Below are 57671 nucleotides of genomic sequence, written 5' to 3'. Positions count from 1 at the left end.
AGGCAGGCATGCGACGGCAAGAACGTCGCCGACTGCGCCGACCGGCTCGCAGCCGATCGCACGATACTCGGTGCGCGGCAACGTGATTGGCTGCTAGCCGGGTTCTCCGGCTCCACGGCCCGTTGGCAGATCATCGGCAATCAGGTGGCGATGAGCCGATCCGACTACGACCCCGGCCCCGGCACCGACCTCGGCGCCGACGCCTGGGACGGGTACGTCGCCGACCGCAACACCGTGCTCGGCGCCGCCGCCGACCGCGGCGTGCGCAACCTCGTCGTGATCACCGGCGACCGGCACCACAACTATGCTGCCGATCTGCGCCGCGACTACGCCGATCCCGAATCACCCGTCGTCGCATCGGAATTCACCGGAACATCGATCACAAGCGGCGGCGACGGCGCCGACATCAACCCCACCGGGCACAACTTGCTCGCCGCCAATCCCGACATGAAATTCTTCAACGCACAACGCGGCTATGTCCGCGTCGAACTCGATCAGGGATGGTGGCGCAACGACTTCCGCGTCGTGCCTTATATCCGACGTCCCGGCGCGCCCATCCACACTCGCGCCAGCTTCGTTGTACAAGACCGAGTACCCGGCGTCACTGCGGCATCGCGCCCCGACATCTCCACCGGCTATGCCCCTGAACCCGACGCCGCAGGCCGTCCACCGCAACCACGGTGATGCGGCGAGCAGCAACCCTCGACTGCTCGGTACCCCTACACTCGGCGACATGTTTCTCCGACGGCTGATCGCCCTCTGCGTTTTCGCGCTGCTCGCCTCGCTCGGGGTGGCCGCCTGCACCGTCGAAGGGCCGGGCACCAAGTCCGACTGCAACGTCAGCGGCTGCACCGTCACCTTCACCCGCGGCGTGCACGCCAAGGCCACCGTCCTCGGCGTCGACGCCGAACTCGTTGCCGTGAACGGCAATCTGATCACCCTGAAGGTGGCCGGTCAGGAGGTCACAATCCCAGCCGGACAAACCCAGCCCGCGGAAGGCGTCAACGTCACCGTGCAGGAGATCACCGACGAGAAAGTTGTCGTCAAATTCGCCACCGGCATCACCACCGGGAACTGACCGGAACTTCGTCGCCGTTGACGCGTCGGCGCCGACCTGGCTCAGCTGGTCGACCTCCCAGTCAATCCTTGCTCCTTCGTTGGAACGCACACCGGCTGCCGTCCTAACGCGGTTGTGGCTGGCGCAGTTCGACCGGCATCCATGGAGCAGATCATCGCAAAGCCTCGGATATCAGCCGTCGATCTCGTTCACCAAGCATTGCGCGAATTACCGCTTCACAGCGGCAGGTCGTGAGATGGCGGCGACGATTGCGAAGGTTCCGAAGATTGCCGGAATATTCCTAGAACTGGAGACGCTGGCCAGCGAGGAAGACATGGCGGGTGCCTTGCTGAACTGCGGACTGTGCTTGCCGAACTCGGAGTCTCATCCGATCAGCTGATCACAGAGCTCTACACAGATGCGGTATCGAAAAGCAGAACGCCGGGTCGAATCGCTCTGGGGAGAGGCGGATTCGACCCGGCATCGGGTCATTGACGAACTAGCGAACTAGCTGGTGGGCTCGAAGGCCTCGTCGATGATTTCCTGCTGTTCCACCGCGTGCACCTTGCTCGAACCCGAGGACGGGGCCGACATGGCGCGGCGCGAGATACGGCGGAGCTTGGTGAAGCGGTCGGGGAGGAGCTCGGGGAGGTTGAGGCCGAAGAAGGGCCACGCGCCCTGGTTGGCCGGTTCCTCCTGGACCCACACGATGTCGGTCGCATTGGGGTAGGTCGCGAGTGCCTCGTTGAGGCGGAACTTGGGCAGCGGGTAGAGCTGCTCGATCCGCACGATGGCGATGTCCTCGCGGTTGCCCTTGGCCTTCGCCGCGACGAGCTCGTAGTAGAGCTTGCCGCTGGTCATCAGGACTCGCTTGACCTTGTTGCCGTCACCGATGCCCTGCTCGTAGGTGGGCTCGTTGAACACCGAGTGGAACTTCGACTCGGTGAAGTCCTTCAGGTCCGAGACCACAGCCTTGTTGCGCAGCATCGACTTCGGGGTGAAGACGATCAGCGGGCGGCGGATGCCGTCGAGCGCGTGGCGGCGCAGCAGGTGGAAGTAGTTCGCCGGGGTGGACGGCACGGCGACAGTCATCGAGCCCTCGGCGCACAGCAGCAGGAAGCGCTCGATCCGACCGGAGGTGTGGTCGGGACCCTGGCCCTCGTGGCCGTGCGGCAGCAGCAGCACGACGTCCGACAGCTGACCCCACTTGGCCTCACCGGAGGAGATGAACTCGTCGATGATGGACTGCGCGCCGTTGACGAAGTCACCGAACTGCGCCTCCCACAACACAAGTGCGTTGGAGTTGCCCAGCGAGTAGCCGTACTCGAAGCCGACCGCCGCGTACTCGCTCAGCGCCGAATCGTGCACCGCGAACCAACCGGGGTTGGTGCTGCCGATGTTGTGCAGCGGGGTGTACTCGTCGGCCGTCTTGCGGTCGATGATCACCGAGTGCCGCTGGGTGAACGTGCCGCGACGCGAGTCCTGACCGGTCAACCGCACCGCTTTGCCTTCGTCGATCAGCGTGCCGAAGGCCATCAGCTCGGCGAAGGCCCAGTCGACCTTGCCCTCGTAGGCCATCTCGCGACGCTTCTCCAGCACCGGCTTGACACGCGGGTGCACGTTGAAACCGTCCGGCACATTGAGGAAGGCATCGCCGATGCGCTGCAGCACCGTCTTGTCCACCGCCGTCACGACGGTGGTCGGCACCTGCTGGTCGTCCTCGACCGATTCGCTCGGCTCCGGGACGTACTTCTCCAGCTCGCGGACCTCGTTGAAGACTCGCTCCAGCTGACCCTGGTAGTCGCGCAGGGCGTCTTCGGCCTCTTTGAGGGAGATGTCGCCACGGCCGATCAGGCTCTCGGTGTAGGCCTTGCGAACCGAGCGCTTGGTGTCGATGACGTCGTACATGTACGGCTGGGTCATCGACGGGTCGTCGCCCTCGTTGTGGCCGCGACGCCGGTAGCAGATCATGTCGATCACGACGTCCTTGCGGAACTTCTGCTTGAAGTCCACCGCGAGGCGCGCCACCCAGTCGCAGGCCTCCGGGTCGTCGCCGTTCACGTGGAAGATCGGCGCGCCGATGAACTTCGCGATGTCCGTGGAGTATTCGGTCGAGCGGCTGTTCTCCGGCGCCGTGGTGAAACCGATCTGGTTGTTCACCACGATGTGGATGGTGCCGCCGACGCGGTAGCCACGCAGACCCGACAGGTTCAGCGTCTCGGCGACCACGCCCTGACCGGCGAATGCGGCGTCACCGTGCAGCATCAGCGGGACAACGGAGTAGCCCTCCGGGCCATCGCCCTTGTCGAGGATGTCCTGTTTGGCGCGGACCAGACCCTCGAGCACCGGGTCGACCGCTTCCAGGTGCGACGGGTTGGCGGTCAGCGAGACCTCGATCTCGTTGTCGCCGAACATCTGCAGGTAGGTGCCGTGCGCGCCGAGGTGGTACTTCACGTCGCCGGAGCCGTGCGCCCCCGCCGGGTTCATGTTGCCCTCGAACTCGGTGAAGATCTTCGAATACGGCTTGCCGACAATGTTGGCGAGCACGTTGAGGCGACCGCGGTGCGGCATGCCGATGATGACCTCGTCGAGCGAGTGCTCGGCGCACTGGTCGATGACCGCGTCCATCATCGGTATGACGGTCTCGGCGCCTTCCAGCGAGAAGCGCTTCTGGCCGACGTACTTGGTCTGCAGGAAGGTCTCGAAGGCCTCCGCCGCATTCAGTCGGTTCAGGATGTACTTCTGCTGCGCGACAGTCGGCTTCGCGTGCTTCTGCTCGACCCGCTCCTGGATCCACTGCAGCTGCTCGGTGTCGAGAATGTGGGTGTACTCCACACCGACGTGGCGGCAGTAGGCGTCGCGCAGTACCGAGAGCACCTCGCGCAGCTTCATCTGTTCCTGGCCGTGGAAGCCGCCCACGTTGAAGGTGCGGTCCAGGTCCCACAGGGTCAGCCCGTGCTGGGTGACGTCGAGGTCGGGGTGGCTGCGGAACTTGTCCTTGACCAGACGCAGCGGATCGGTGTCCGCCATCAGGTGGCCGCGGTTGCGGTAGGCCGCAATCATTTCCAGCACGCGCGAGCTCTTGTCGACGCCGCGCTCGCGGATGTCCTTGCGCCAGCGCACCGGCTCGTAGGGCACGCCGAGGCCGTGGAAGATCTCGTCGTAGAACTCGTCGCTGATCAGCAGCTGGTGGATGGTGCGCAGGAAATCACCGGACTCCGCGCCCTGGATGATGCGGTGGTCGTAGGTGGAGGTGAGCGTCATCAGCTTGCCGATGCCGATATCGGCGATGCGCTCTTCGCTCATGCCCTGGAACTCGGCCGGGTACTCCATGGCGCCCGCGCCGATGATTGCACCCTGGCCCGGCATCAGCCGCGGCACCGAGTGCACGGTGCCGATGGTGCCGGGGTTGGTCAGCGAGATGGTGACACCGGTGAAGTCCTCGGTGGTCAGCTTGCCGTCACGGGCCCGGCGGACGATGTCCTCGTAGGCGGTGTGGAACTGACCGAAGGTCATTTCCTCGCAGCCCTTGATGGCGGCCACGACGAGGGTGCGGCTGCCGTCTTTGCCGGGCAGGTCGATGGCGAGACCGAGGTTGGTGTGCGCCGGGGTGATCGCGTTCGGCTTGCCGTCGATCTCGGCGAAATGCCGGTTCAGATTCGGGAAGGCCTTGACGCCCTGCACGATCGCGTACCCGAGCAGGTGGGTGAACGAGATCTTGCCACCGCGGGTGCGGGCCAGGTGGTTGTTGATGACCAGACGGTTGTCGATCATCAGCTTGGCCGGAATGGCACGCACGCTCGTCGCCGTGGGGATGGTCAGCGAGGCGGACATGTTCTTGACGACTGCGGCGGCCGCGCCGCGCAGCACCTTCGATTCGTCGGCGGCCGCGGCGGGCTTGGGTCCGCCGGAGGTGGGCGCCGCGTTCGAGGTGGGCGCCGGAGTGGTCTGCGGGGTGCGCGCGGTGGCTTTGGCCGGTGCCGCGGGCTTTGCCGGTGCCGGGGCGGGCGCGGCAGGCGCCGGAGCGGCCGGGGCAGGTGCAGCTGCGGCGGGCGCGGGTGTGGCGGAAGTCATAGCCGCCTGTGCAGACGGCGTGGGTGCGGCCGGTGCCGCGGTCTGGCTGTTACCGGAATCTCCAGTGGCTTCGGGGGTGTAATCAGCGAGGAACTCGTGCCAACTCTCGTCTACCGAAGATGGATCCTGTTTGTACTTCTGATACATCTCATCGACTAGCCACTGGTTCTGTCCGAACTGGGAAGTTGAGCTGCTCACAGCAGGTGTTCGCCTCATTTCGTTCTTCGCGCTGCGACGTTTGTGACGTGCCCGGCACGGGGATCAGCGGATGCGCGCCGATGCGCCCTATCTGAGGATAGGCCCAGCAGCAAACCGGCGGATCTACTGACCACCCGACAGTCCCGATCCCATATGTGACGACTCGTCTGTGACCGAGAATATTCCCCCCGTTTCCCGAGCCGCAGCCCATAGCCGGGAATACGGCCCCGCGGCCGCCACCAGCGCCTCGTGTGTGCCGATTTCCGCAATCTTCCCGTGATCGACGACGGCGATCCGATCGGCGCGCGCTGCCGTGCCGAGTCGGTGTGCGACGACAACGGTGGTGCGGCCGCGAGCCAGCGAACGACTGGCAAACAGCACCGCTGCCTCGGTGTCGGGGTCGAGTGTCGCGGTGGCCTCGTCCAGCAGCAGGAGATCAGGGCCGACCAGCTCGGCTCTGGCAAGTGCGACGAGTTGCCGCTGCCCCGCCGAGAGTCCGCGGCCGCGCTCGCCGACCGGTTGGCGCATGCCGAGCGGCAGCGCGGCGATCATGTCCGTTGCGCCGACCGCCGCGGCGGCCGCCGCGATCTCGGCCTCGGTCGCGGACGGTTTTCCGAACGCGATGTTGCTCGCCACATCGCCGGTGAAGAGGTGCGCCTCCTGCGGGACGATGCCGAGGCGGGATCGGTAGTCGGTGAGGCGGTAGTGGCGAATGTCGACGCCGTCGACACGGATCGCGCCGGTTACCAGACTGCGGGTCGGGTCGCCGGTTGTGGCGTCGTCGAGATTCCGGACACGGTGTTCGGGATCCTGGTTCGCGTCGAGGTCGTCGGGCAGATCGTAGAGGCGAGCGAGAAGCTTGACGATGGTGGATTTGCCCGCGCCCGTCGGACCGACCAGCGCGAGGGTCGAGCCCGCCGGGATATGCAGTGATACGCCATCGAGGGCGGGTGCGTCGGTGCCCGGGTAGTGGAAATGAACATCGTCGACGGTGACCTCGCCACGCAGACCGTCCGTGATCGCGACCGCCTCCGCAGGATCCGCGGCGATCGAGGACGGAGTGCGCAACAGCTCCCCGATCCGCCGCAGGCCGACCCTGGCCTGCTGATACCCGTCGAATACCTGGGAGAGCTGCAGAATCGGCCCGAACAGCAGCTCCAGATACAGCACGAAAGCGATCAGCGTCCCCGGACTCGTAGTGCCGCCCGCGACCGCACGAGCGCCGACGAACACCACAACGGCCAGCGCCAGATCTGCCCACGCGATGACGAACGCGAAGTACATCGAAATCGCGCGTTGCGCCCGCATCCGGCTGTTGCGGTAGCGCGCGGAGTATTCGGCGAACCGGTGCGCCGCGAACGGCTCATGGCGGCTGGCCTGCACCGCGCGCAGACCGCTGATGTTCTCCTGGAAATCGGCGTTCACCGCCGAGACGTGTTCGCGCGACACCGTGTACGCGGTCGAGGAGACGCGACGGAACAGCCAGGTCGCAACCGCGAGCGGCGGCAAGGCGACCAACACCGCCGCGGCCAGTGACGCATCGATGACCAGCAGCGCGACCGCGATGCCGATCAGGGTCAGTCCACCGATCAGCGTGGTCGCCAGACCGGTCTGCAGGAAGGTCGACAAGGCGTCGATATCGGTGGTCATCCGGGTCATGATGCGACCGGACAGTTCTCGTTCGTAGAAGTCGAGGCCGAGCCGTTGCAGGTGGGCGTAGCTGCGCACGCGCAGGCCGTAGAGCACCCGTTCGCCGGTGCGTGCGGTGAGCACGGTCGCCGCCGCGGCGACCGCCAAGCCCGCAAACACCAGCACGACACCGAGTGCCGCCGCGGTCGCGAGGGCACCGGAATCCGCATGGCCGACACCGGAATCGATCGCATAGCGGACGATCGGCGGGAAGGTGACGCCGATGAGTGCGTCCAGCGCCAGCAAACCCATTACGACCAGCACCAGCCAGCGGACCGGCCGCAGCAGCCGAGCCAGCCGGAAGTCGGGATCGGGCTCCCGCAGTCGCCGCTCGTCCAGGTCGGGTGTCTCGATGGCCGGTGGCAGCCGTTCGATATCGCGGCGCAACTCGGGGGTTTCGCTGAGATCGGCTGCCGCACCCGCCGCGGGCCCGCCGATCGCGGCGGACCCACGCCCGATGCGGATCGGCACGGCAGCGGCATCCAGATGCTCGAGGTGATGCGTTGCCGTGGGGGCGGGCAGGCGGATCACCCGGTCGGCGTGGGCGAGGGTGGACTCGCGATGCGCCAGGATCACTGTTGTGCGCCCGCCCTGGTCCGGCAGTGTGTCGAAGATCGCAGCCTCGGTCACGGCGTCGACCGCGGAGGTGGCGTCGTCGAGCACCAGGATGCGCGGCCGCGCCAGCAGCGCCCGCGCCAGCGCGATCCGCTGGCGCTGACCACCGGACAACGTCAACCCGCGCTCGCCGACCACGGTGTCATAGCCGTCGGGCAATTCGGTGATGAAATCGTCGGCCGCGGCCAGTTCGGCGGCTCGACGGATCTCGGCATCGGTGGCGTCCGGATTGCCGAGGGCGATATTGGCGGCGATGCTGTCGGAGAACAGGAACGGGTCGTCGAAGACAACACCGATTGCACTGCGCAGGTCGGCGGCTCGGACGTCCGCGATATCGATGGCCGTCGGATGTGTGCGGCCCGCCGTCGGTCGGCTGGTTGCCGCCCCGCCCGAAGCGCGGTTCGATGGGCCCATTCGTGGCTGGGCGATGCGTTCCTCGGCGGCGCGATCGAGTTCCGGGCTCGACGACGCCGATTGGGCGGCGGTGGTTTCGGTGCCGAACAGGCGGATCGTGCCGGAGTCGGGTGTGTAGAAGCGGGGCAACAACAGCGACAGTGTGGTTTTGCCGGAACCCGCGGGGCCGATGATCGCCACCGTCTCGCCGGGGCGCACGGTCAGGTCGAGGTCGCGCAACACCGGGCGGTCGCTGTCGAATCCGAAGGTGACGGAGTCTATTTCGATGCCGAGCGGACCTTCGGGCAGCGCGATCGGGTGCGTGGGGTCGGCGATTGTCGGCGCGGTGTCGATCACCTGGTAGACCCGCTCGGCCGCTGCGCGGGTCAGCTGGGCCATGATCACCACCGAGGTCATGGTGCGGGTGGTCGTTGTCATGGTGGCCACATACGCGGCGAAGGCGAGGAAGGTGCCGATGCCGATGGCGTCGTGCAGCGCGAGCCACCCGCCGAAGGCGATCACCGCGACCAGACCGGCCTGTGGGACCGCCGACACGGTCGGCGCGAACCGCGCGTTGATCTTCGCCGCGCGCATGCGCTCGGCATACAGCGCCCTGCCGTGCCGCTCGAGCACCTCGACCATGCGGCCTTCCTGCCCGAACCCCTTCACCACGCGAACGCCGGTGACCGTCTCTTCGACGTGCTGGGCGACCTCGGCGGCGCGTTGCTGCGCGGACCAGGTCGCGGCATACAGCCGTGGCCGCATCCGATAGACGACCAGCGCGATCACCGGAACCACCAGCAGGGCGGCGGCCGCGAGCGGTGGTGACAGCCACACCATCACCGCGGCCGCGAGCAGGAACTCCAGCAGTGCTAGCCCCGACAGCGGCGCCATGGCCAAAAGCCCCTGCACCAATTGCAGATCGGTGATCGATCGGGACACCACCTGGCCAGTGCGCATGGCGTCCTGCCCGGTCCCGTCCAGCCGCTGCAGCGACCCGAGCAGTTGCAGCCGCAGGCTGTGCTGCACATCCAACGACAGTCGTCCCGCCAGCATTCTGCGCCCGAACGCGGCCGCGAACCGCCCCACCGCGAGCACCGCAAGTAGCCCTGCGATCACGCCGATGACGTCGGTGTCGCCCACCCCCGCCGCATCCAGCGCCCGCTTGGTGAGCAGCGGCGCCATGATCTCCACCACCGCACCGACCGCCAACGCGGCCGCGATCCCCGCGAGCAGCCCGCCGTGCGACCGGCTCTCGGCCCACAGCCTGCGCATCCAACCGCCCGGACCCACGCCCATCAGCTGCTCGCTCACATCAGGTGCTCGCCCATCTCGATCGTCTCAGTCCACACATAAGTCGACGTTAACGACGCGAACCGGCACACCGTTGTTCCCAGTGGCAGCTATCCGATCGGGATCACAACTCGCGTTGGCGCACCGACCACCAGCCCGCGCCTGCGACGCCGATGGTCCACAGCAGCAGGACGACAACGGCCGCGGGAGCGGGGGCGAGGAAGTCGCTGTCTTGGAAGGAACCCACGGCCACGGTGCTGACGGTGGCGGCGCCGGGGAACATGGTGGCGAAGCCCGCGATACCGAGGCCTTTGGCGACGAGCCAGCTCAGCGGTTCGACGATGACGAGCCAACCGAGCAGCGCGGCGACCGCGCCGGTCGAGGTGCGCAACAGCAGTCCGAGGCCTGCGCCGATCAGTGACCAACATGCCGCGGCGAGCAGGCCGCCGCCGAGCACGGTGAGCAGCCGGAGGCCGAAGTCGAACTTGCCGTGCCCGAACCCGATCAGGCAGGCCATGACGATCAGCTCGACGAGGAACGTGATCGCCAGCGCGAATCCCGCGGTGACAACGAGTTTCGCGGTGACGAGCCGATCGCGGTCCGCGGTGAACAATTGGGTCACCGGCATGGTGGCGTACCGGTACTCGGCGCCCGCGCCCGCCGCACCGAACGCGCCGGACACCAGGATCGCCGCTAGGAGGCCGAGATACAGGCCGATTGTCGCGGTGCCGGTCGCGGGATCGCCCTTCGGGTCGGCAGGCCCGGCGAGGATGGCGGTGACCGCACTCGCGACGAGCGCGACCGCGGGCACGCCGATGCCGAGGATCCGGCTCGCACGCAGCGTGATGACCTTGCGGACCTCGGAGTTGACCGCCGGGACGAGGTCCGCGGGCAGGATGTCGATCATCGTGGAATCCCGTAGGGCGTCGGCGTCGGAAGATGGGCGGCCACTCCGGGATACGGAGTCGGCTGTGGACGAACTTTGGTCAGCGCGGCCAGCACCCGATCGGGATGGATCGGGTCGGGGGTGATGCTGTCCAGGCGCACGCCGGCGACTTTCGCCGCCTCGCGGATCTGTCCCTCGGTGGCCTCGGCGACGGCCAGCCGGCCGTCGGGGCGGATCACCGCGTCGGTGAAGCCCTGTGCGGCAAGCGTTGTCGCCAGCGCGATCGGCGTCGACGATGCGACAACGAGACGATCGGGGTGGCCGCGGCGCAGTTTGGTCGGACTACCTTCATACACCACCGAGCCCGCACTCAGCACAATGATGTTGTCCACCACCGGGATCACCGCGGCGAGGCTCTCACTGGACAACAGTACCGTGCCACCGCGCCGGGTATGCCTGCGCAGAAACTCTTGCAGCCATGCGCGTTCCGCGCTGTCGAGGCCGGCGGCGGGCTCGTCGAGGACCAGCAGCGGTGGATCGCCGAGCAGCGCGGTCGCCAAGGCCACCCTGGTCTGCTGTCCTGCGGTCAACGCACCCGCTCTGGTGTCCGCCGCCGCGTCGAGGCCGACGAGTTCGATCACCTCGTCCACCCGGTCGTCCGCGACGCCGACCGCCGCGGCGTACACCAGCAGGTGGTCGCGCGCCGTGCGTGCGGGATGCAATCCGCGCGGTTCGAGCATGCCGCCCACCGCTCGCGCGGTGCCGGGTGACCCTTGCCCGCCGATGGCGATCGAGCCAGTGGTCGGTTCGAGCAGCCCGAGCAGGATCCGCAGGATCGTCGTCTTGCCCGCACCCGCGGGCCCGACCAGTGCCGCCGCGGTGCCCGCGGTGACGGTGAAGCTCACATTCTCGACGGCCGCCACCAGGTTGTACCGCTTGCCGATGCCGCGGACGGCGAACGCAGGTCCTCTGCTCGCACTCATCGTGGGGTGGCCGGGGGTTGCGGCTTCGCCGGGTCGATGGCGGTGAGCGGATCGGCTTCGACGATGAGGTGTCGATCGGCCGGCCACACCGACGGTGCGGGCCCGAAGGCCTTGCGCGCGTTGTTGATCGTGGTCTTGCCGAGGGCCCGGTTGCCGACGCCGCCGATCACCGCGCCGATGCCCGCCGGGACGATCTTGCCCGCCATCAGCGCCGCACGCTTGGTGATGAAGCGGATGATGAACCGCTTGAGCAGCGAGTCGTTCATGCTCGACAGCCCGGGAATGCGGTTGGCGAAGACGGTGCCCCAATTCTTCGCGGAGTGGCCGACCGTCTTCTCGACGATCTCCATCCCGCTGTCACCGAGCACGACCGCGAGCACCAGCGCCCTGCGCTGTTCCTTGTCACCGGGGGAGACGCCGTGCACGGCCGCCACCGCAAGGGTGAACACCGCGGAGGCTTCCATGAAGAACGTCGTTTCGGCGCTGACGGCGGCGATGGCCGCAACGGTGCCGACACCGGGTACCGCGGCCGTCGCGCCGACCGCGCCGCCGCTGCCGGTCACGGCGAGCAGGTACTGCTTCTCCAGCCGCTCGATGATCTGCGCGGGGCTCTCGGCCGGGTGGGAGCGCCGGAGTCGGTCCACGTACTTGGCGACGGCGGGCGCCTGCAGGCGCGACCCGGAATCGAGCAGCTCGACGACCGTCTTCTCGAACGCGCCTTTGAACACGGCGTCATCCTCCTCTTCCACCTGTGTTGGGTGAACTGTATGGCACCGACTGCCCTCAGCTCGTCATGACAACGAACTACCCAGCCGGATCGGTTCCGATCAGGATCGGGCCGGCCGGGTGCTCGATCATGCCGGTTGGTTCAGCGCCGGCACCCGCTCGGCGAGTACCGGAGGCGGCGGCGGGGTGCCGTCGCCGAAGGGTCTGCCGCCCAGCGCTTCCCGGCCGTGCGGGGTCAGCCAGTCGGTCAGGTCGGGGCCCTTCGGGACGATCCCGGTCGCGTTGATGTCGGTGTGCACCGCGTAGTAGTGCGTCTTGATCTGGTCGAAATCGACGGTGTCACCGAACCCCGGCGTCTGGTAGAGGTCGCGTGTGTACGCCCACAAGACCGGCATCTCGCTCAACTTGCTCCGGTTGCACTTGAAGTGGCCGTGATACACCGGATCGAATCGGACCAGCGTGGTGAACAACCGCACATCGGCCTCGGTGATGGTGTCGCCCACCAGGTATCGCTGTCGGGTCAGCCGCTCCGACAGCCAGTCGAGGCGGGCGAAGAGTCGATCGTAGGCCGTGTCGTAGGCGTCCTGGGTGCCGGCGAACCCGCAGCGGTACACCCCATTGTTGACATCGCGGAAGACCGCGAGATTCACCTCGTCGATCTCGGCGCGCAGCGATTCCGGATAGAGCGCGGGGGCGCCGGGGCGGTGGAACTCGGTCCACTCGGTGGAGAAGTCGAGGGTCAGCTGCGCGTAGTCGTTGGTCACCACCTGTCCGGTGGGCACATCGACGATCGCGGGCACGGTGATGCCACGTGGATAGTCGGGAAAGCGCGCCAGATACGCGTCGCGCAGCCGCGGAATACCCAACACCGGATCGACCCCGCCGGGATCGAGATCGAAGGTCCAGCTGAGTTTGTCGTGTGTTGGCCCGCACAATCCTAGGGAGAGTGCGTCCTCCAGCCCGAGCAGCCTGCGCACGATCAGCGTGCGATTGGCCCACGGACAGGCCCGCGCCGCAACCAGCCGATAGCGGCCGGCTTCGACCGGGAAGCCATCGCGGCCGTCCGCGGTGATGCGGCTGTGGATGTAGTTGGTGTCCCGTTTGAACTCGCCAGGCTCTACGTAGGAACCATTTTCGGATACCGACTTGGTCACTTGGACAGTCTCGCAGATACGGGTGACAGTCGGCCTGCGTCCGATTACGTCTCCTGGGCGGCTGCCTCGCCTTCGCTCGGCCCGGCGCGGGCTGTGGACGGACTGTGTCCGGCTGTGTCTCTTGGGCGGCTGCCTCGCCTTCGCTCGGCCCGGCGCGGGCTGTGGACGGACTGTGTCCGGCTGTGTCTCTTGGGCGGCTGCCTCGCCTTCGCTCGGCCCGGCGCGGGCTGTGGACGGACTGTGTCCGGCTGTGTCTCTTGGGCGGCTGCCTCGCCTTCGCTCGGCCCGGCGCGGACTATCGACGGACTGTGTCCGACGCGCCTCTAGGCTGGCCGAATGAGTGAAACGAAGGCAACCCGTCTGGAACGCAACACCACCGACGGCGGCGCGGAAGTGGCCACCCTCACGCTGGCCAATCCGCCGCTGAACCTCTTCGACCAGGCCATGCTCGATGCCCTGGTTGCCGATCTCGCCGAGTTGTCGGCCCGCCCGCCGCGGGCGCTGCTGCTGCGCGCCGAGGGGAAGCTGGTGTCCGGCGGCGTCGATGTGCACGTCTTCGACGGCCTGTCCACCGAGCAGGGCGCCGAACTGTGGCGCACCCTTTTCGCCCAGATCATCCATCCGCTGGAGGCGCTGCCGTGCCCGGTGGTTTTCGCCGCGCACGGGCTCACCCTGACCGCAGCCTTCGAGATGGCGCTTGCCTGTGATCTGATCCTGGCCGCGCCGAAGGCCAAGTTCGGACTCGTCGAGACGGTTGTCGGCCTGACGCCCTCGATGGGTGGCCCGCAGCGGCTTGCCGAGCGCGCCGGATCCGGCCGGGCCCGCGAGTTCGTGATGACCAGTGATCTCTACGACGCGGCGACCATGGCCGAATGGGGTGTGGTCAACGCCGTGCACGACGACGTCGACACCGCGGCGCGTGAACTGGTGCACCGCCTGGCGCAGGGACCGACGAAGGCGCACGCCGCGACCAAACAGATCATCGAGGCCTGGCGCTCCGGCGGTGTGGCGCATGCCGATTCGGTGACTCCGGAGGTGTCCGGCGCCCTGTTCGGCACCGCTGACCTGCGCGGCGCGGTGCGCAGCTTCCTCGAGGTCGGACCGGGCAAGGCGACCTACACCGGCGAATGAGGATGACGAATATCGAAAAGCAGGGCATGTTCACCACCTAATCGCAGAAAATATGTGACTGGCGTCATATAGTTCGCCTAAGCCTGCCGGCTCTAGGCGTGCGGAGGACCCATGTCACAGCTCCTGGTCGAATACCCACTGACCCGTCCTGATGCCTGCGACAACCCGCTGGCTCGCGGTGCTGACGGAGTGCTGCGCTACGGGAATCTGACGCCCGCGGTCACCGAACTGCTGGATCTGCAGGTGCACGCCTTCGCGGGCCGGGAGGCCGTCGTGGAAATCGGCGGTCCCCGGCTCACCTACCGTGAGCTGTGGCATTCCGCCTCCCGGATCGCGGGTGGCCTGCAGGAGCACGGCATCGGCTACGGCGACCGGGTCGCCGTCCACATGCCCCCAGGCGCCCGGTGGGTGCAGGCGTTTCTCGGCGCGCTGCTCAGCGGCGCGGTGCCGGTGCTGGTGCACGACGGCCTGCCCGCCGAAGTGGCCGAGCGGGTGATCGCCGACAGCAGCACCGATTTCGTGCTCGGCGCCGGCGGTGCGGGCGGCTCGGACGCGCCGCTGCCCGATGGGGCCGCGTTCATCGATGACGGTGCGGCACTGGGTGATCTGGCGCTGCTGTGCTACACCAGCGGCACCACCGCGCCGATGGGCGTCGAGCTGACCAACGAAAACTTGTTGTCGGCAATCCGTTCGGTGGTCGCGGCGCTGGATCTGCCGACCGACGGCCTGCGCAACCTGATGCTGCTGCCGCTCGCCCATGCCAGCGGATGCGTGGATCAACTGCTGCCGACCTTCGCGGTCGGTGGCACAGTCGTGCTCGCGCCGGACACTCGCAGGCTCACCGAAACCCTGGTGGCCGAGCGGATCGACATGGTGTCGGCGACACCGCGCATTTTCACCCGGCTACTACCGGAGCTGGCAAGGCTGCGCACCGATGGCCTCGACACCGAGGGCATCACCCGCGTCAGCAATGCCGGACACCGCGCCGAACGGGCCGCCGCCGCTGCGGAACCCGCGAATCTGACGGCCGCACTGCGGGACATGTTCCCCGCGGCGCGGCGATGGTCGGTGTGGGGCGCAACCGAAACCAGCGGCATCGGTCTGGCCGTCGACGACGACACCGACGCCCCATCCGGCGCCGACGCGGTGCTCGGATTCCCCTTCGGCGGTACGGAATTGGCGCTGTGGGGCCCGCAGGCCCAGGTCGGTCACGGCGAATTGCTCTGTCGCGGACCGAATGTCAGCTGCCGCTACTGGAACGATCCGAAGTCGACCGCGGACCGCTTCACCGGAAGCTGGTTCCACACCGGCGATCAGGTGACCATCGATGCCGACGGACTGGTCCGCAGCGGGCTGTCCGCTTAGCCTTCGCTCATTCCAGCAGTCGCTCGCGCAACTTGGTGCGCAGCTCGTGGGTGAAGCCGATGGCGCCGAGGTACACCTCGAACTCGCCGTGCCGCTCGCGCACCGACTCCAGCGCGATCGTGAGGTACTCCGCGCGGACGCCGAGCAGGTCATCGGAAAGCTCTTCGCCCGCAGCCAGTTTCGTCGCCATCATGGCGCGCAGCGACGGCACCGCCGCATTGCTGAGCAGGAAGTCGTTGAGCACGTCTTCCTCGGTGACCTCGACCGCACGCAGCAGCGTGGCGATCGCCCAGCCGGTGCGGTCCTTGCCCGCGGCGCAGTGCACCAGCACCGCGCCATCGCCGCGCACAATCGATTCCGCGATGGCGACGATCGCGACATGCGCCTCGGGCAGTGCGGGAAACAGCCGATACACCTCGAGCATGTGCGCGAACGCGGAATGGGTCTGCGCGTCGTGTGGCGGCGCCTCGCCCATCCGCGAATCGAAGGGCGTGATGTTCAGCCGTACGCCTTCGGGCAGGTTGTCGTGCCCGATGTGGTCGATCTCGCGGCGGCCGCGCAGGTCGTGCACCTCGGTGACGCCGAGTTCGCGCAGGATGGCGTGGCCGGGTGCGTCCAGGCCGCTGAGTTGGGCCGAGCGCAGCAGCACGCCGGGGCGAACCTTCGCGCCGTCGAGGGTCCGCAGGCCGCCGACATCGCGGAAGTTGAAGGTGCCGGCGAGGAAGAACTGGTCGGCGGGGGGCGAGAGAGTCACCGATCCAGGCTATCGCCCCGTCGGTGACGCTAGGTGTCGTTCCCGGATCGAACGTCGAACGGCCAGGTGGCCGATTTGCGAAGTATTTGTGTGGGATCGATCACACGATGACGGGTCTCGGTGAGGCTGTCCGTACTGTGGAAAATCGTGTGTCCGGGGGTGTGGGCGGTCGAGAGTGACGCCCAGGGAGGCGATTCCGGCGGACACCGGGCGGTCGCGGACCCATTCCGTTTGGGTAACAAAACATTCTTTCAGTCTGGTAATACCCGCCGAACCTATTCTTAAACCCCGATAAGCCTCTACCATTGCTGAATGTTGGACCGGGCAGCCAGGGGATTTCCTAGTGGAGGATTCTCGGGAGCGGCCCGCCATGTTCAGCGAGTCGCGCCGACGGTGGTGCGCGAGTTCTTTCGCCGAGGGAGTCGTCGTTGAGCGTTCGTGGAGAAATAGCGGAGGGCCGGTTGCGACCGACCATCTGCGAGGCGGTCGAGAAAGCGGCCGCCTCGCTCGATATCACCGGAGTGCGGGCGTTGCGGGTGCTGCTGCATGCCGGCGTGAGCGCGTACTGGCCGGTAGTCAAGGCCACCCCGGCCAGGCAGATCCGCGCCTATGAAGTAACCGTGCAGACGCTGCGGCAGCGCTGGGAAGTGCAGACCGAATGCATTCCGGATCCGACCGCGTCGGCGGTGTATCGCGAGATGGACACCGAGGTCGCGATCTTCCTCGACCTGTGTGCGGAGAAGTCCGGCGCGCAATGGCTGGAGCCAGTGGAGGCCATCGCTGCCTATGCGGTGTCGGTGCTGCAGGGGACTGTGTTGCGCTGGCTCGCCGATTGCAATGACGAAACCACACTGGTGGTGCTCGACGACCTGGTCAGCAGCTTGGCCACCCGGGCGGCCGAAGTGTGAGGACTGTCGGCGACCGCGTGCTGGTCGCTCGGCAGGACGGCGACTGGCCATCGGCCAATGCTGGACGTGTGACCAGTTTGATGGTTGAGTTGTACCGGTGACCCCGACGTCGCCGATTGTCGCGCTGGATACCGCCACGGCCGAGCTCGACCCGCCGCTGGCAGCCCTCGATCTGGCCGCGCTGCGGGCCAATGCCGCCGACCTGGTGCGCCGCGCGCACGGTGTGCCGGTGCGCGTGGCCAGCAAGTCGGTGCGCTGCCGGGCCGTGCTGGAGCAGGTGCTCGGGCAAGGGCTGACCGCCGACGGTGGGTTCGCGGGCATCATGTCGTACTCGCTGGCCGAAGCCATCTGGCTGGTTCGCCGTGGGGCCCGCGACGTGCTGCTCGGCTATCCGGCCGTCGACCGCGCCGCGCTTGCCGAACTCGCCACCGACGACACCCTCCGGCAATCCATCACCCTGATGATCGATGACGTCGCACAGCTGGAGTTGATCCGTGCGGCGGTCGGCAGCGAGCGTGTTCGCCCACGGATCTGTCTCGACGTGGACGCCTCGTTGCGGATCGGACCGCTGCACCTCGGCGTGCGCCGCTCGCCCATTCGCACTCCCGACCAGGCGGCGGAGCTCGCCCGGGTGGCGATGGGGCGCGGCTTCGAGGTGGTCGGCGTGATGACCTACGAAGCGCAGATCGCCGGGCTGCCCGACTCCAATATTGCTGTACGGCTGGTGAAGCAGGCCTCCGCGGCCGAAATAACCAAGCGCCGCAAGCGGGTTCTCGATGCGGTCCGTTCGGTGGTCGGCAAGCTGGAGATCGTCAACAGTGGCGGTTCCGGATCGATCGAGGTCAGCATTGTCGACCCCGATGTCACCGAGGTGACGGCGGGCTCCGGTCTGTACGTGCCGACGTTGTTCGACCACTACCGCTCGTTCACTCCGCGCCCCGCGCTGTACTTCGCCACCTCGGTGCTGCGCAAGCCGACCCCGTCCATCGCCACCGTCTTCGCGGGCGGCTACATCGCCTCCGGTCCGACGGGTCCGTCGCGGGTGCCGAAGCCGGTGTGGCCCAGTGGGTTGCGGCTGATCGGCACCGAGGGCGCGGGCGAGGTGCAGACGCCGCTGTCCGGGGCTGCTGAACTGCAGATCGGTGACCGGGTCTGGTTCCGCCACGCCAAGGCGGGCGAGCTGTGCGAGCGCATCGATCACATCCATCTGGTCGACAGCGACGGCACCAGGACGACGGTGCCGACCTACCGCGGTGAGGGCAACTGCTTCGGCTGAGGCCGACGTACGTTGCTCCCCGGGATCGCCGATAGGATTGCCGATTTTCGGCAATTTCGAGGCCCTGAATTTCGCATTGAATACCAACCGGTCTGGCTGTAAATTCCTGTCGGGTGCTGGCCGGTGTTTATGGAATGATTTCATCCGATGAATTCGTTCGGTAATACCCATACTCCGAATAGGTATTCGAGACGCCGGATCGATGCGAACTGTGCGGACGGCCACGGGATTACGGCAAGACCCACATTGCGCAGCGTGCACTCGATGGCCGCGGTCGTGCGCCATGACCGCGTGTGCCGCGATTCAGCTCAGATGTAGGAAGCTCGCCAAGTCCGACAGATCGTCCGCAGCGGCGGGCAGATACTCGGTGAGCAGTGGCGAGCGGATGATGGTCGCCTTCCACATGGCACGGCAGAGTGCGGCCTGGATCAGGCTGCGTGACAACAGAAACCCCATGCCGTAGGGTGCGTCCGCCGGGCTCGACGTGGTCATCGAGAGCAGGACGACAGCGGCCTCCCTGCCACGGAAGCGGTCGGCCGTGCCGACCAGCACGTCCTCGATCTTGGCGCGCGCGAGCAGCGTCCGGATCAGACCCACCTGGGCGCTGTATGGCGCGACGACGAAGATGTCGTGCGGATGCAGCCGCCTGGTCATCGCGCCGGTCGTCCACGGCAGCCCGAGTAGGGCGCGCACCCGGCGGACCACCTCGCGCGCCTCGGCCACCGACTCGATGGAGTTGCCGGTGTGTTCGACGAGCACGGTGTCGACCCCCGGTGGCACGCCGTCGAGCTGTCGTGCAAGCGTGACGGTTTCGTTGGAGCGCAGCCTGCTGTCGTAGTACAGCCGGGAAATCGGTTCGCAGACCCGCGGGTGCATCCGCCAGGTCCGGTCCAGGAAGTAGCCGCGTTCGGAGGGCAGGGTGTTGCGTCCCTCGGCGAGCCAGCCGAGCACCGATTCGCCGACCGGCTCCGGGTGGGCGCTGCGCGTTGTCGGCGGCGCCGGGTCGCCGAGCAGCAACAGGTTGCGCGCGCTGACCGCGACCGCGACGGTGTCGGCCAGCGGAAAGCTGCCCGCGTCGGCGATCACGAGCAGATCGAGACGTTCGTGGGACACCAGCTCGTCGGCGGCGAAATCCGCCGGGCTGCCGCCGAGCACGCACCCGTTGACGGCGTTGTCCAGAAATCGCGGGTACCGGGTGCCGTCGATCACGGCCCACTCCGGCGCCACCGACTGCACGTCCTTCTTCGCGACAAGTTCGGGCAGCACCCCGATCTCGACGATCAGGTCGAGCATGTTCTCGACGGTCGAATGTGCGGGCGCGACAATGCCGATCCGCCACCTGTGCCGAGTGACGAGGCGTTCGATCGCGCGGGCGACGGTGGAGATCTTGCCGGTGCCCGACGGGCCCTGCACGGCGAGATAGGAGTTGTCGAGGTCGCGCACGGCGGTGGTGATCGCCGCGGCATGGTCGCCGTGCACATCGGGCAGACCGCCGGCGCGATGCAAGCGGGGCGGGCGGCGGGCCAGGATGTCGAATATCGCGCCGGACGGGACCTCGGGCAGCGCCATCAGCAGCTCTTGGGCGACGAATTCGACGGCGGTCTCGGCGGTTTCGTCCCAAACGGGTAGTCCGGGCGCGATGGCTGTCGGTAGCTCGTCGTAGGGCTCGCACCCCTCCGACAGCAGCTCCTCCAGCCGCACAGTGTCGTCGAAGTCCGCGTCCACCGAACAGCCGAGAACCGTGGCGACGGCGGTCGCCCGCCGCCCGACGGCGGTGACCATGCCGGCGGCGACGGGCCGATCGTAGAAGGTGTACACCATGGTTCCCGGTGCCAGCACGGTGTGTGCCGCCACCGCGCCCGCCGTATGCGGTCCCGGCCCGGAAGCGCCCGCCGCACCGCTGCCTGCCGCGCTCGAACCCGACGCCGCGCCCCAGCCGATGCCGATCCGCCCGGTCAGCGTGAGGTAGCGGCGCATGGTTGCCCGGTGCGGGCTGCGATGCCATTTGGTGTCCACCGTGCCCCAGTCGGCGACGAGAACGCCTGGGGCATCGGCCCATTCGTCGACCGGGTGGCTGAGCCGATCGGCGTGCGCCCACCACAGCGGTTGGCGTTCGCGCCGGTGATAGCCGAGCGCCGCGGCCAGCAGCGCGGCCGGATGGTGCGGCTCCTGGTGCGTCGCAGCGAATTCCGCGAGCGCCGCCTCGATCGAGGAGGGGCGCGAGGGCGGCGCGAGATCCGCCTCGTCGGGTTCGGTCACCAGGCACCACGAACTCGCGCGCTCGAGTGTCACCGCCTGCGGGTCGATCCGCTGTTCGGCGGCCCGGTCCACCAGCCAGTCCCGTAGTCGCAGTACGGTCAGGCAATCGCGTTCGGTGATCGAGGAATGCGCCTCGCCGGGTAGCAGCCGCCGGAGCCTGCTCAACCGGTAGGACCGTTCGCCGATGAGCAACGCGTTGCGCACAATCGGATACAGATCCACCAGCACGCCCGCGCGCAGCAGGTCGTCGACGGCCTCCTCGCCGTTGCCGTGCGCGCCGGTCCAGCGCAGCAGCGCGGACCTGACCCCGGACGAGTAGTGGTAGACGTGCATGTCCGGGTACATTCGCCTGCGCTGCGCCAGATAGCCGAGCACCTCGCCCAGCGCACGACGCTGTTCGGTGAGATCGTCGGCGGCCGCCATTCGGAAGGCCAGATGGACGGTGCCGGGTCCGCCCACCTCGACGCCGATCGGCTGCCCGCCGGGACCTTCGTCGATGGTCAGCGACAGGTCCCCCGGCGAGGGCGGCGGCAGCGCGCCGAGCGCGATCACGTCGACGAGGTGATGCGTCGGTTTCCCGGAATCCTCGCGTCGCAGCTGGATTTCGGCTTGTTTGCGCAGCCCGCCGAAGGTCCGTGGTGGCACGCCCGGCACGGTGGTCTCGGTGACGGCAAGCCTATCGATGGTGCTCACGCCCGCCTCCCGCAATCGCGCACGCGCGGTCCGCGGCATCCCGGCGACCAGGAGCAGATCGCGCGCAGCCGCGAGCGCTGTGGTGCAGGTCGGGCAGTGTCCACAGGCCAGGTAACGGGGATCGCCCCACTGCACCGGCAGCAGCTCGCTGAGCTTGTCGTCCAGGATGCGTTCGACGCGGCGGCGGCGCGCGAGGTACACCGGCACCAGATCGGAGAGTGTGTGGGTTGTGCTGTGTTCGCCGACGTACAGCCGGACCAGCGGTGCCGTCAGTGCGCCGGAGCCGTCCAAAGCTTCGGCGCACGCGGCTAGTTCGAGCGCGGCACCCACCTGATCCGGCGGGCCCGCGGCGGTGCCGTGCACGGTGTAGCGGACCCGGTGACCCGCCCGCACCAGAAAATCGCAGGAGCAGGCGAACCGACCGTCGAAAAAGGTCGCACCGTGGATCACGTGCACACCGGCCCGCAGCGCGGCGACTGTCCCGGCGTGCACTTCCCGCAATGCGTCGATGCGAGCCGACGATCCGTTGAGTTCGCGTCCCTCACCTTCGGGCCCGCGCGCACCACATTCGACTTCGACCATCGAGCTACCGAACCGGTCTCGGAAGTCCGCGAGCCTTCGTGCCTTGGAATCGTCGAACCCGCCGCGCGGCTGCGCAACCGGTTCCGGTGCGGTGTCCGCGACGGGCACGAGATTGCCCAGTTCGGCATCGAGGGCGCGCAACAGCGCAAACTCACATTGCGCCGCGCGCACGAGATCGACGGCGGTGCAAACGACACGATCACCGAACACGAACAATCGCGGCCCTCCTGTGTCTTTGCGGGACACCGCCCCCGGGTCTTCGCGGGACTCCCGCTACCGACTAGCGCTGCAATACACGCTGGACGGCAACACTGTAGCTAGCGCGCCTGACCTCGATGAACCCTCCCCGGTTCAGGAGCGTGGCTGACGCCGCTCCGGGCGCTTGCCGCTCGCGCCTTCGCGGCGCGGCGCGCGGTTGAACGGCCGCTGTCCGGGCGGACCGTAGTCCGGCGTCAGCTGGATGAGCTGACCGCTGATCCTGGTGCGGCGCAAGGCTTCCAGCGTTTCCGCAGGTAGGTTCGCAGGCAATTCGACCAGGCTGTGGTCGGGTCGGATGCTGATGTGCCCGAAGTCGCTGCGCCGCAGTCCGCCCTCGTTGGCGATCGCACCGACGATCGCACCGGGCACGACGCGATGCCGCTTGCCGACACTGATCCGGTAGGTCACCAATTCGGTGCCGGTCGCCCGCTGATGCGACGGCCCGCTACCGCGCGGTCCTTCGTCCTCGAAGCGACGCGGTGCGCGCTCGCGCGGTTCGCGGCGCGCGCGTTCGGGCTCCGGCGGTTCCGGCTGCATCAGGAAGTTGTCGCCGTCGCGGGACAGCGTGGCGAGCGCCGCCGCGATGTCGACGAGCGGAATGTCGTGCTCGCGTTCGTAATCCTCGATGAGCCTGCGGAACAGCTGCAGGTTCGACGAGGTCAGGCTCTCGGTGATGTCGTCACCGAACTTGGCGACGCGCTGGGCGTTCACGTCGTCCACACTCGGCAGCTGCATCTCGGTCAGCGGATGCCGGGTGGCGCGCTCGATCGACTTGAGCAGGTGCCGTTCCCGCGGCGCGACGAAAAGCAGTGCCTCCCCGCTGCGCCCGGCGCGCCCGGTGCGGCCGATGCGGTGCACGTAGGACTCGGTGTCGTGCGGAATGTCGTAGTTGACGACATGCGAGATGCGGTCCACATCCAGACCACGCGCGGCGACGTCGGTGGCGACCAGGATGTCCAGCGCACCGGACTTCAACTGTCCGATGGTGCGCTCGCGCTGGTTCTGCGCGATGTCACCGTTGATGGCGGCCGCGGAGAAGCCACGGGCGCGCAGCTTTTCGGCGAGCTCCTCGGTGGCCTGCTTGGTGCGCACGAAGATGATCATCGCCTCGAACGACTCGACCTCGAGGACCCTGGTCAACGCGTCCAGCTTGCGCTGGTGGGACACCTGCACCCAGCGCTGGGTGATGTTGGTCGCGGTCGAAGTCTTCGACTTCACCGTGATCTCGACCGGATCGTTCAGGTACTGCTTGGAGATCTTGCGGATCGCCGCGGGCATGGTCGCGGAGAACAGCGCGACCTGCTTGGTCGACGGGGTGTCCTTGAGGATGCGCTCGACGTCCTCCTGGAAGCCCATCTTCAGCATCTCGTCGGCCTCGTCGAGCACCAGGTACTTCAGCTGCGACAGGTCGAGCGTGCCCTTCTCCAGGTGGTCGATCACCCGGCCCGGCGTGCCGACGACCACGTGTGCGCCGCGGCGCAGGCCCGAGAGCTGGACGCCGTAGGCCTGGCCGCCGTAGATCGGCAGCACGTGCAGCCCGGGAATGTGGGTGGCATAGCGGCCGAAGGCCTCGGCCACCTGGATCGCGAGCTCGCGGGTCGGGGCGAGCACCAGGGCCTGCGGAAGTTTGCCGGAGGTGTCGAGACCCATCAGGATCGGGATCGCGAACGCCGCGGTCTTACCGGTGCCGGTCTGGGCGAGGCCGACCACATCGGCGCCGGACAGCAGTGGCGGAATCGTCGCAGCCTGAATCGGCGACGGCGACTCGTAACCGACATCGGCGATGGCCGCGAGGACGCGGTCATCGATTCCGAGATCGGCGAAAGTCGGGCCGTCGTTGTCCCTGTCGTTGTCGCCAGGAACGCTGTCGACCTGATTGGTACTCATTGACCAGGAGTTTACTGCCTCCCGGTAGCCGTCCCGGCCACCGGCCCAATACCGTGAGATCTATGCAACCCGATAGTGCGTCCGTGCATCAGAGCCCGGCGACGTCCGCGCTGGATGTTGCGGTCGTTCAGTTTGCGCCCGGAACCGATCCCGCGGCGAACCTCATCGCACTGCGCGAGCACGTCCGCGTGGCTCGGGAATGCGGCGCAAAAGTGGTGATCGCGCCCGAATACTCGATGTTTGCCGTGTCTCGCCTCGACGAGCGCGTTGTCGCCGTCGCCGAACCGTTGACCGGGCCGTTCGTCACCGGCCTCGGCTCGATCGCGCGCGAATTCGGTGTGCATCTGGTGGCCGGAACGGTGGAGCAAGTGGCGGCCGGCGCGGACCGGATCCGCAATACCCTCGTCGCCCTGGCACCCGATGCGAGCCTCGTCGCGAGGTATCGGAAGGTGCACCTTTACGACGCGTTCGGACACCTCGAATCCGACATCGTCGAACCGGGGGCGATCGAGACGCCCGCCACATTCGTTGTCGACGATGTGATGTTCGGCATGCAGACCTGTTTCGATCTCCGGTTCCCCGAGGGCAGTCGTCGCGTCGCGGCGGCGGGCGCACAGGTGCTGGTGCTGCCCGCACAGTGGATTCCCGGCCCGTCGAAGGTGGACCAGTGGACAACGCTGCTGCGCGCCCGCGCGATCGAGAACACCGTGTACGTCGCAGCTGCCGATCAGTGCGCGCCGCGCGGCGCAGGCGCGTCGATGATCATCGATCCGACCGGCAGCGTGCTCGCCGAACTCGGCGACGATCCGGGTGTGCTGAGCGCCGGCATCGACCTCGACTACCTGGCGACCGTGCGCACCACGAACCCGAGCCTGGCATTGCGTCGATTCACCGTCGCCGAGCGGGTACCGGAGTAGCGTTCTATTGGATGATCTACACCGATCGGGCGTCGGCCGGTCGTGCGCTGGGTGCTGAGTTGGCGCACCTGCGTGCGTCGGACCCGCTGGTGCTCGGGCTGCCCCGGGGCGGTGTTCCGGTGGCCGCCGCGGTGCGGGATGTGATCGGCGGCGATCTCGATATTCTGTTGGTTCGCAAGCTCGGTGTGCCGTGGCAGCCGGAGCTGGCGATGGGCGCCATCGGGGCGGGCGGGGTTCGGGTGCTCAACCAGGATGTCTTGGACCACACGGGGATCACGCCGCAGCAGCTCGCCGAGATCGAGGACTTCGAGCGCGTCGAACTCGAACGCCGCCGCCTGGTGCTGCGCGGTGACGCCGAGCCGATCGCGATGGGCGGGCGCACGGTCGTGATCGTGGACGACGGCATGGCGACCGGAGCCACCGTCGTGGTCGCCTGCCGCATCGTGCGGCAAGAACAGCCCGAGCGGATCGTGGTTGCCGTGCCGGTGTCCTCGGCGGAGGCGCTGCATCGCGTCGATGCGGAGGCCGACGAGGTGATCTGTCCGCTGGTGCCGCGCACGCTCGGCGGGGTCGGCACCGCCTACCGTGACTTCCACCAGCTCGAAGACGAGGAAGTCACGGCACTGCTGTCCTGAGCGGCGTGCGTGCTGCGCCGGTCAGACCTCGGTGATGCTCTTGCGATGACGCTGGGCCAGGTCCGCGTAGAAGCCGGGGTTGAGCTTGACCCAGCCCTCGGCCGGGGTGCCCGCGATCGGCTTCTTGACCTGGGCGGGTGCGCCTGCGGCAAGGACGCCCTCCGGGATCTTGGCGTGCGCGGGCACCAAGGAGTGTGCGGCGATCATCGTTCCCGCACCGATCTCGGCCATGTCGAGGACGGTGCTGCTGTTGCCGACAATGGCTTCCGCACCGACCGACGCGCCGTGGAACACCACGCTGTGGGCGATCGTCGCGCCGGGGCCGATCTCCATCGGCACGTCCGGCGGTACGTGCAGCACGGCGTTGTCCTGGACGTTGGCGCGTTCCCGGATGATGATCGGGGCCAAATCCGCGCGCAGTACCGCGCCGTACCAGATGGAGGCGCCTGCCTCGACTCGTACGTCACCGATCAGCGTCGCATTGGGCGCGATGAACGCGGTCGGATCGACCTGGGGGCGTTTGCCTTCGAATTCGTAGAGTGGCACGTGCCCACCGTAACGAAGCTCACCAGCGTTCGGCGTAGGCGATCCGGCGTTCGGCCGCGGTGATCATCGGGCTCAATTGTGTGGTGAACACTTCCGCGGTCACCGGCACGATATCGACATCCGCGCCCGTGCGCACGGCGTATCGGCCGTCGCCGACCACATCGATCCAGCACAGCACGCCGAACGGGCGCAGTTCGTCGTCGGCTCGGCGCAGCGAGACCACGATCTGGCCGATGCCGTCGCGGGGCCGGTTGAGCAGCCGCCGCATGCGCGACGGCGTCGATGGACCGGCGACCGGCACGGTCACCAGGTCGCGGCTGTCCTCTTTGACCCGGGTCTGTGGCGCGGTCATCCGGGAAATCGCGCCGGGGGTGTTCTCCGGCAGCATCGAAACCAGCCTGGCGGACAGGTTTTTCGCAGCGCCCACGAACAGCCGGATGTCACCACCGCGGTCCGGTGTCGCGGCGGCGCGCTGCGCGGCGACGACCGCGATCTCACCGGTGGACACGCCGAGCACCCGGACGGGCCGGATCGTGGCGGCTTCGGAATTCGTATCGTCGCGCTGCCCGAACACCTCGACGCGCACCGTGGGTCGGGCCAGCAGCCGCAACGCCGCCTCCAGATCGGCGTCGAGCGTGCGGTCGCACCACCGGTTCAGTGCGGGCAGGTGCGCCGCCCGCTCGGTGGTGTCGCGGGCCGAGAGGCGGACAGCGAGGGGATAGGGAATCCGATCGCCGTCGGTGCGCGCCCAAGCCAGCGCGAACTGGTCGGGCGTGAGCGTCCAGCTCACTCGTACTCGCTCCACTCGCCGAGCACCGGCGGTGTCGTCGGATCCATCGCACCGATCAATTCGCCTGCCTCGTCGGCAGGTTCGAGGAAGGTGAGCTCGTCGTCGACGAAGTGCAGATCGTCGTCGTCCTCGTAGTCGGATTGCGCGGCCCGCTGCGGCGAGCTTGCGGATTGCCTGGGAGTGTCGGCCGCGGCGAGCGCGCCGCCCATCATGCCGCCCATCGCGCCCGCGCCGATCCCGCTGACCGCATCGCTGTTGGAGTCCTTGCGGCGCTCCTCGCGCTTGCGTTCCTCGTCGGCGGCCGTGGCGTTGCCGCCGGAGCCGGGCACGGTCGACGGCGCCACGGTCGCGGCGGCGACAACCGGTGTGCCGGAAGCTGTTCGAGGAGCTCGGTCCAGCGTGATCGCCGCCGGACCCGACGCTGGTTGCTCCGCTGCGGCTGCGACAACCCGTGGCGCGGCAGGTGTCGTGTCGAGGCCGCCGGTGGCAGCAGCGGTGCTACCGAGCGAACCGGCCGCAGGGGAAACCGCGGCGGGGGTCGTCTCGGAGGCTGCCGCCGGTGCGGTCTCTTCGGCCGCCGTCGACTCCGGAGTCTCAGCCAGGGGAGCGGGCGTCGAGATATGCTGTGCGGTAAGCATTCCCATGGTGCTGTCGGCAGCAGACACAGGCATCGCCTGCTGCGGTGTCGATGTGCTGCCGGGCTCCTGGGGTGCGGCGCCTGTCGTCTCATCAGGGAAGGCCGGTATTCCGGATCCGCTGGGGATGAAGGCATTCGTGTAGATGCTGTCCATCGCCTGCACCACATCTTGGCGCGAGTGCTCGGTGGCCTTCTGGGTGGCGGTATTGCTGGTGGCCTGTGCCGGATCGAGTAGTGCGGCCGCGAGATCCGGTGTGGCACTGGAGGGTTCGACGACTGCGGCGCGCAGGGCCTCCGCGGCGTCGCCCGCCTGACCGAGCCGCTGCGCCACCGTCGACATCACATCGGCGAGCTGCTGCCCGGACTGCTCGAACTGGTGCACGGCATCGGCGGCCTGTTGCGCGGCGCTCCCGCGCCAGCCGTCGGCGATGGCGGCGCGAATTTCGTTGTGCGCCTGCTCGACCGCCTCGGCAAGCCCGGTCGCGGAACCCTGCCACGCCTGCTTGCCCGCGGACAGTGCCGCGGGGTCGAGCAGCTGGACGCCTGCGTGGATGTCCTGATGCGTCAGGCTGTCGAAGATCTCGACGTTCGGTGCGTAGTCGGGATCGGTGCGGTGGGCTCCGTGCTCGGCGGTGCGCGGCAACTTACGCATGGGCGACCCCCGCCACTTCGGTCTGGTCGACCGCGACCGCGAGCCCGTCATCGGCTTGCGTGTACGCCGCACCGGCCGCGCGGAAGGTGCGCGCGAGTTCCCTTGCGGCGTCGGCATAGTGCTGCAACCGGGTCACCGCGCCGTCGGCCTTGGTCTCGAAGCCGCGGCGCAGTGCGTCACCGGAGCCGAATCCGCCGAACCCGGGGAGTGAGGTCGCTGCGGCGAGCACCCGGATCTGCGCTTCGACCTGATCGGCGAGCTGTTCGTAGCGCAGGGCGCACCGCTCCGGCACGCCCTCGGCGACCAATAGTCCGTCGATCCACAGTTCACCCTCATCGACCGCGGTGTCGAGGGCTGTCACTTTCGACTGCATCTCGCCGTCCCCCTTCCTCATCGTGCTGCGTTCAGCTCATCGGTGTCGTGCCAACCCCACGACGACACCCTGCACCCATTCCGCGATGTCGGCAGCGACCCGCGCATGCACCGGTTCGTGCAGCAGATCGTGCCCGGCGTCGGCGTACTCGCGTAAATCTACCGATTCGTGGCGTCGAGTCCAGACCCTCATCGCATCGATCGGTGCGCGTCGATCCTCGACACCGTGCACTGCCAGCACCGGAAGGGACCCGGGCAACGGCGATCCCGGCGCACCGGGTGCGCCGCCGCCGAGTGCCCGCTTCGGCACCCCGGACAACACCAGCCCGACAAGTGCGCTCGGCGGCAGGCTCGGAGTTCGCGGGTAATCCGCCTCCACCGCGTTCAGGTCGTCGGTTGCCGATGCCTGGTCGGGCACCGCCGCGCCCAGTGCGCCGAGCGCCGTGACGGCCCCGAGCGAGTGACCCATCAGAATCAGTGGCGTGTGGGGCAGCTCGGCCTGCACCAGCTCGATCAGCATGGTCGCGTCCGCCACCAGCTCGGCCAGGGTGCCCGGGTTGTTCGGGTCGCCTTCGCTCAGCCCGTAGCCCGAGGTGTCCAGCGCCCATGCCTCGATCCCGGCGGCGCGCGCCGTCCGCGCGAAGCGGTGATAGTGCCCGCTGTGCTGTCCGATACCGGGCAATAATACGATCACACCCGCTCTGTCGCCGTCGTTGTCGAACGGCCACCGCCGATAGTGCATACGGCCACGAGCACCGACGAAAAAGGGCATCCATAGATAGTGCCAAATCTTGTGCGAATCGGTCGACTTCATGGCCGAATCCGCGCGGTGTCTAGACTGCTGGACGGTCAGTGTTCGTATCGAGAGCCGAGGTGCCGGGTGCGTAGAATTCGTCGTTGCTGGCCGATCGCCGCACTGGTCGCCATCGCCTGCGGTGGGGTCACTTCCCCATCCGCTGCCGAGCCGATCGCCGCGTGCGCCCTCGCGCAGGCCGCAACCGCGGTGCCCGCAGGTGTTCCGATCCTCGATTGGTCGGAGAACGTGGGCTATGACGCGCAGGGCAATCTGTGGGTATCGCGCCTCTACCGCAATGAAGTCCAGCGCTACGACAGTTCGGGCGCGGTGACCGGGCGAGTTCCCGTTGAATATCCGGGTGCGGTGCGTCTGGGACCCGACGGACTGCTCTACGTCGTCTACGGCGATTCACCCACCAGCGTGTTGCGACCGGGCGGTGTCGTCCGCTTCGACCCCACCGCTGCCGACCCGAAGCCCGAGACGTTCGTTTCCGGTTTCGCTATGCCCAACGGCGCTGCCTTCGATCAGGCGGGCAATCTCTATGTGGCCGCGACGTCCGGTGTGATCCGCATCGGCAGGGACGGCGTCGTCGACACCGAGTGGACCGCGCGGGCCACCGCGGCCACTGCCAACGGCATCGTCGTTCGTGATCGCTCGCTCTATCTGACGTCGAACGGCAATCCACTCGGTCGCGTGCTGCGCATGTCCATCGACGATCCGTCCAAACGATCCGTCGTCGCCGACCTTTCCTCGACGCTGCCCGGCATTCCCGACTTCGCCGACGACCTGGTCGACCGGGAGGGCATCCTGTTCGTCACCACCATCTCCGGCCAACTGGTCCGTATCGACCCGGACACGAACGCTGCCTGCACCGTGCTCACCGACCAGCCGATGACCTCGGTCGCGACCGTGCCCGGTCACCCCGACGAACTGCTTGCCGGTACCGAGAGCGGCGCGATCCTGCGCATTCGGCTCTCGCGCTAGCCGCAGGACAAAAGGACTGCCCGAGTATGGGAACCGCGCCTCGCGACGTCTATCGGTCCAGGCGCAGGGTCCTACACCGAACAGGTCCACCATCTCGGGCAGATCACCAGGTCACCCCGGCAGAATTCAGCCCACTGTTCGGGCTGCTACCAAGTGAACCGGGCGATGTCTTCAGCAACGCGCTCTGGTGCTTCGAAGGGGAACGCGTGACCGAGCCCGGGGTAGATCAGCAACTCCGAACCGTTGATGTAGTGATGTAGCACGGTGGAGTTGGCAGCGGGTTCTTGTTCGTCGTTTTCGGCACCCAGGATGAGGGTGGGCAGCTGCAGGGTGGGCAGGCTGCTGACGACGTTGGTGGTGGGGTTGATGAGCCAGTCGGTCATTGCGGCGCGTTGACGGTTGAGGCCGGTCAGGTTCATCCCGACCCTGTTGGGCCGCAGAGCTGTTCGTTGACGCCACGCACCTAGAGCTTCGGGGTGGCCGCTGAAGTACAGCGGAATGACCTGGTCGGCAGGCGCAAGCGGGTCGAACGCCGGCCCGCCCCGGACCAGACTGGGCAGATTGGGCAGCACCTGCTGTGATCCGCCGGGGCCGGTACCCATGAGGATCAGGGCGCCAACGTCATCGGGGTGGTCCACGGCCATACGTTGCGCGACGAATCCTCCGAGGGAATAGCCCACGACGGTGGGGCGGTTCAGGTGGAGAGCTCGGATCAGGCCAGCAGCCTGATCGGAGAGTTGTGGGACGGTCAAGATGGCCGAGGAGCTGGCCGGGGTCCGTCCCACGCCGTCGGAGTCGAAGATGACGACGTGGTTGGTCGTGGCCAGGCGGTCGAGCAGTGCCGGGTCCCAGTCGTCCATGCTGAATCCGAGGCACGGGGTCAATAGCAGGGTTGGTCCGTGTCCGAAGCTGCGGTAGGCGATCGGCAGCCCCGCGACGGTGACGACATGGGTGGGTGCTGTCAACGACGGTGACTGACCGACGTCGTCAGCTGTTGTCGATGCGATGTTGGTGGCGGGGACGGGCTGACCGGCCGTGGTGTCGGCGTTAGCGGCGCTGGGCGCGATCGACAGCATGCTGGTGGCCAGTGCCGCCATGACGGCCAGGGCGGGCGTCCGGCGTCGCGAGCCGGACCACCGACGGCCGGGCAACGGCCCTCTCTCGGGCGTCGCTGGGGTTGGTTGCGGCGGCTGGAGAGCGGACATGTGGGCTCCTTGTGGTTGTGGGATGGACCGGGATCGAGGACTGTGGTGCGCTGGGTGCAGCTGGATCATTGGTATGCCGACCTGGTTTGGTGATCGGCGACGTTGGCCGTGTCGTCCTGATCCAATGCCTCTTGGCTTGAATCGGACCGACCCATAAGAGCGTCCCCGCCCGGGAAAGGATTCGGACCAAGCAGAAGTCCCACCCGGGATTGCCGACCTATCGCGCCGGTTGCGACCGATCCGCGACGAAATCCGCACACCCGTCCGCCGACCTGGTCGCCGAGAATGTGGACGCCGCCTACCGGGAACTCGCGGCCCGGCTCGGCGACGACACCCCCGCCTCGGTGGATGAGCACGGCAAGTTGCACGTCGCGATCACACAATTGCGCGAGCCGAATCGCCACATGGCCACGAAGCGGCGAGGCCGACCATCGGGGCGAGACCAGCAGCTGGTGTCGGATGACGACAACCGCGTAGCCGGGTCCACGATCACGCCGTGATGGCCGCGGTGATCCGGGTGCGGATAGTGCGCAGGTGTGCGACCAATGCGGGTGGCTCGTGCACCTGGAAGTCGACACCGAGTCCGATCAGGCGGTGTGCCAACCACTCCGGCGAGTCGTCTCGGGTGGCCTCGAGCCGGCAGCAGTCGCGATCGATGGCGGCCAGGTCGCCCGGAGCATCGCCCAGTCGGCCTGCGACCTTTCCGACCGGCGCGTGGATTGTCACGCTGACGCGGTAAGTGGGTGTGCCCCAATCGGTTCGGCGCCCGGCCACATATGCGGCGGGATCGGCGGCGGGAAGTTCGCGCGGAGCGTAGCGCGCGCCGGTGGCCTGGGGGCGTTCGATCCGGTCGAGGCGGAAGACGCGCCAATCGTCACGTTCCATGTCGTGTGCGACGAGGTACCAGCGTCGGCGGGCGGCGACGAGCCCGGCCGGTTCCACATGGCGACGGGTTTCGGAGCCTGTGCCGCTGCGGTAGGCGAAGCGCACTCGCTCCCTGTTGGTTACGGCCGAGGCCAGTGTCGTCAGCACGTCCGGGTCGACGGAGGGGCCGTCATCGTTCGGCAGTGTCATCGCGGCGCCGAGGACCCGAACTCGCCTGCGCAATTTCGCGGGGAGCACCTGCTCCACCTTGGCCAGCGCGCGCACCGACGCCTCCTCGATGCCCGCGACGGCGTATCCGGCGGCGGCGCGCAGTCCGACCGCGATGGCGACCGCTTCGTCGTCGTCCACCAGGAGCGGCGGCATCGCCGTGCCTGCGACCAGCCGGTAGCCGCCGAGCGCGCCCATCGTCGCTTCGACCGGGTAGCCGAGGTCGCGCAACCGTTCGATATCGCGGCGCACGGTGCGATCGGTGACGCCGAGGCGGTCGGCCAATTCGCTGCCCGGCCATTCGCGAGGTGTCTGCAGCAGCGAGAGCAGCCGCAGCAGGCGAGCGGGGGTGTCGTTCATGATTTTCAGGGTTCCAGATAACTAGGACATAGATGGTCCTACATGCGTCCTACTGTTGATCACGAACCGAACGATCGACCCGCAAGGAGCCATCCCGATGGACATCGACCGCACCGCCATTCGCCCCTTCCGCATCGACATCCCGCAGGCGGATGTCGACGACCTGATCGAACGGCTTACGCGCACCCGCTGGTCGGCCCAGCTGCCCGGCGTGGGCCGGGAGCGCGGAGTCTCTGTCGACTACCTGAAGGAACTGGCCGAATACTGGCGCACCGGCTTCGACTGGCGGGCACAGGAAGCGGCGCTGAACGAGTTCCCGCAGTTCGTCACCGAAATCGACGGCCTCGACGTGCATTTCCTGCACGTGCGCTCGCCCGAACCGGGGGCGCTCCCGCTGATCCTCACCCATGGCTGGCCGAACTCGTTCGTGGAGTTCACGAAAACTATTGGGCTGCTGACCGATCCGCGCGCACACGACCTCGACCCTGCGCAAGCGTTCCACGTCGTGATCCCCTCGGTCCCCGGTTTCGCCTTCTCCGAAGCGCCGCGCGAGACGGGAATGACGGTGCGCCGGGTCGCCGAGATGTGGGTGACGCTGATGGACCGCCTCGGGTACCAGCGCTATGGCACGCAGGGCGGTGACCTCGGCGCCTACGTCGCGCCCGAAATGGCGATCGCCGCGCCCGATCGGGTGGTCGGGGTGCACATCGACGGCGGCATCGGGCTGCCGACCGAGGCCGACGTGCCGACCATGTCCATCGACGAACGCGCCGAATGGGATCAGATGCGGCAGTGGATGTCCGGCGGTATCGACCACCACGTCCTCCTGCGGCTGGCCCCACAGACGTTCGCACACGCCTGGACCGATTCCCCGGTCGGGCTGCTGGCCTGGCTCATGCAGAAGTTCGACGAATTCACCCCGCTGGCAGACCGGGCCGAAGACGTGATGGACCGCGACCATCTACTGACCAACATCAGCCTGTACTGGTTCACCAACACTGCGGGCACGTCGTCCTGGCCGATGTACAACGGTCTCGACGGCAACGGCGCATTCACCTGGCCCGCCGGTCAGCAGCTGGTCCCCACCGGCGTATACGGCGGCGGCTCCGCACTCATGCGGCGACTTGCCGAGCGTGACAACATCATTGCGCACTGGCCGGAAGGCAACACCGGCAACCATTTCATCCCGATGGAACTTCCGGGCATGCATGCCGCGGACGTCAGGACCTTCTTCGCGAAGCTGTGTTGAGGACAATGAATCAGGTGCGATCCGCACCCGAATTGCTACGTGGGCAACGAGATCGGAGTCAGTCGGTTCGCTGATCGACCGCGCCGCCGGGCTCGATCAAGCCGGTGCGGGCGCCGCGGTCGGGGCGCGGCCGGGGAGCTGGGAGTTGGCGGGGGCAGGTTGCGCCGCGCCCGGCTGCGACGGCGTTTCGCCCGGGACGGCGGGCGCGGCCGGAGCGGGCGCCGGGGCGTTGGGGACCGTGAACAGCCCGACCGTCGGGGTCATCACGCAGTGCGCGAACGGGTAGTCGATGATGCCCCACATCGAGGCCAGGACAGTGCCCGATCCGCTCGCCACGTTCTTCGACAGGCTCGGCAGGCCGTATTCGGTCCGGTCGTCGAGCATGTCGAGACCGCTGGCACCGGTATTGATATTGATCCAGGCCACTGTCAGTCCGGAGGCCAGTGGCGAACCCGAGTGTGCGGGCGTTGCGCTGAACCGCAGGGTGCCCGGACTGGGGTTTGCGCCCTCGTTCGGGGTGGGCCCGTTGGCGGTGGCCGCGGCGATGATGGTGGTGATGGGGCCGTTGCTGCCGCAGCCGAAGGTCGGCGCCGCGTACGCGAATGGAATGAATGTGCCTGCGACGTGCCGCAATTCGGCTACATCGACGAGCTTGGTGTACTGCTGCAGGGCGGCGACGCCCGCCTGCGTGACCGTGTCGGTTCCCGCGGTGTCGGTGAGCTGGGCGAGGCCGATGTCGACCGGCGAGGGCGCGACCGGTTCGGCCGCTGCGGTCCCGGTGAGTGCCAGCACCGCACCGATGCCGAGGGAGGTCATTGCCGCGGCCGCGCGTGCGATGGGTCTGCCGTTCACTCGTTACTCCTAGATACCGATCCCCAGGGTTCCCCTACCCACGCCCAGCAACGTACCAGCTCGTTGTTTCCGCCGCCGAGCCAGCCGGTCACGGTGTCCGGGCGAATGCGTGTCCTCCCGCTGTGACCCAGTCGGCAATGAGAGATTACCGGAGGGTAGGTTTGACTCGGACGTACGAGACACACCGGGAGATGTGTATGAAAATCAGTCTGTCCCCCGACGAAGTGGTCTTTCGCGATGAGCTGCGAAAGTTCTACCGGACCGAGATTCCCGAAGACATCCGTGAGCGCGTGAAATACGGCCGCGAACTGTCCCGCGACGACATCGTCACAGCGCACAAAATCCTCAACGACCATGGTCTGGCCGTGCCGAACTGGCCGGTGGAGTGGGGCGGCAAGGACTGGACGCCGATGCAGCGCCACATCTGGCAGGACGAATTGCAGCTGGCCTCGGTGCCGGAGCCGCTGACGTTCAATGCCCAGATGGTCGGCCCGGTGATCGCGCAGTTCGGATCACAGGAGGTCAAGCAGCGCTTCCTGCCTGCGACCGCGGCACTGGACATCTGGTGGTGCCAGGGCTTCTCCGAGCCCGACGCGGGTTCGGACCTGGCCTCGCTGCGCACCACCGCGGTGCGCGACGGCGATTCCTACATCGTCAACGGCCAGAAGATCTGGACCACGCTCGCGCAGTACGCGGACTGGATCTTCTGCCTCGTGCGCACCGATCCGAACGCGCCGAAGAAGCAGGCGGGCATTTCCTTCCTGCTGTTCGACGTGAAGAGCCCCGGTGTCACCATCCGCCCGATCAAGCTCATCGACGGCGGCTACGAGGTGAACGAGGTCTTCTTCGAGAACGTCCGGGTGCCCGCCGACCAGCTGGTCGGTGAGGAGAACATGGGCTGGACCTACGCCAAGTTCCTGCTCGGCAACGAGCGCACCGGTATCACCGGCGTCGGCCGCACCAAGGTCAAGATCGGTGTGGCGAAAGACTATGCGCGCCAGACCAAGTCGGGCTCGGGCACGTTGCTGGAGGACCCGGTCTTCGCGGCGCGGATCGCTGAGCTGGAGAACGAACTGCTCGCGTTGGAGATCACCCAGCTGCGCGTGGTCTCCAACTCTGTTGAGGGCAAGCCGAATCCGGCCTCGTCGGTGCTGAAGCTGCGCGGCTCCGAGCTGCAGCAGGCCGCCACCGAATTGCTGCTCGATATCGCGGGCCAGGACGCGGTGCCGGTCGACGCCGACGACATTGCCTCGCCCGGCTGGGCGCAGCGCAGCGGCCCCGGCTACCTGAACTACCGCAAGACAACCATCTACGGAGGTTCGAGCGAGGTGCAGCGTACCATCATCGCCTCCACGATCCTCGGATTGTGAGGCGACACCATGGATTTCGAACTCACCGATGAACAGGTCATGCTGCGCGACACCGTCCGCGATCTGCTGGCCCGCAACTACGATCCCGAATCCCGGCTGAAGGTCACCGACACCGAACTCGGCTGGAGCCGTGATGTGTGGCGTCAGCTTGCCGAACTCGGCGTGCTCGGCCTGAGCTTCACCGAGGAGGACGGCGGCGTCGGTGCCGGACCGGTGGAGACCAACCTCGTGCTGGAGGAGGTCGGCCGTAGGCTCGCACCGGAGCCGATTCTGGACGCGGTGCTGGTGCCGGGTGGCTTGATCGCGAGGGTCGGCAGTGCTGAGCAACGGCAGCGGATCCTGCCCGAGGTGGTCGAAGGCAACAAGCTGCTCGCCTTCGCGCATGCCGAGCCCGGGGTGCGTTGGCCGTCCACGGAACTGGGCACGATTGCGACGGCGCAGGGCGATTCCTACGTGCTGACCGGCATCAAAAACCCGGTGCCGCACGGCGACTGCGCCGATGAGCTCGTGGTGAGCGCGGTGCTGCCCGGTGGCGGAGTCGGTCTGTTCCTGGTCGGTCTCGACGCCGCCGGCGTGGTCCGCAAGTCCTACCGGACGGTGGACGGCCAGCGTGGCGCACAGATCGAGTTCGACAAGGCGCCCGCGGAATTGCTCGGTGACAACCTCGACGCCGCGTCGGCGATCGAGTCGACCACCGTGCACGCCCAGGCCGGGCTGTGTGCGGAGTCCGTCGGCGCGATGGCGGAGGCACTGCGGCTGACCGCCGAATATCTGCGTACGCGTAAGCAGTTCGGTGTCACGCTGTCGAAGTTCCAGACCCTGACCCAGCGGGCGGCGAACATGTACGTCTCGCTCGAGCTCGCGCGCAGCATGAGTCTCTATGCGACGGCATCGCTGGCGGATGGCGGCAACGACGCGGTGGTCGCGTCGCGGGCCCGCTTGCAGGTCGGTCGGGCCGCGCGGCACGTCGGTCAGGAAGCGATCCAGATGCACGGTGGCATCGGTGTCACCGCGGAATACCCTGTCGGCCACTACGTGGCCCGGCTCACCGCCATCGAGCGCACGCTCGGCGGCGGTTTCGAGCACCTGCGGGTGCTGACCGCGGGGGTCGGCGACTACGACCTGGCCGAGCTCTAGAAACCGGATGACGGTGCGTGGGTAGTGAGCTCACGCACCGTCGCGGGGGATCGGATTACTCGCCGCCGCCGGATGGCTCGGCGGCCGGTGTCGTGGCCAGCGGCGGCGTCGGTTCGGCGGACGGCGTAGTCGGTGGCGGCGCGGTCACCGGTTCGGGGGCCTCGGTCGCGACGACCGGCGGTGGTAGCGGCAGCGAACTGGTGTCGGCCCGCAACGTCGTCGTCCCAGCCGGCCGGGTAGTCGATTCTCCCGGCGCCGCCGTCGGCGGCACGGTGAAGGCCACATCCCTACGCGGTGCGTTGGGGGCGACCTTCCAGGTGGGCGAGGGCGGAATGAAGACCTTCGGCACCGTCACGCTGGAGCCTTCCCGCATCGGTGCGGCGTCGGCGGCAGACTTGATCGGCGGTGGTGCGACATAGGTGTCGTGTTTACCGACACCGCAGGCGCCGATCAGGACGAGTCCGAGGGAGACCGCGCCCGCGGCGATCGCCGGACCGGCGATCTTGGTCCTGCTGCTCTCCATCGGTGACACTCCTCGTGCGTATCGAGTCGGGCTCACACTAATCGAGGCCGGGCGGTCCGGCCACAGGTGAGAAATTCGCTGGTGATGCGCCGAACATGCGCATCATAAACATCCGTAATTCAGATATCGAATTGATCTACATTGCGTGTCGCGGGCACGTGTCGCGAATGAACCGCGTTCCGTGGCCTAGCGTGTGATCAAAGTTACGCGTGAGACGCCTGTATCCAGATGAGAGACGCGCGGTGCGATTTGCGCGACAGCAACACTCTGATCGGCGTCATCGAGGAGTAGATGATGGGAGCTTACTCGACAACTCCGCTGCATGCCTCGTCCGCAGCCGCTGAACCAGCGGCCCCGGCAACGGCGCAGCATATGGTGTCGAACCAGCCGGTGCGCACCCTATCCACGATTCTGTCGCGGATATCGGGTTGGATGATTTTCGTCGGCGGAATCGTCGGGGCCGTGCTCGGCATTGCCGGTTTACATGTCGAAATCACGGTTGCCGGACTGATTCTGGCGTGCACAGCGGGTCTGGTCCTGCTCAAGCTCCGCGCCGAAGGCGCGCGAGTGGGCGAAACCGGCTGAAACGCTGACACTTCGGTATCGGTAGTTTGCTCGCTCGCGAGAATTACGAGCGCACATCGCGTTCGGGGCTCTAGCCTGATCCGATGCGGATCGAGATCACCACGGACCCCGCGGAGTTCCGATCGCGGACCGAGACGTTCCTGCGCCGTGACCCCCTGCGGCACACAGTGATCACCACCGGTACCGCCAACTCCGCGGGTGGCCTCGACGGCTCGAACGAGCCGTCGCGTTTCCTCTCGGCGCACGCCGAGGACGGCACCGTGCTCGGTGTGGCGATGCGCAGCGCGGGTCGCGACCTGTACCTCGGTGAGCTCGCCGACAGCTGCGTCGACGCCGTCGCCGAGGCGCTTGCCGAGATCGCTCCCGACGCAGGCGGAGTCGAGGGGGCCATCGAGACCGCCACCCGGTTCGGCGACCGCTGGAGTGCGATGCGCGGCGGCGGGTATCGGCATGCATACACCATGCGCCTGTATCGGCTCCGCACACTCCGGTTCCCCGAGGCTGCCGGTTCGCCGCGCCGCGCGGTCGAATCCGACATCGAACTGTGCCTCGCTTGGTCGGAGGCGATGCTGGTCGAGTCGGGCATGAGCCCACAGGGATGGACCGCCACGCTCGTGGGCAAGCGGATTGCGGCGGGGCGGTGGTGGCTGTGGGAACACGAAGGCGGGCCGGTCTCGTTGGCGGCCCATCAGGCGCCCGTGTACGGCTGGTCCCGCATCGGTCCCGTCTACACGCCGCCCGCCGAACGTGGCCACGGTTACGCCGGCATTCTGACTGCTCATGTGGCGCACACGCTGCGTACCGAGGGCATCGACGTCTGCCTGTTCGCCGATATCGACAACCCCACCGCGAACAAGATCTATCGGGCCATCGGTTTCGAGTCGGCCGGTGAATTCGTGCACTACGCATTCACCTGATAGCGACTGCGCACTAGTCCCCAATCCTGGGGAACCCGATTGTCATCGGGTTAACTCGATTGGGTGAGTTGCGATTTCGGGGTAGCCCCGGCCGCTGATGTCGATACCGCCCTCGACGCACTCGAGCGGTACCGGCAGATGTGGGCTCATCCCTACAGTGGTGCCATCTCGCCCGACGTAGGTGAGTTCGTGGCCGAGGCCAACGGCCGCAGCAGTGCCGATGATCTGGTCGTCACCATTGCGGACTCCCGCGGAGCGGTCCTGCGCGCCACCGGGCCCGGCCGCAACCGGCATCTGCACACCGTGCTCGAGCTGACCAAGGATCGCGACCTGGCGGTTCTCGACGTGCAGACCGGGCATCTCTACGACCCACGCGGCCACGTCGACGTCCTGGTCACCGTCGGTGACGGGCGGACGCTGCCGTACCTCACCGCCCCGCTGCTGGAAGACCTCGTGGTCGCGGGAACCGACCCGGACGACCCCTTTCTGGTCGTGGCGCGCGACGACGACAACTACATCGGGGCGCGCCGCTACGAGTGGGTCTACGAACTCGAACACCGAGCGGGATCCGAGGCGGAGCATTTCCGGGTGTACACCACCATGCACACGGTGGTCCGTTCCGTCCTGTGGGCGTGGGCCTGCGGCGACCCCTCGTGGTCGATCGCCCTGCCGTGGCGTCGGGTCGACCCGGGATCGCCCGGGATCGAGGTGGCGTCCGGAGCGGAGATTCTGCTGGACGAACTGTCGTCCATGACAACCGGTCTGACCGTCGACAGACTCGCGCTGCTCGATACGTTCCTGTCGATGCGAGCCACCAGGGTGCCGACCCTGGATCCGGAATCGCACCTCCCGGACGACGATGCGGCACAGTAGAAATCGGCCGTAATGCGGAGAGCCGCATGAACATCGCGGCTCCCCGCATCGCCCGCTAGTCGGTGCTGAGCACCGTGCCCGCACCGACGGTGCGCCCGCCCACGCGGATGACGAAGCCGAGGCCCGGCTCGAGCGGAACCGGGTGACCCAGTCGCACGGTCAGGTCGACCGTGTCGCCGGGGATCGCCATTCCGATGTCGTCGGGCAGGGTCACGTCGCCGACGACATCGTCGGTCCGCACGTAGAACTGCGGGCGGGCGGGCGGTAGCCGGAGGTGATCGGTGTGCGCCGACCACCCTCGGCCGTGCCGAGCAGGTACACGCGGGCGGTGAACCGGGTGTGCACCGCGATGCTGCCCGGCTCAACGACCACCTGGCCGCGACGGACCTGACCGCGCTGCACGCCGCGCAGCAGCAGCGCGACATTGTCGCCCGCTTCCGCGAACTCCATTGTCCGGCCGAAGGTTTCCACCCCGGTCACGACCGTGGTCAGCGCCTTGCCGTCGAGACCGAGCAGTTCCACCCGCGGCTTCGGCGCGAAGCATTCTCGTCCTTCGCCGCGAGCCGAGCCCGAGAACCGCAGGATACGACGGGTTTTCGCGTTAGTTCAGCGGTGCCGTGCGCCACCAGCGCATGGCTTTGTCGATGCTGCCCGCGAGACCGTCGGTGTACATGGCGAACTGGGCGCGATCCTTGTCGCCGGTGAAGACGGTGATGATCTTGGGCCCGTCGTTCGTGTACTTGTAGTTCGTGTACGACATGCCGCCGTTGGTGTCGGTCGACTTGGTGTTCGTCGGCAGGGCGTCGACCATGGCCTGCACGTCAGCGGCGGATTCGTAGACGAAGATCGTGTAAAAGGGGTCCGGGTCGGCGGTCTCACCACCGCCGTAGCAATCCCACTCGTAGAGCCACTTGCCGAAATCCGGTGAACCGGTGGTCGGCGGCGACGGCGAGGTCGAATCGGCGTCGATGCAATGAGCTCCGTTGTAGCCGGTATCGCCGGACTTGGACGTGGGCACCATGCGCCCGAATTCGGTGCTGATCGCTTCGATGCTCGGAGTCGCCGTGCCGCTGTTGCTCGACGAGGACGACGTGGATGTGCTGGTGCTGCCGGTCGAAGACGAATCGTCGGTGACGGCTCCGATAATGCCGAGAACCACCAGGATCAGCACCACGACGCCGAGGCTGATCCCGATGATGAGTCCGGTGTTGGACTTGTGTCGCGGCGGTTGACCGGGTGGGATCGGCCGCACGCCACCACCATTCGGCGGTCCGGGTGGCGTGTGGAAACCGAATGTGGGCTGCTGGTACGGGTTCGGCTGCTGCTGGGCCGGGCCGGTCTGCATGGGAGGCGGCACCTGCGTGCGCGGCGGGGTGTTGGCGACAGGCGATCCGGTGAGCGGGTGTGCCCCGCTCGTGCGCGGACCCGGCCCGTTGGCCACCGGAAAAGGTGTTCCCGTCACAGGAATCGGCGGTGCGGTCTGCGGACGAGGTCCGCCGGTCAGGGGAACGGCGGGCCCGGTGACGGGGCGGGGCCCGCCGACCACCGGCATCGACGGCACGCTCGGATTGGTGAGGGCGTGGCGTGCGGCGGCCGCGAACTCCGAACAGGAGGCGTACCTGTCCTCCGGTCGCTTGGCCATGGCCCTGGCCAGGACGCTGTCCAGCGCGTAGGGCAGTCCGGGGCGGGCGCTGCTGAGCGCGGGCGGCGCGGCCTGCAGGTGTCCCTGGATCACCGCGGCCGGGTTGGTCGCGGCGAAGGGCCCGGTGCCGGTGAACAGCCAGAACAATGAGCAGGCCAGCGAATACTGATCTGATCGGTGGTCCAGTGTGGCGCCGGTCAGCTGCTCGGGTGAGGCGTAGGCGAGCGTCGCGGTGAAGGTGCCGGTCTGGGTGAGATGGCCGGTGTCGTCGCGCAGCCGGGCGATGCCGAAGTCGGTCAGGTACACCCGTTCGCCGCGTCCCGCGCCCGAGCGGGCCAGCAGGATGTTCGCGGGCTTCACGTCGCGGTGCAGCACGCCCATACCGTGGGCGTAGTCGAGCGCGTCCGCGGTCTCCTTGATGATCTGCACCGCCCGCTCCGGCGGCAGTGTCTTGGGATCCACCGACGCGGCGTCGATGCCGTCGATGTACTGCATCGAGATCCACAGCTGCTCGTCGTCGAGGCCGCGGTCGTACACCGTGACGATATTGGGGTGATCGAGCTGGGCGACCAGATCCGCCTCCCGTTCGAACCGCGCCCGCACCTCCTTGTCGAAGAACATCTCTCTGTTCAACAGCTTCAGCGCCGTCATCCGCGGTAGCCGCGGATGTTTCGCCAGGTAGACCGAACCCATGCCACCGCGACCCAGTTGCCGATCGATGACATAGCCGGCGAAAACGTCACCGCTGGCCAGCATGTCTGCTCCACTTCCCGCCACGCATCGGGACCCACCGATGCGCAGACGTACAGCATAAGAACGCGCGATCGGCCCGACCCGTGCGCGAAAAACATCGAAACCTTAGCAGTATTCGGGCAGCCCGAGCTCACCCATTTTATAGCGAAAAGCTATGGCGGAGGAGGTGGTTCGGGCGGTTGCCGCCCGCCGCGCCGCGCCGAATCGGGCGGCGTCGACCTGGCCGGTCGCGCCCGAATATCGGGTAGCGCAATGGTTCCCGGACGCGGATTCCGTCGCGGTGGCAGCGGCATCCGCGGTGCCGCCGAGCTCGGCGGCGTTCCGACGGCGCCGGCCGCCATGGCGTTCCCTGCCTGCCCCGGTTGCGCGGGCGACACCTCGGTGCTGTGTGGTGCCGAGGGGGTGGGGGATGTCAGGGATGTCGGCATCACCACGGCCTGCGGCGAATTCTCGGTCCCATGCGGTGCCGAATGGTCAGCCGGCACCGAATTATCTTGTGGAGCTCGGGTTTCGGATGGCATCGGCACGGGCCGGTGCGCGGCAGGAGACGCACGGCGCGGTGGCTCGGACTGCGGGTGCGCGGCGTATGCCGTTGTGGCCTGCGGCGGTGTGAATTGCTGCGCGGTAGGAGACACGACGTGTGGTGAAACGGCTTGCGGGTGCGCTGTATACGCCGTTGTCGCCTGCAGCGGTGTGGGGTGTGGTGGCGTGGACTGCTGTTGCGTGGCAGGAGATGCCGTGTGCGTCGGAGCGGCCCGCGGTTGCGTGGGGGACGCCCATGCAGGCTGTTGCGGTGCGTGGTGTGGTGCGGCGTGATGAGGCGGCAGGCCGTACGGCGCGGCGTGGTGTGATGGCGGGCCGTGCTGGGATGCAGGGTGTGGTGGCAGATGGTTGGTCGGCGCGTGATGTGGCGGCGTCGTACCGACCGGCGGTCGGCCAGGTGCGGGGTGTGCGGTGTGCGCCGATCCGTTCGGAGGGTGCGGGTATTGCGGTCCGCTGGACGAGAGCGCCCATCGTGCCGCTGCCGCGAACTCCGAGCAGCTGCCGAACCGGTCTGTCGATCGTTTGGCCAGCGCCCGCGCGAGTACTCCCTCCAGTGCGGGTGGAATGCCCGGCCTGGTGTGGCATACCGACGGCACCGGTCCGTAGAGATGGCCGTTGATGACCGCGGCCGGATTGCCGCCGGAGTACGGTCCGACGCCGGTCAGCATCCAGAACAAGGTGCATGCGAGCGCGTATTGATCGGCCCGATCGTCCAGTGGCAGCCCGAGCAACTGTTCGGGTGCGGCATAAGCGAGGGTGGCGGTGATCGAGCCTGCCGAGCTCAGCGTGGTGTCGCTGTCGCGCACACCTGCGATGCCGAAATCGGTGAGCAGCACCCGTTCGGGCTGTCCGATCGGCGCTTTGGCCAGCAGGATGTTCGCCGGTTTCACGTCACGGTGCAGCACGCCGTTGGCGTGCGCGAAATCCAATGCCTTGGCCGTGTCGCCCACGATTTGCACCGCTCGACCCGGCGCGAGCACATTCACATCCGCGCAGGACGCGTCGGCCCCAGGAACGAACTGCATGGAGATCCATAGCTGTTCGTCCTCCGCGCCTCGGTCGTAGACGGTCACGATATTGGGATGGTCGAGCCGGGCGACCAGGTCGGCCTCGCGCTCGAAGCGGCCGCGGATTTCGGTGTCGCTGTAGAGCTCCGGGTTCAGCAGCTTCAACGCGGTCAGCCGCGGCAGCCGCGGATGCTTGGCCAGATAGACGGTGCCCATGCCGCCTTGGCCGAGCACGCGCTGGATGGCATAGCCCGCGAAGACGTCGCCTTTGCGCAACACAGTGGATTCACCCCCCTCATCGGGTCGAGCACCTGGATCCTACCGATGTATCTCTATGCGCCGCCTCGATGCAACAGACTCGTTGTGCGGTCATTCGGCCTATGTATCGGTTGCTCCCGGCTTGTCGGTGCCAGTCGATAAAGTGGCCCCATGCGCATTGGAGCACACGTCCGGCTCGACAGCGATCCGATCGGTTTCGGTGAGAAACTCGGCGCCGATGTCATCCAGCTGTTCGTCGTCGATCCACAGAGCTGGGACAAGCCGACCCCACATCCGCGGACCGAGGAGATCCTCGCGAGTCCGATCGACGTGGTCGTGCACTCGTCATATCAAATCAATGTGGCGAGTCTGAACAACCGGCTGCGGATGCCCTCGCGCAACGCGGTGGCGCAGCAGGCGAAAGCCGCGGCGGATCTCGGCGCCTTCGGCCTGGTCGTGCACGGCGGCCACGTCCGCTCCGATGCCGAGATCGACACCGGAATCGATAACTGGCGCAAGCTGTTCGAACGCCAGCAGGACAAGGGTGGCTTCGCGGTGCCCATTCTGATCGAGAACACCGCGGGCGGAAACCATGCCATGGCCAGGCATTTCGATTCGATTGCCCGGCTGTGGGACGCGGTCGGCGAATACGGCGCGGGCTTCTGCCTCGACACCTGCCACGCCTGGGCGGGCGGCGAAGAGCTCGTCGGCGTCGTCGAACGGATCAAGGCGATCACCGGTCGAATCGACCTGGTGCACTTGAACTCTTCGCGCGACGAGTTCGATTCCGGCGCCGACCGGCACGCCAACTTCGCCGACGGCACCATCGACCCGCAGCTGCTCGCCGAGGTGTGCCGCACCGCCGACGCTCCGGTAATCCTCGAAACCCCCGCGGAAGGCGTCGCCGACGATCTCGCCTACCTGCGTGAACATGTGAGCTGACGCCGCGCGAGCGCCTATTGCGCGCGCAATGCAATTGTGATCATGGCGACGGAAACCCTGGTTGGCGGGGCAGTTCGAGTGATGTGCTCAACAGCGCATCAATCAGCCTCGAACAGCGAAGGTGATCTCATGACGGTCGACTACGCCACTCCCGCTACCACCTCGGTGACCAAGCTCGGTGCCCACATCGGTGCTCAGGTCGACAATGTCCGGCTCGGCGGCGACCTGGACTCGGCGACGGTCGAGGTGATCCGGCGTGCACTGCTCGAGCACAAGGTGATCTTCTTCCGCGGCCAGGACCACCTGGACGAGGACGGGCAGTACGCCTTCGCGGAGCTGCTCGGCAGCCCGACCACGCCGCACCCGACGGTCACCTCGCACGGCGTCAAGAGCCTGGCCATCGATTCCGAGCACGGCCGCGCCAACAGCTGGCACACCGACGTCACCTTCGTCGACCGGATCCCGAAGGCCTCGATCCTGCGCGCGGTGCACCTGCCGCCCTACGGCGGTTCGACCACCTGGGCCTCCACCGTCGCCGCATACAACTCGTTGCCCGAGCCGCTCAAGCGGCTGGCCGAGAACCTGCGCGCCGTGCACACCAACGTCTACGACTACGCCGCCCGCAACCTCGACAAGTCGACCCCCAACACCGAGGCCTACCGTGCCGAGTTCCAGTCGAGCTACTACGAGACCGAGCACCCGGTGGTGCGGGTGCACCCCGAGACCGGCGAGCGCGCCCTGCTGGTCGGCCACTTCGTGAAGCATTTCGTCGGCCTGTCCAGCACCGAGTCGCAGGCCCTCTTCCGCCTGTTCCAGGACCGGGTGACCCGGCTGGAAAACACCACCCGCTGGAACTGGGCCCCCGGTGACGTCGCCATCTGGGACAACCGCGCCACCCAGCACTACGCCATCGACGACTACGACGACCAGCCCCGCAAGCTGACCCGCATCACCCTCGCCGGTGACGTCCCCGTCGGCGTCGACGGCACCGCGAGCACCATCCTCGCCGGCAACGCCGAGCACTACTCGACCATCGACGAGCCGGTGCGCCTGGCCTCCTGACACGCGCAGCCACAACTACACCCGAACCCCCGCCCGGGGCCGGTCCGAGTCGATCGTCGAGTGGCACATCGTTGAGGGGGCCTCTCGACGTTCGCCGCGAGGTGCCGGTCGCCGGGTGGGCGGACGCGGTGGGGCGAGCGAACTGCCTGCCAAGCTCGTGGTCCGGGTCGAGGGCCCCGATCGCTGTCCGGTGTCGCCGGGCGCCGGGCGGGCGACCTGGCTGTCTGGCCGGTGGTGGAGGATCGAGTGACGCAGCCCTCGAAGGGTCTCCCGACGTTTGCCGCAGCTGTGTGCCACTCGCGCGTCGGGTCGGCGGGTGGTGGAGATGGGGATAGGCCACACTGGTGGCCATGAGTATTGGGCCGTTGGACGGGGTGCGCGTCCTCGAACTCGGCAATTACATCGCCGCGCCGACCGCGGGACGCATCCTCGGTGACTTCGGCGCCGAGGTCATCAAGGTGGAGCGGCCCAAGGTCGGGGACGAGTTGCGCAACTGGCGGCTCTATGGCGGCGACACCTCGATGCTGTATCGCACCGTCAATCGCAACAAGAAGTCGATCACCCTTGATCTACGCACCGAGGCGGGGCGTGGCATTGTGCTCGATCTGATCCGCCGGTGCGATGTGCTACTGGAGAATTTCCGGCCGGGCATGCTCGAGAAATGGGGTCTCGGGCCCGAGGTGTTGAACGAGGTCAATCCCGATCTGGTGATCACCCGCATCTCCGCGTACGGGCAGACCGGGCCGATGGCGTCGCGGCCCGGCTTCGCCGCCGTCGCCGAGGCCGTCGGTGGCCTGCGCGAACTCGTCGGCGACCCGGATCGGCCGCCGGTGCGTACCGGCGTCTCCATCGGTGATTCCATCGCGGGGATCTACGCGGCATTCGGCACGGTGATGGCGCTGTTCCAGCGCACGCAGCGGGCCGAGTCGATTCCGCTCGGTGAGCGCATCATCGATGTCGCCCTCAACGAGGCGATTCTGTCGGTGATGGAATCGCTGGTGCCGGACTACCTTGCCTACGGCATCAACCGGGAACGCGCCGGCGGCCGAATGGAAGGCATCGCACCGAGCAACGCCTACCCGTGCCGCGACGGCGTCAGCATCATCATCGGCGGCAACGGTGACGCCATCTTCCAGCGCTATATGGCTGTGATCGGCCGCCCGGACCTGGCCGCCGACCCCGATCTGCAGGACAACGCGGGCCGCTGGCGCAACCGTGAGCGGCTGGACGCCTCGATCGCCGAGTGGACGGTCATCCATACCCGCGAAGAGGCCCTGAAGCTGCTCGAGGCGGCCGCCATTCCGTGCGGCCCTATCTACACCGCCGCCGACATCGTCGCCGACGAACAGTACAAAGCTCGCAACATGATCCAGCCCTTCCCCGTGGATGTCGGCGCCTCGCAACCGAAAACGGTCGGTTTCACCGGCATTGTCCCGGTGATCGGCGAGCAGTCGCTGCCCATCCGCAATGTCGGCCCCGATCTCGGTGCGCACACACGCGAGGTGCTGTCGGAACTGCTCGGCATGAGCGACGCCGATATCGATGCGCTGGAGGGGTCATGACCGCCGCACGTCCCGAGTGCGCTCCCGCGAGGGGAGCGTGGTCGAACAGATGCGGCTCTTCCAGCCGCCGGATATGGATGATGGTGCGCGTACACGACAAGGAACACCGAACCCGATCGACCGCTTCCAGCGGGTGTCGGCCGGCGGATTGCGTGCCCATCTCGTCACCATCGACGCAGACCGCTTACCGCACGTCCGCTCCCTATGAAAACGCCGACTGCGAACGTGCGCGTCACGAACGTGCGGCAGTCATGAGAAATGATCACGCAACGGTGGTGCCGGCCGAGCGCGGGACCTCCCGCGAGACACAGGGAGGCGTCGTGAGGGACAATCGCGCAGTGCTTGTACTGGAGGCCTCATGACTCGTCGGGTGTATGGCCGCAGGCGGCCACCTGGGCGTTCGGCATATGAGCTGCGCGCCCCGACACCTCGCCGACCCACCGTGCATCCCAACCCGGCGGTGGGGAACGGGAAGCCGTGCGGTGGCGTGATGTGCGTGCCGCAGGAAGTGCGCGAGAAGAAATGACGGTGCTGACCGAGTCGGTGCTGCGCGATGTGACGCTGCGCGACGGACTTCAGCTCACCGGCAAGGTGCTTGCGGTGGAGCACAAGGTCGACATCGTCCGGCGCCTGCTCGCGCTCGGTGTGCCCGCTCTGGAGATCGGCTCCATGGCCCGCCCGGATCTGGTGCCACCGATGGCCAACACTACGGACCTCATCGCGGCGCTGACTCCCGAAGAGCTGCGACACTGCTGGGTCTGGGTGGCCACACCCCGGCACGTCGAAAAAGCGGCGGCCGCCGGCGTGCGCAACTTCCAATACTGCTTCTCCGCTTCGGACGCGCACAACAAGGCGAATATCGGCCGCAGCACCGAGGACAGCGTCGCGGCCATGCCCGACGCGGTCCGCCTCGCCCACGAAGCGGGCGGCGAAATCCAACTCTGCCTGGCCACCAGCTTCAGCTGCCCGTTCGACGGCCCGGTAGATCCCGAACGAGTCCTCGCCATCGCCAACGACCCGCGCACCGAAGGCGCTACCGACATCGTCATCGCCGACACCCTCGGCCAGGCCGACCCGGCTCAGGTAACCGCCCTCATCTCCGCGGTCCGCGACCGAACCCCGCACCGCCGCATCGTCTTCCACGGCCACGACACCTGGGGCATGGGTGTAGCCAACACCCTCGCCGCGCTCGGAGCAGGCGCCACCATGGTCGACGGCTCACTAGGCGGTCTGGGCGGCTGCCCCTTCGCCCCCGGCGCCAGCGGCAACACCTCCACCGAAGACATCCTCTTCGCCACCCGCCCCACCTGGTTCACCCCCACCACCTTGGCCGCCCTGGTCGAACTCTCCGAAGATCTCCTGACAGACCTCGGCGAACCCAACCGCTCCCGCACCGTCGAGGGTGCGCGCTCGAAAGCCGAAGCCTTCGACTGGGTCATATGACCCGTAGCGTGAAATAGCGGCGTGCAGTAACTCGCGGTATCTCGCAGACTTAGGATGCGGACAGGGGAGTCGTTGGCGTTAATGCCGCGCAGTTGGAGGCCTGTCCGAGGAGGGTGTGCCGCCCACTGTTCTACCGGGCAGTGCTGGGCACGTCGTGTGCCGTACCCGGCTTTCTCTTCCGCAGCCTGCGTAGTCAGGCACACAGCTTCCAGCGTGAGGACTGGCTGTGGTTGCGTTCCAAGCACTTTGGTGATCGAGCGTAGTCAAATGGTGGCTTTCCGGCCCTTCGGCAACCGCATTATGACTACGCTCGATCACCGCTTCTCTGCCCTTGTGAGAGAAGTGCTCGAGAACGGCACCACAGCCAGTCCGCACGCTGGAAGCTGTTGCCTGCCTCCAAAAGCTGCGGAAGAGAAAGTCGGGGACCCCACCTGACGTGCCCAGCACTGCCCAGTAAACCAGTGGAGTGCGGCCGATACTGGGTAGCGTGCACTGGATTCGGTAAACCGAGCTCGCCCCCCAGCGGTGCCAAGTAGAACTGGGATGCACAACATCCCAGACCGCCGAGCTGCGGAGCAGTGGTTTTCGCTCAGCCGGTACAGCCTCACTGCCGAGCGTCGAGCTACCGCCCACCCATCCCCGGCAGTCCCGCGAACAGCAGCTCGAACACCGGTGGGCTGTTCGGATGCACAGTGGTCGACGGTATGAACGGCCGACCTTCGCCGGTGTCGGTGACGACGTAGTCGGAGTGGCTGCCGGGCACCCTGTCGTTCACGCCTTCGCAGTGCGGGCCGCCGGTGGCGTTCACCTTGGGCAGGTCGTCCGGGTACTGATACGGCTCTGCGCCGTACATGAAGTTCGAGTTGAAGTACGCGCCCGGGTATCTGCCGCCGAAGATCTCCTCGGCGAGGGGCATGAGTTTGCCGAGTGCGTTGACGACGCAATCCAGCCCTGGCGCATAGGCATACAGCAACGCGGTCGTCGGACGGAGGAGCTGGAGCGACGCAATCAACGACGGTTCGCTCTGCCGGAGCACACTACCCGTGGTGTCCGTGACGCCGACGAGGTTCAGCAGTACCACGTCGAGATCCGACTGTCGGTCGGTGATCGTCGCACTCGTGGTGGTGGTATTTTCCGCCGTGCGCAACAGATCTCCGACGGTGTCGGCGTACAGGCCGGTGACATCGGCCGTGGCGGTCAGATCCCGTCGCAGCGCGGGCAGGCTCGGATTGATCTCGCGCAGATAGGAATCCGTGTGCGCCAGTGTCTCGCCGAGCTTGTCGCCGCGCGCTTGCAATGCGGTGCTCAGTGCATTCATGGCGACGTTGAGCTTGCCGGGCTCGACCTTCGCAAGGAGGTCGGCGAGATGGTCGAACAGCGTATTGAACTCGACAGTGACCGCCTCGGCCCTCACCTGCGCGCCGGGTCGAAGTGGACGGCCCGAAGGGTGTTCCGGAACAAGGAAATTCACATACTTCGCACCGAAGACGGTGGTGGAGTGGATGTCCACCCTCGCGTTGTCCGGGACGAGCCGCAGCAACTCGGGGTCGAGATCCAGCCGCAGCCGCGCCCGGTCCTCCGCTCGGGAGACCGCCGCCACCCGGCCGATCTCGACGCCGCGGTACTTCACCCTGGCATCGGGGTCGAGCACCAGTCCGGCGCGCGGCGCGTCGACGGTGACCGACGCGGTCGAGATGTACCTGCCCGAATACATCGACAGCACAGTGGCAATGACGATGGCCATCGAGAGAATCAGTGCAGCACCGGCAACTTTCCAGCGTAATGCCCGCCAGATGCTTCGGGCGATTACCAATCGCGGCCCATCGGTCTGTTGCTTCGAATGCATTACTCACCTGCCTGGAGAGGGGCGCGTCGTTGCCCCGCTCGCGGTACCGGATTGCTTGCCCGGCCTTACGTGTCGTAGTACTGTCCAGACACGTGTCCATCGTACGTCCGGACAGCTATACCGGGAGGATTTCCAATGACCCTGGTCAAACCACGGCGGGTTTCCGGAGGCGAGCACGAACACGGCCACCTCGACGAATTTCGGGTCGATCCACTGGCCTTGATGCGCCGAGTCCGGGCCGAATGCGGCGATGTCGGGTCGTTCGACCTGGCCGGACGGCGCGTCATCATGCTGTCGGGCGCCGAGGCCAACGAGTTCTTCTTCCGCTCCGGCGACGAGGATCTGGATCAGGGCGCTGCCTACCCGTTCATGAAACCGATCTTCGGCGCGGGCGTTGTCTTCGACGCCAGCCCCGAGCGGCGCAAAGAGATGCTGCACAACCAGGCGCTACGCGGTGAGCAGATGCGCGGGCACGCCGCGACGATCGAGCGCGAGGTGGAGCGGATGCTCGCGCGCTGGGGCGACGCCGGCGAGATCGACCTGCTCGATTTCTTTGCCGAACTGACCATCTACACGTCCTCGGCCTGCCTGATCGGGACCAGATTCCGTGACGAACTCGACGACCGCTTCGCGCGGCTCTACCACGATCTGGAGCGGGGCACCGACGCACTGGCCTACGTGGACCCCTACGCGCCGATCGAAAGCTTCCGCCGCCGCGACGAGGCGCGCCGCGAACTCGTCGACCTGGTACAGGGCATCATGGACGGCCGCGTCGCGAACCCGCCTGCGCACAAAACGGATCGCGACATGCTCGACATCCTGATCACCATCACCGACGAGCACGGCAATCCGCGCTTCAGCGCCAGCGAGATCACCGGCATGTTCATCTCGATGATGTTCGCGGGTCACCACACCACCTCCGGCACCGCGGCCTGGACGGTGATCGAACTACTCCGGCATCCTGACCTGCTGACCAGGGTTGTCGATGAGCTCGACGAACTGTACGCCGACGGTTCGGAAGTCAGTTTCGCCGCGCTGCGCCGGATTCCACAGCTCGAGGCCGTGCTGAAAGAGACACTGCGACTGCATCCACCGCTGATCATCCTGATGCGTGTCGCCAAGGGCGAATTCGAGGTGTGCGGGCATCGGATCGCGGAAGGCGACCTGGTCGCCGCCACTCCCGCCATCTCCAACCGCATCCCCGAGGACTTCCCGAACCCGGAGGACTTCGATCCGGACCGCTATATCGACCCCAATCAGGAAGACATCGTCAACCGCTGGACGTGGATTCCGTTCGGCGCGGGACGGCATCGCTGTGTCGGCGCGGCGTTCGCGCTGATGCAGCTGAAGGCCATTTTCTCGATCCTGTTGCGCGACTGGGAGTTCGAGATGGCCCAGCCCTCCGACAGCTACCGCAACGATCACAGCAAGATGGTGGTGCAGCTACAGCAGCCGTGCACCGTCCGCTACCGCAGGCGTCAAAAGCCCTAGACGGCGCACACCTTGCGCGGGTGTGAGCAGGAACTTCTGCGCCGCATCGGGATACGGATCAGCTTGTACTGTGAAACGCATGATCACGCTCAAAAAAGAAGATGGCGCCGCGGATCTCAACGGCATCACCAAACTGACGGTCGGGGTGAGCTGGGATCCGTCGGCGGGCACGAGTGGCGGTGCGATGGGGCTGCTGCGCCGCAAACGCGGGGTGGACCTGGATCTGATCGCCATCCTCATGCAAGGCGCGGAGCCGGTGCGTTTCGCCGGCCTGGACTCCCTGGACCCGATGGGCAACGGCTCGGTCCAGCACACCGGTGACGAGCAGACCGGCGCCGCCTCCGGCGACGACGAATCGGTGCACGTCACTTTCGCCGATGTGCCCGGCGGCATCGACGCCATCGTGTTCGTGGCCGCTGCCTTCAAGAAGGGCAGCTCGTTCGAGAAGGCCAACAACATTTCGTTCAAGGTGTACGACGCGACCGGCGGCAGCGCCGAACAGGTCGCCGACATCTGGCCGTCGCTGCTGGGCAACGACAACGCCAATGCGGTCGCACGGGCCTTCCGCTCCGGCGCGGGCTGGCAGTTGGAAGTCCTCAACCGCAAGGGCCAGATCAAGCAGGGTGACAAGCAGGCCCTGCTGCGCTTCGCCATGGCATAGACACAGCAAAGCCGGAGTCGAGCGGTGCGTCACCCTCGATTCCGGCTCGGCCGAAAGATGTTTACAGAGCCGCCTCGATGGCGTTGATGACTGCCGCGGAGTCGGGTTCGGTCCGTGGCCGGAACCGGCCGACCACCTTGCCGTCCCGATCGATGAGGAACTTCTCGAAGTTCCACTGGATGTCACCGCTGGTGCCCTCCGCGTCCGCGGTGTCGACCAGCTCGCTGTAGAGCGGGTGCCGGTCCTCGCCGTTGACGTCGGTCTTCTCGAGCAGCGGGAAATCCACACCGTAGGTGGTGGAGCAGAATTCCTGGATCTCCTCGGCCGTGCCGGGTTCCTGACCCATGAACTGGTTGCTCGGCACCCCGATCACGGTGAATCCGCGCGGTCCGTAGGTCTTCTGCAGCTCGACCAGCCCGGAATACTGCGGCGTCAGCCCGCACTTCGAAGCCACGTTGACCAGCAGCACAGCGTGGTCCCCGGCGAGCTCGCCCAGGGTCGTCGCGTCGCCGGACAGCGTGCGCAATGGAATATTTCGAAGGCTCACTCGTATCGCACCTGCCACTTCTTGATTCCGTTTATCCACCCCGAGCGCAACCGTACCGGATCCGACACCTGCGTGATCTTGGGCATCACATCGGCGATGGCGTTGAACATCAGGTCGATCTCCAGGCGCGCCAGGTTCGCACCGACGCAGTAGTGCGCACCGGTGCCGCCGAAGCCGACGTGCGGGTTCGGGTTGCGCAGCACATCGAAGGTGAAGGGGTCGTCGAAGGCGTCTTCGTCGAAGTTCGCCGAGCTGTAGAAGAGCCCCAGCCGCTGTCCCTTCTTGATCTGCCGGCCCCCGAGCGCGGTGTCCTGTGTCGCGGTGCGCTGGAAGGCCGTGACGGGGGTGGCCCAGCGGACGATCTCGTCGGGCGCGGTCCGCGGTCGCTGCTGCTGGTAGAGCTCCCATTGCTCGGGGTTGTCCACGAACGCCTTCATGCCATGGGTGATGGCATTGCGGGTGGTCTCGTTGCCCGCCACCGCGAGCAGGATCACGAAGAACCCGAACTCGTCGGAGCCTAGGTGCTCACCGTCGACGTCGGCATTGACCAGTTGGCTGACGATGTCCTCGGCCGGGCAGCCGCGGCGCTGCTCGGCCATGTTCCAGGCGTAGCCGAGCAGTTCGGCCGAGGCCATGGTGGAGGCCGAGGTGGTGTCGCCGTACTGCGGGTCGTCGTAGTTGAGGGTCTGATTGGTCCAGTCGAAGAGCTTGCGCCGATCGGCCTCCGGGACGCCGAGCAATTCCGCGATCGCCTGCAGCGGCAGTTCGACGGCAACCTGCTGGACGAAATCACCGCCGCCGGACTTCTTGGCCGCGTTCACGATGGCGGCGGCGCGTTCGGTCAAGGCCGCCCGCAGACTCTCCACCGCACGCGGGGTGAATCCTTTGGACACGATCCGCCGCGTCTTGGTGTGCTTGGGCGGATCCATATTCACCAGCAGCGCACCGGTCACCGCCATCTGCTCCGGAGTGGTGTCATTGGGCAGCCGGATGATGGATCCCTTCTCCTGGGAGGAGAACAGTTCCGGATTCCGCGAGATCTCCTTGACGTCGTCGAGTTTGCTGACCACCCAGTACCCGCCGTCGCGGAAGCCGCCCGAGGTGTTGTCGGATTGCGCGTTCCACCACACCGGCGCGGTGCGGCGCAGCCATGCGAATTCCTCGACCGGCCTCCGGTTTTCCCACAGCGCGGGGTCGGTGAAATCGAAGCCTGCCGGCAATGCCGTCATGGTCGCCTCCTCGGGGGATGGAACGAGATGCGCTCAGCGCAGCCGGGTTCGGCGCATGAGCCGCAGCGTCGTCAGGGTGATCTTCAGTTGCTTCTCGTAGGGCATGCCCGCACGGGCGTTGAGCACCTGACGCTTCTGGACGCCGACGTTCACGGTGTCGGTGTACTTGAGCAGGCCTTGATCACCGTGTCGGGTGCCGACGCCGGACTGCTTCACGCCGCCCGACGGTGTGGCCTTGGCGGCATAGGTAGCAACGAAGCCGTCGTTGATATTGATGTTGCCGGCTTCCAACTGATCGGCAATGCGGTTGGCGTGGGCCAGGTTTCGGCTCCACACGCTCGCGTTCAGGCCATAGTTGGTGTCGTTGGCGAGCCGGATCGCCTCCTGCTCGTCGCTGAACCGGTACACGCTGACCACCGGGCCGAAGGTTTCCATGGTCGCGTGCGTCATCTCGGGTGTGACGTCGGTCAGCACGGTCGGCTCGTAGAAGGCGGGTCCGATGTCCGGGCGCGCTTTGCCGCCGGTCAGCACCGTGGCGCCCTTCGCGCGGGCGTCGTCCACATGGGCCGCGACGCGTTTCATGTGCTCGACCGACACCAGCGAGCCGAATTCCGGTGTGTAGTCGTAGGCCGCGCCGATCTTCGAACCCAATTCTTCTGCCGCCGTGACCAATCGGCGCACGAATTCGTCGTAGTGGCGATCGTGCACGTAGATCCGTTCGATGTGCATACAAGCCTGGCCGGAGTTCGCGAACACCGCGAATGCCGCGCCCGGAATGACGTCGTCGAGATTCGCGTCGTCGAGCACGATCATCGGGTTCTTGCCGCCCAGTTCCAGGCTGCAACCGATCAGGTTGCGGCCCGCGCCTTCGCCGACGATCCGGCCGGTCGCGGTCGAGCCGGTGAACATCACGAAGTCGGCGTTATCGATCAGCGTCGGGCCCACCTCGGGGCCTTCGCCGCAGACGACTTGGAACAGTCCGCGTGGCAGCCCGGCGCGATAGAGCAGTTCCACTCCGAACAGCGCGCACAGTGCGGTCTTGTTGTCCGGCTTGAGGACGACGCCGTTGCCCGCCATCAACGCGGGCATCGCATCCGACAGCGCGATCGCGAACGGGAAATTCCACGGCGCGATGACTGCGACGACGCCTTTCGGGCGGTGTTGTTCGGTGGAGCCGGTCAGCAATGGCATCGGGCCGCCGCGCCGGACCGGCCGCAGCACCCGCTTTGCGGTCTTGAGGTAGTGGCTGATGACCATCGGTACGTCGCAGGATTCCTCGACGGCCATGCGGCGGGTCTTGCCGCAGCCGATCTGGATGAGGTCGGCGATGGTTTCGTGCTCGTCCAGCAACAGTTCGTGCGCGCGCTCGAAAACACGCAGTCTGCGCCGCAGCGGCCACGCGGCCCATTCTTTCTGTGCGGCGCGGGCGGTCGCGTAGGCGGCGGCGATGTCCGCGGGCGTCGACTGCGGTAGTTCGCCGACCACCGCTCCGGTGTAGACCTCGATCATCTGGTACGGCGCTGCGGCATCGTCGGCGGCGACCATCCCGGTCAGCCTGCCGATCAACGCCTCGGTGATCCGGGCGGGCAGGGCGCTCGCCGACTCTGTGGTCGTTTCGGTTGTGCTCATCGGATTCTCCCAAGGACAACGGCGGATACGTCCGAATTAGAACACGTTCTCGTTGTCGTGACCAGGCTGTTCGCGCAGATAGACCACATCAAAGGCCCGTCTGGTGATCCGGCGCGACCCGCCGAGTACTCCTTCGCCCAGCGGTAGTCGGGCTTTCCGCTCGGCGCTCGCGATATCGCCGGGGCGATCCAGATCTGCCTCGGAACTTTGTAGCCCGCGAGGTGCCGGCGCACATGGCTCTCCAGCGCGGCGAAATCGACCGTCTCGGCTGCGGCCACCGAGACCACCGCGGCCACCTGCTGGCCCCAGCGCTCGTGCGGCACCCCGATCACCACCGCGTCGTAAATCGACTCGTGTGCCTTCACCACGCTGTCGACCTCTTC

The 57671-nt window shown here is 67.2% G+C and carries 49 protein-coding genes and 1 pseudogene (2 of these 50 running past the window's edge); 23 read left to right on the top strand and 27 right to left on the bottom strand.

Features of this window, described 5'->3' with window-relative positions:
- The 3 genes and pseudogenes from OHA42_RS36335 to OHA42_RS36325 form a co-directional block, all read left to right on the top strand.
- Positions 1-684: pseudogene (locus tag OHA42_RS36335) on the top strand (alkaline phosphatase D family protein) (it extends 952 nt beyond the left edge of the window).
- 49 nt (positions 685-733) lie between these two features.
- Positions 734-1078, top strand: coding sequence for a hypothetical protein (locus OHA42_RS36330; RefSeq protein ID WP_406232730.1), 345 nt, complete (start codon positions 734-736; stop codon positions 1076-1078).
- Positions 1079-1190: 112 nt separating this feature from the next.
- The gene (locus OHA42_RS36325) at positions 1191-1457 is read left to right on the top strand and encodes a hypothetical protein (RefSeq protein ID WP_406232728.1); all 267 of its coding nucleotides are present in this window, start codon (positions 1191-1193) and stop codon (positions 1455-1457) included.
- A gap of 107 nt (positions 1458-1564) precedes the next feature.
- On the opposite strand, the gene OHA42_RS36320 is transcribed toward OHA42_RS36325, so the two are convergent.
- From OHA42_RS36320 to OHA42_RS36295, 6 genes are all read right to left on the bottom strand, one after another.
- The gene (locus tag OHA42_RS36320; protein WP_406232726.1) at positions 1565-5347 is read right to left on the bottom strand and encodes a multifunctional oxoglutarate decarboxylase/oxoglutarate dehydrogenase thiamine pyrophosphate-binding subunit/dihydrolipoyllysine-residue succinyltransferase subunit; all 3783 of its coding nucleotides are present in this window, start codon (positions 5345-5347) and stop codon (positions 1565-1567) included.
- Positions 5348-5452: 105 nt separating this feature from the next.
- Entirely contained in the window at positions 5453-9325 is a 3873-nt protein-coding gene (locus tag OHA42_RS36315; RefSeq protein ID WP_406239844.1) for an ABC transporter ATP-binding protein, read from the bottom strand.
- Between the two features lie 118 nt (positions 9326-9443).
- Positions 9444-10226 (bottom strand): ABC transporter permease, encoded by a 783-nt coding sequence (locus OHA42_RS36310; RefSeq protein ID WP_406232724.1) that lies wholly within the window; start codon positions 10224-10226, stop codon positions 9444-9446.
- The gene (locus tag OHA42_RS36305) at positions 10223-11188 is read right to left on the bottom strand and encodes an ABC transporter ATP-binding protein (protein ID WP_406232722.1); all 966 of its coding nucleotides are present in this window, start codon (positions 11186-11188) and stop codon (positions 10223-10225) included. Before OHA42_RS36305 ends, OHA42_RS36310 begins: the two co-directional genes overlap by 4 nt.
- Positions 11185-11916, bottom strand: a complete 732-nt coding sequence (locus tag OHA42_RS36300; RefSeq protein WP_406239842.1) for a hypothetical protein — start codon at positions 11914-11916, stop codon at positions 11185-11187. Before OHA42_RS36300 ends, OHA42_RS36305 begins: the two co-directional genes overlap by 4 nt.
- Positions 11917-12042: 126 nt before the next feature.
- Positions 12043-13068 carry a glutathione S-transferase family protein gene (locus OHA42_RS36295; protein WP_406232720.1) on the bottom strand — a complete coding sequence of 342 codons (1026 nt, stop codon included), beginning with the start codon at positions 13066-13068 and terminating at the stop codon, positions 12043-12045.
- A gap of 336 nt (positions 13069-13404) precedes the next feature.
- On the opposite strand from OHA42_RS36295, the gene OHA42_RS36290 reads away from it, so the two are divergent.
- Positions 13405-14199 carry an enoyl-CoA hydratase/isomerase family protein gene (locus OHA42_RS36290; RefSeq protein WP_406232719.1) on the top strand — a complete coding sequence of 265 codons (795 nt, stop codon included), beginning with the start codon at positions 13405-13407 and terminating at the stop codon, positions 14197-14199.
- A 111-nt stretch (positions 14200-14310) separates the two neighbouring features.
- Positions 14311-15564: a class I adenylate-forming enzyme family protein gene (locus OHA42_RS36285; RefSeq protein WP_406232717.1), complete on the top strand. Its 1254-nt coding sequence runs from the start codon at positions 14311-14313 to the stop codon at positions 15562-15564.
- Positions 15565-15571: 7 nt separating this feature from the next.
- Here the strand turns inward: OHA42_RS36285 and OHA42_RS36280 are convergent, their stop codons facing one another.
- Positions 15572-16318, bottom strand: coding sequence for a tyrosine-protein phosphatase (locus OHA42_RS36280; RefSeq protein WP_406232715.1), 747 nt, complete (start codon positions 16316-16318; stop codon positions 15572-15574).
- A 428-nt stretch (positions 16319-16746) separates the two neighbouring features.
- Between OHA42_RS36280 and OHA42_RS36275 the strand changes: the two genes are divergently transcribed.
- On the top strand, positions 16747-17226 hold the full coding sequence (locus tag OHA42_RS36275) for a TetR family transcriptional regulator (protein ID WP_406232713.1): 480 nt from the start codon (positions 16747-16749) through the stop codon (positions 17224-17226).
- A 97-nt stretch (positions 17227-17323) separates the two neighbouring features.
- Positions 17324-18502 carry an alanine racemase gene (locus OHA42_RS36270; RefSeq protein WP_406232711.1) on the top strand — a complete coding sequence of 393 codons (1179 nt, stop codon included), beginning with the start codon at positions 17324-17326 and terminating at the stop codon, positions 18500-18502.
- A gap of 303 nt (positions 18503-18805) precedes the next feature.
- Here OHA42_RS36270 and OHA42_RS36265 read toward each other — a convergent pair whose 3' ends face one another.
- Complete coding sequence (locus OHA42_RS36265; protein WP_406232709.1) at positions 18806-22246, bottom strand: AAA domain-containing protein; 3441 nt, start codon at positions 22244-22246, stop codon at positions 18806-18808.
- A gap of 141 nt (positions 22247-22387) precedes the next feature.
- Positions 22388-24181, bottom strand: a complete 1794-nt coding sequence (locus tag OHA42_RS36260; protein ID WP_328405579.1) for a DEAD/DEAH box helicase — start codon at positions 24179-24181, stop codon at positions 22388-22390.
- Between the two features lie 62 nt (positions 24182-24243).
- On the opposite strand from OHA42_RS36260, the gene OHA42_RS36255 reads away from it, so the two are divergent.
- Both OHA42_RS36255 and OHA42_RS36250 read left to right on the top strand, forming a co-directional pair.
- The gene (locus tag OHA42_RS36255) at positions 24244-25098 is read left to right on the top strand and encodes a carbon-nitrogen hydrolase family protein (protein ID WP_406232707.1); all 855 of its coding nucleotides are present in this window, start codon (positions 24244-24246) and stop codon (positions 25096-25098) included.
- Positions 25099-25109: 11 nt separating this feature from the next.
- Positions 25110-25733 carry a phosphoribosyltransferase gene (locus OHA42_RS36250; protein WP_406232705.1) on the top strand — a complete coding sequence of 208 codons (624 nt, stop codon included), beginning with the start codon at positions 25110-25112 and terminating at the stop codon, positions 25731-25733.
- Positions 25734-25754: 21 nt separating this feature from the next.
- Here the strand turns inward: OHA42_RS36250 and OHA42_RS36245 are convergent, their stop codons facing one another.
- From OHA42_RS36245 to OHA42_RS36225, 5 genes are read right to left on the bottom strand one after another with little or no spacing between them, the layout of a single operon-like run.
- Entirely contained in the window at positions 25755-26279 is a 525-nt protein-coding gene (locus tag OHA42_RS36245; RefSeq protein WP_406232703.1) for a gamma carbonic anhydrase family protein, read from the bottom strand.
- Between the two features lie 19 nt (positions 26280-26298).
- Complete coding sequence (locus OHA42_RS36240) at positions 26299-27069, bottom strand: ESX secretion-associated protein EspG (RefSeq protein ID WP_406232701.1); 771 nt, start codon at positions 27067-27069, stop codon at positions 26299-26301.
- Positions 27066-28358: a hypothetical protein gene (locus OHA42_RS36235; protein WP_406232699.1), complete on the bottom strand. Its 1293-nt coding sequence runs from the start codon at positions 28356-28358 to the stop codon at positions 27066-27068. The genes OHA42_RS36240 and OHA42_RS36235 overlap by 4 nt, the downstream gene beginning before the upstream one ends.
- The gene (locus OHA42_RS36230; RefSeq protein ID WP_406232697.1) at positions 28351-28752 is read right to left on the bottom strand and encodes a hypothetical protein; all 402 of its coding nucleotides are present in this window, start codon (positions 28750-28752) and stop codon (positions 28351-28353) included. Before OHA42_RS36230 ends, OHA42_RS36235 begins: the two co-directional genes overlap by 8 nt.
- 15 nt (positions 28753-28767) lie before the next feature.
- Positions 28768-29502 carry an alpha/beta hydrolase gene (locus OHA42_RS36225; RefSeq protein WP_406232696.1) on the bottom strand — a complete coding sequence of 245 codons (735 nt, stop codon included), beginning with the start codon at positions 29500-29502 and terminating at the stop codon, positions 28768-28770.
- Positions 29503-29610: 108 nt separating this feature from the next.
- On the opposite strand from OHA42_RS36225, the gene OHA42_RS36220 reads away from it, so the two are divergent.
- Positions 29611-30510: an SMP-30/gluconolactonase/LRE family protein gene (locus OHA42_RS36220; protein WP_406232694.1), complete on the top strand. Its 900-nt coding sequence runs from the start codon at positions 29611-29613 to the stop codon at positions 30508-30510.
- 146 nt (positions 30511-30656) lie between these two features.
- On the opposite strand, the gene OHA42_RS36215 is transcribed toward OHA42_RS36220, so the two are convergent.
- Complete coding sequence (locus OHA42_RS36215; protein WP_406232693.1) at positions 30657-31715, bottom strand: alpha/beta fold hydrolase; 1059 nt, start codon at positions 31713-31715, stop codon at positions 30657-30659.
- Positions 31716-31924: 209 nt separating this feature from the next.
- Between OHA42_RS36215 and OHA42_RS36210 the strand changes: the two genes are divergently transcribed.
- Positions 31925-32215, top strand: coding sequence for a hypothetical protein (locus tag OHA42_RS36210; protein WP_406232692.1), 291 nt, complete (start codon positions 31925-31927; stop codon positions 32213-32215).
- On the opposite strand, the gene OHA42_RS36205 is transcribed toward OHA42_RS36210, so the two are convergent.
- Positions 32205-33167: a helix-turn-helix transcriptional regulator gene (locus OHA42_RS36205; RefSeq protein ID WP_406232691.1), complete on the bottom strand. Its 963-nt coding sequence runs from the start codon at positions 33165-33167 to the stop codon at positions 32205-32207. The two genes, OHA42_RS36210 and OHA42_RS36205, sit on opposite strands and share 11 nt — an antisense overlap.
- A gap of 97 nt (positions 33168-33264) precedes the next feature.
- On the opposite strand from OHA42_RS36205, the gene OHA42_RS36200 reads away from it, so the two are divergent.
- On the top strand, positions 33265-34416 hold the full coding sequence (locus tag OHA42_RS36200) for an epoxide hydrolase family protein (protein WP_406232690.1): 1152 nt from the start codon (positions 33265-33267) through the stop codon (positions 34414-34416).
- Between the two features lie 96 nt (positions 34417-34512).
- Here OHA42_RS36200 and OHA42_RS36195 read toward each other — a convergent pair whose 3' ends face one another.
- The gene (locus OHA42_RS36195) at positions 34513-35268 is read right to left on the bottom strand and encodes a hypothetical protein (RefSeq protein ID WP_406232688.1); all 756 of its coding nucleotides are present in this window, start codon (positions 35266-35268) and stop codon (positions 34513-34515) included.
- Between the two features lie 197 nt (positions 35269-35465).
- On the opposite strand from OHA42_RS36195, the gene OHA42_RS36190 reads away from it, so the two are divergent.
- Entirely contained in the window at positions 35466-36638 is a 1173-nt protein-coding gene (locus OHA42_RS36190; RefSeq protein WP_328405547.1) for an acyl-CoA dehydrogenase family protein, read from the top strand.
- A gap of 9 nt (positions 36639-36647) precedes the next feature.
- Positions 36648-37775, top strand: a complete 1128-nt coding sequence (locus OHA42_RS36185; RefSeq protein WP_406232686.1) for an acyl-CoA dehydrogenase family protein — start codon at positions 36648-36650, stop codon at positions 37773-37775.
- A 55-nt stretch (positions 37776-37830) separates the two neighbouring features.
- On the opposite strand, the gene OHA42_RS36180 is transcribed toward OHA42_RS36185, so the two are convergent.
- A complete protein-coding gene (locus tag OHA42_RS36180; protein WP_406232684.1) occupies positions 37831-38298 on the bottom strand; it encodes a hypothetical protein in 468 nt (155 codons plus the stop codon).
- 372 nt (positions 38299-38670) lie between these two features.
- On the opposite strand from OHA42_RS36180, the gene OHA42_RS36175 reads away from it, so the two are divergent.
- From OHA42_RS36175 to OHA42_RS36165, 3 genes are all read left to right on the top strand, one after another.
- Positions 38671-38883 carry a hypothetical protein gene (locus tag OHA42_RS36175; RefSeq protein WP_406232683.1) on the top strand — a complete coding sequence of 71 codons (213 nt, stop codon included), beginning with the start codon at positions 38671-38673 and terminating at the stop codon, positions 38881-38883.
- An 83-nt stretch (positions 38884-38966) separates the two neighbouring features.
- Positions 38967-39800, top strand: a complete 834-nt coding sequence (locus tag OHA42_RS36170; protein ID WP_406232682.1) for a GNAT family N-acetyltransferase — start codon at positions 38967-38969, stop codon at positions 39798-39800.
- 63 nt (positions 39801-39863) lie between these two features.
- Positions 39864-40673: a hypothetical protein gene (locus OHA42_RS36165; protein ID WP_406232681.1), complete on the top strand. Its 810-nt coding sequence runs from the start codon at positions 39864-39866 to the stop codon at positions 40671-40673.
- 55 nt (positions 40674-40728) lie between these two features.
- Here OHA42_RS36165 and OHA42_RS36160 read toward each other — a convergent pair whose 3' ends face one another.
- The 4 genes from OHA42_RS36160 to OHA42_RS36145 form a co-directional block, all read right to left on the bottom strand.
- A complete protein-coding gene (locus OHA42_RS36160; RefSeq protein ID WP_406232679.1) occupies positions 40729-40887 on the bottom strand; it encodes a hypothetical protein in 159 nt (52 codons plus the stop codon).
- A complete protein-coding gene (locus tag OHA42_RS36155) occupies positions 40884-41195 on the bottom strand; it encodes a hypothetical protein (RefSeq protein ID WP_406232678.1) in 312 nt (103 codons plus the stop codon). Before OHA42_RS36155 ends, OHA42_RS36160 begins: the two co-directional genes overlap by 4 nt.
- Before the next feature lie 79 nt (positions 41196-41274).
- Positions 41275-43071, bottom strand: a complete 1797-nt coding sequence (locus OHA42_RS36150; protein WP_406232676.1) for a protein kinase domain-containing protein — start codon at positions 43069-43071, stop codon at positions 41275-41277.
- 149 nt (positions 43072-43220) lie between these two features.
- On the bottom strand, positions 43221-44897 hold the full coding sequence (locus OHA42_RS36145; RefSeq protein WP_406232674.1) for a protein kinase domain-containing protein: 1677 nt from the start codon (positions 44895-44897) through the stop codon (positions 43221-43223).
- Positions 44898-45047: 150 nt separating this feature from the next.
- Here OHA42_RS36145 and OHA42_RS36140 point away from each other — a divergent pair, with 150 nt between their 5' ends.
- The 4 genes from OHA42_RS36140 to OHA42_RS36125 all read left to right on the top strand — a co-directional run bounded on the left by OHA42_RS36140 (position 45048) and on the right by OHA42_RS36125 (position 49885).
- On the top strand, positions 45048-45818 hold the full coding sequence (locus OHA42_RS36140; RefSeq protein WP_406232672.1) for a deoxyribonuclease IV: 771 nt from the start codon (positions 45048-45050) through the stop codon (positions 45816-45818).
- A 129-nt stretch (positions 45819-45947) separates the two neighbouring features.
- Positions 45948-46880: a TauD/TfdA dioxygenase family protein gene (locus OHA42_RS36135; protein ID WP_406232671.1), complete on the top strand. Its 933-nt coding sequence runs from the start codon at positions 45948-45950 to the stop codon at positions 46878-46880.
- 350 nt (positions 46881-47230) lie between these two features.
- Positions 47231-48442 carry a CaiB/BaiF CoA transferase family protein gene (locus OHA42_RS36130; protein ID WP_406232670.1) on the top strand — a complete coding sequence of 404 codons (1212 nt, stop codon included), beginning with the start codon at positions 47231-47233 and terminating at the stop codon, positions 48440-48442.
- A gap of 522 nt (positions 48443-48964) precedes the next feature.
- Entirely contained in the window at positions 48965-49885 is a 921-nt protein-coding gene (locus tag OHA42_RS36125) for a hydroxymethylglutaryl-CoA lyase (RefSeq protein ID WP_406232669.1), read from the top strand.
- Positions 49886-50507: 622 nt separating this feature from the next.
- On the opposite strand, the gene OHA42_RS36120 is transcribed toward OHA42_RS36125, so the two are convergent.
- Positions 50508-51731, bottom strand: coding sequence for an MCE family protein (locus tag OHA42_RS36120; protein ID WP_406232667.1), 1224 nt, complete (start codon positions 51729-51731; stop codon positions 50508-50510).
- Positions 51732-51866: 135 nt separating this feature from the next.
- Between OHA42_RS36120 and OHA42_RS36115 the strand changes: the two genes are divergently transcribed.
- Together OHA42_RS36115 and OHA42_RS36110 are read left to right on the top strand one after the other, a co-directional pair.
- Positions 51867-53222: a cytochrome P450 gene (locus OHA42_RS36115; protein WP_406232666.1), complete on the top strand. Its 1356-nt coding sequence runs from the start codon at positions 51867-51869 to the stop codon at positions 53220-53222.
- Positions 53223-53301: 79 nt separating this feature from the next.
- Positions 53302-53883, top strand: a complete 582-nt coding sequence (locus OHA42_RS36110) for a TerD family protein (protein ID WP_328405515.1) — start codon at positions 53302-53304, stop codon at positions 53881-53883.
- Positions 53884-53944: 61 nt separating this feature from the next.
- Here OHA42_RS36110 and OHA42_RS36105 read toward each other — a convergent pair whose 3' ends face one another.
- The 4 genes in view from OHA42_RS36105 to OHA42_RS36090 are tightly spaced (at most 33 nt apart) and all read right to left on the bottom strand, a layout consistent with a single transcriptional unit that may run on beyond the window.
- Positions 53945-54430 (bottom strand): glutathione peroxidase, encoded by a 486-nt coding sequence (locus tag OHA42_RS36105; protein ID WP_406232663.1) that lies wholly within the window; start codon positions 54428-54430, stop codon positions 53945-53947.
- Entirely contained in the window at positions 54427-55659 is a 1233-nt protein-coding gene (locus OHA42_RS36100) for a cytochrome P450 (protein WP_406232662.1), read from the bottom strand. Before OHA42_RS36100 ends, OHA42_RS36105 begins: the two co-directional genes overlap by 4 nt.
- A gap of 33 nt (positions 55660-55692) precedes the next feature.
- Positions 55693-57288 (bottom strand): succinic semialdehyde dehydrogenase, encoded by a 1596-nt coding sequence (locus tag OHA42_RS36095; RefSeq protein ID WP_406232661.1) that lies wholly within the window; start codon positions 57286-57288, stop codon positions 55693-55695.
- On the bottom strand, positions 57285-57671 hold the 3' portion of the coding sequence (locus OHA42_RS36090) for an AMP-binding enzyme (RefSeq protein WP_406232659.1). It continues 360 nt past the right edge of the window; the window shows 387 of its 747 coding nt (coding positions 361-747); its start codon lies off the right edge, out of view; the stop codon is at positions 57285-57287. The genes OHA42_RS36095 and OHA42_RS36090 overlap by 4 nt, the downstream gene beginning before the upstream one ends.

This window comes from Nocardia sp. NBC_01009 (genome assembly GCF_045208035.1).
Lineage (GTDB): Bacteria > Actinomycetota > Actinomycetes > Mycobacteriales > Mycobacteriaceae > Nocardia.
The sequence above is the reverse complement of the archived record's forward strand: the minus strand, read 5'-3'. Positions and strand labels throughout refer to the sequence as shown.

What these genes read in the sequence shown, in the direction of transcription:
- OHA42_RS36330 (WP_406232730.1), top strand. Translation starts at nt 734, where the DNA reads ATGTTTCTCCGACGGCTGATCGCCCTCTGCGTTTTCGCGCTGCTCGCC.
- OHA42_RS36320 (WP_406232726.1), bottom strand. Translation starts at nt 5,347, where the DNA reads ATGAGGCGAACACCTGCTGTGAGCAGCTCAACTTCCCAGTTCGGACAG.
- OHA42_RS36315 (WP_406239844.1), bottom strand. Translation starts at nt 9,325, where the DNA reads ATGGGCGTGGGTCCGGGCGGTTGGATGCGCAGGCTGTGGGCCGAGAGC.
- OHA42_RS36310 (WP_406232724.1), bottom strand. Translation starts at nt 10,226, where the DNA reads ATGATCGACATCCTGCCCGCGGACCTCGTCCCGGCGGTCAACTCCGAG.
- OHA42_RS36305 (WP_406232722.1), bottom strand. Translation starts at nt 11,188, where the DNA reads ATGAGTGCGAGCAGAGGACCTGCGTTCGCCGTCCGCGGCATCGGCAAG.
- OHA42_RS36290 (WP_406232719.1), top strand. Translation starts at nt 13,405, where the DNA reads ATGAGTGAAACGAAGGCAACCCGTCTGGAACGCAACACCACCGACGGC.
- OHA42_RS36285 (WP_406232717.1), top strand. Translation starts at nt 14,311, where the DNA reads ATGTCACAGCTCCTGGTCGAATACCCACTGACCCGTCCTGATGCCTGC.
- OHA42_RS36260 (WP_328405579.1), bottom strand. Translation starts at nt 24,181, where the DNA reads ATGAGTACCAATCAGGTCGACAGCGTTCCTGGCGACAACGACAGGGAC.
- OHA42_RS36255 (WP_406232707.1), top strand. Translation starts at nt 24,244, where the DNA reads ATGCAACCCGATAGTGCGTCCGTGCATCAGAGCCCGGCGACGTCCGCG.
- OHA42_RS36250 (WP_406232705.1), top strand. Translation starts at nt 25,110, where the DNA reads ATGATCTACACCGATCGGGCGTCGGCCGGTCGTGCGCTGGGTGCTGAG.
- OHA42_RS36235 (WP_406232699.1), bottom strand. Translation starts at nt 28,358, where the DNA reads ATGCGTAAGTTGCCGCGCACCGCCGAGCACGGAGCCCACCGCACCGAT.
- OHA42_RS36230 (WP_406232697.1), bottom strand. Translation starts at nt 28,752, where the DNA reads ATGAGGAAGGGGGACGGCGAGATGCAGTCGAAAGTGACAGCCCTCGAC.
- OHA42_RS36225 (WP_406232696.1), bottom strand. Translation starts at nt 29,502, where the DNA reads ATGCCCTTTTTCGTCGGTGCTCGTGGCCGTATGCACTATCGGCGGTGG.
- OHA42_RS36215 (WP_406232693.1), bottom strand. Translation starts at nt 31,715, where the DNA reads ATGTCCGCTCTCCAGCCGCCGCAACCAACCCCAGCGACGCCCGAGAGA.
- OHA42_RS36205 (WP_406232691.1), bottom strand. Translation starts at nt 33,167, where the DNA reads ATGAACGACACCCCCGCTCGCCTGCTGCGGCTGCTCTCGCTGCTGCAG.
- OHA42_RS36200 (WP_406232690.1), top strand. Translation starts at nt 33,265, where the DNA reads ATGGACATCGACCGCACCGCCATTCGCCCCTTCCGCATCGACATCCCG.
- OHA42_RS36190 (WP_328405547.1), top strand. Translation starts at nt 35,466, where the DNA reads ATGAAAATCAGTCTGTCCCCCGACGAAGTGGTCTTTCGCGATGAGCTG.
- OHA42_RS36185 (WP_406232686.1), top strand. Translation starts at nt 36,648, where the DNA reads ATGGATTTCGAACTCACCGATGAACAGGTCATGCTGCGCGACACCGTC.
- OHA42_RS36180 (WP_406232684.1), bottom strand. Translation starts at nt 38,298, where the DNA reads ATGGAGAGCAGCAGGACCAAGATCGCCGGTCCGGCGATCGCCGCGGGC.
- OHA42_RS36175 (WP_406232683.1), top strand. Translation starts at nt 38,671, where the DNA reads ATGGTGTCGAACCAGCCGGTGCGCACCCTATCCACGATTCTGTCGCGG.
- OHA42_RS36170 (WP_406232682.1), top strand. Translation starts at nt 38,967, where the DNA reads ATGCGGATCGAGATCACCACGGACCCCGCGGAGTTCCGATCGCGGACC.
- OHA42_RS36150 (WP_406232676.1), bottom strand. Translation starts at nt 43,071, where the DNA reads ATGCTGGCCAGCGGTGACGTTTTCGCCGGCTATGTCATCGATCGGCAA.
- OHA42_RS36140 (WP_406232672.1), top strand. Translation starts at nt 45,048, where the DNA reads ATGCGCATTGGAGCACACGTCCGGCTCGACAGCGATCCGATCGGTTTC.
- OHA42_RS36135 (WP_406232671.1), top strand. Translation starts at nt 45,948, where the DNA reads ATGACGGTCGACTACGCCACTCCCGCTACCACCTCGGTGACCAAGCTC.
- OHA42_RS36130 (WP_406232670.1), top strand. Translation starts at nt 47,231, where the DNA reads ATGAGTATTGGGCCGTTGGACGGGGTGCGCGTCCTCGAACTCGGCAAT.
- OHA42_RS36125 (WP_406232669.1), top strand. Translation starts at nt 48,965, where the DNA reads ATGACGGTGCTGACCGAGTCGGTGCTGCGCGATGTGACGCTGCGCGAC.
- OHA42_RS36120 (WP_406232667.1), bottom strand. Translation starts at nt 51,731, where the DNA reads ATGCATTCGAAGCAACAGACCGATGGGCCGCGATTGGTAATCGCCCGA.
- OHA42_RS36115 (WP_406232666.1), top strand. Translation starts at nt 51,867, where the DNA reads ATGACCCTGGTCAAACCACGGCGGGTTTCCGGAGGCGAGCACGAACAC.
- OHA42_RS36110 (WP_328405515.1), top strand. Translation starts at nt 53,302, where the DNA reads ATGATCACGCTCAAAAAAGAAGATGGCGCCGCGGATCTCAACGGCATC.
- OHA42_RS36100 (WP_406232662.1), bottom strand. Translation starts at nt 55,659, where the DNA reads ATGACGGCATTGCCGGCAGGCTTCGATTTCACCGACCCCGCGCTGTGG.
- OHA42_RS36095 (WP_406232661.1), bottom strand. Translation starts at nt 57,288, where the DNA reads ATGAGCACAACCGAAACGACCACAGAGTCGGCGAGCGCCCTGCCCGCC.